General features: G+C 30.9%; 59 protein-coding genes and 1 riboswitch (2 of these 60 cut by a window edge). Of the genes, 32 read left to right on the top strand and 27 right to left on the bottom strand.

What is annotated here, in order from left to right; all coding sequences use genetic code 11:
• From ITB9_RS09780 to ITB9_RS09835, 12 genes are all read left to right on the top strand, one after another.
• On the top strand, window positions 1-1,111 hold the 3' portion of the coding sequence (locus ITB9_RS09780) for an HTTM domain-containing protein (RefSeq protein ID WP_054852083.1). The gene continues 209 nt to the left of window position 1, outside the view; 1,111 of the gene's 1,320 nt are visible here — the last part of the coding sequence; its start codon lies off the left edge, out of view; the stop codon is at window positions 1,109-1,111.
• Between the two features lie 199 nt (window positions 1,112-1,310).
• Window positions 1,311-2,582 carry a serine--tRNA ligase gene (gene serS, locus ITB9_RS09785; RefSeq protein WP_054852084.1) on the top strand — a complete coding sequence of 424 codons (1,272 nt, stop codon included), beginning with the start codon at window positions 1,311-1,313 and terminating at the stop codon, window positions 2,580-2,582.
• A gap of 308 nt (window positions 2,583-2,890) precedes the next feature.
• Window positions 2,891-4,675 (top strand): tetratricopeptide repeat protein, encoded by a 1,785-nt coding sequence (locus ITB9_RS09790; RefSeq protein ID WP_261975600.1) that lies wholly within the window; start codon window positions 2,891-2,893, stop codon window positions 4,673-4,675.
• A gap of 5 nt (window positions 4,676-4,680) precedes the next feature.
• Complete coding sequence (locus ITB9_RS09795; protein WP_054852086.1) at window positions 4,681-5,193, top strand: GNAT family N-acetyltransferase; 513 nt, start codon at window positions 4,681-4,683, stop codon at window positions 5,191-5,193.
• Between the two features lie 3 nt (window positions 5,194-5,196).
• Window positions 5,197-5,520 carry a DUF4286 family protein gene (locus ITB9_RS09800; RefSeq protein WP_028289705.1) on the top strand — a complete coding sequence of 108 codons (324 nt, stop codon included), beginning with the start codon at window positions 5,197-5,199 and terminating at the stop codon, window positions 5,518-5,520.
• A gap of 31 nt (window positions 5,521-5,551) precedes the next feature.
• On the top strand, window positions 5,552-6,352 hold the full coding sequence (gene rsmA, locus ITB9_RS09805) for a 16S rRNA (adenine(1518)-N(6)/adenine(1519)-N(6))-dimethyltransferase RsmA (RefSeq protein WP_054852087.1): 801 nt from the start codon (window positions 5,552-5,554) through the stop codon (window positions 6,350-6,352).
• Between the two features lie 7 nt (window positions 6,353-6,359).
• Window positions 6,360-7,730: a magnesium transporter gene (mgtE, locus tag ITB9_RS09810; protein WP_028607523.1), complete on the top strand. Its 1,371-nt coding sequence runs from the start codon at window positions 6,360-6,362 to the stop codon at window positions 7,728-7,730.
• 232 nt (window positions 7,731-7,962) lie between these two features.
• On the top strand, window positions 7,963-8,904 hold the full coding sequence (locus ITB9_RS09815) for a 2-hydroxyacid dehydrogenase (protein ID WP_054852088.1): 942 nt from the start codon (window positions 7,963-7,965) through the stop codon (window positions 8,902-8,904).
• Between the two features lie 13 nt (window positions 8,905-8,917).
• Window positions 8,918-9,373 carry a DUF1801 domain-containing protein gene (locus ITB9_RS09820; protein ID WP_054852089.1) on the top strand — a complete coding sequence of 152 codons (456 nt, stop codon included), beginning with the start codon at window positions 8,918-8,920 and terminating at the stop codon, window positions 9,371-9,373.
• Between the two features lie 41 nt (window positions 9,374-9,414).
• Entirely contained in the window at window positions 9,415-9,801 is a 387-nt protein-coding gene (locus ITB9_RS09825) for a VOC family protein (protein ID WP_054852090.1), read from the top strand.
• Between the two features lie 45 nt (window positions 9,802-9,846).
• On the top strand, window positions 9,847-10,389 hold the full coding sequence (locus ITB9_RS09830; RefSeq protein WP_054852091.1) for a hypothetical protein: 543 nt from the start codon (window positions 9,847-9,849) through the stop codon (window positions 10,387-10,389).
• A gap of 115 nt (window positions 10,390-10,504) precedes the next feature.
• Window positions 10,505-10,834: a helix-turn-helix transcriptional regulator gene (locus tag ITB9_RS09835; RefSeq protein ID WP_028289699.1), complete on the top strand. Its 330-nt coding sequence runs from the start codon at window positions 10,505-10,507 to the stop codon at window positions 10,832-10,834.
• Here the strand turns inward: ITB9_RS09835 and ITB9_RS09840 are convergent, their stop codons facing one another.
• From ITB9_RS09840 to ITB9_RS09855, 4 genes are read right to left on the bottom strand one after another with little or no spacing between them, the layout of a single operon-like run.
• Window positions 10,835-11,872: a carboxypeptidase-like regulatory domain-containing protein gene (locus tag ITB9_RS09840; protein ID WP_054852092.1), complete on the bottom strand. Its 1,038-nt coding sequence runs from the start codon at window positions 11,870-11,872 to the stop codon at window positions 10,835-10,837.
• Window positions 11,865-13,682: a lysophospholipid acyltransferase family protein gene (locus ITB9_RS09845; RefSeq protein WP_054852093.1), complete on the bottom strand. Its 1,818-nt coding sequence runs from the start codon at window positions 13,680-13,682 to the stop codon at window positions 11,865-11,867. Before ITB9_RS09845 ends, ITB9_RS09840 begins: the two co-directional genes overlap by 8 nt.
• 43 nt (window positions 13,683-13,725) lie before the next feature.
• Window positions 13,726-14,976: an aspartate kinase gene (locus ITB9_RS09850; RefSeq protein WP_054852094.1), complete on the bottom strand. Its 1,251-nt coding sequence runs from the start codon at window positions 14,974-14,976 to the stop codon at window positions 13,726-13,728.
• Window positions 14,977-15,456: a GNAT family N-acetyltransferase gene (locus tag ITB9_RS09855; protein ID WP_054852095.1), complete on the bottom strand. Its 480-nt coding sequence runs from the start codon at window positions 15,454-15,456 to the stop codon at window positions 14,977-14,979.
• 119 nt (window positions 15,457-15,575) lie between these two features.
• On the opposite strand from ITB9_RS09855, the gene fbp reads away from it, so the two are divergent.
• The 5 genes from fbp to ITB9_RS09880 are packed head-to-tail and all read left to right on the top strand — an operon-like array spanning window position 15,576 to window position 19,835.
• On the top strand, window positions 15,576-16,583 hold the full coding sequence (gene fbp, locus ITB9_RS09860; RefSeq protein WP_054852096.1) for a class 1 fructose-bisphosphatase: 1,008 nt from the start codon (window positions 15,576-15,578) through the stop codon (window positions 16,581-16,583).
• Window positions 16,584-16,632: 49 nt separating this feature from the next.
• Entirely contained in the window at window positions 16,633-16,989 is a 357-nt protein-coding gene (locus ITB9_RS09865; protein WP_028289693.1) for a hypothetical protein, read from the top strand.
• Window positions 16,990-17,004: 15 nt separating this feature from the next.
• Complete coding sequence (locus ITB9_RS09870) at window positions 17,005-17,823, top strand: hypothetical protein (RefSeq protein WP_054852097.1); 819 nt, start codon at window positions 17,005-17,007, stop codon at window positions 17,821-17,823.
• A complete protein-coding gene (locus tag ITB9_RS09875) occupies window positions 17,810-18,304 on the top strand; it encodes a Rab family GTPase (protein ID WP_028289691.1) in 495 nt (164 codons plus the stop codon). Before ITB9_RS09870 ends, ITB9_RS09875 begins: the two co-directional genes overlap by 14 nt.
• A 10-nt stretch (window positions 18,305-18,314) precedes the next feature.
• Entirely contained in the window at window positions 18,315-19,835 is a 1,521-nt protein-coding gene (locus ITB9_RS09880) for an ATP-binding protein (protein ID WP_054852098.1), read from the top strand.
• 54 nt (window positions 19,836-19,889) lie between these two features.
• Here ITB9_RS09880 and ITB9_RS09885 read toward each other — a convergent pair whose 3' ends face one another.
• Window positions 19,890-20,321, bottom strand: a complete 432-nt coding sequence (locus tag ITB9_RS09885) for a TerB family tellurite resistance protein (RefSeq protein WP_028289689.1) — start codon at window positions 20,319-20,321, stop codon at window positions 19,890-19,892.
• A 265-nt stretch (window positions 20,322-20,586) separates the two neighbouring features.
• Between ITB9_RS09885 and mfd the strand changes: the two genes are divergently transcribed.
• The gene (gene mfd / locus ITB9_RS09890; protein WP_054852099.1) at window positions 20,587-23,925 is read left to right on the top strand and encodes a transcription-repair coupling factor; all 3,339 of its coding nucleotides are present in this window, start codon (window positions 20,587-20,589) and stop codon (window positions 23,923-23,925) included.
• A 31-nt stretch (window positions 23,926-23,956) separates the two neighbouring features.
• Window positions 23,957-25,336 (top strand): TlpA disulfide reductase family protein, encoded by a 1,380-nt coding sequence (locus ITB9_RS09895; RefSeq protein ID WP_054852100.1) that lies wholly within the window; start codon window positions 23,957-23,959, stop codon window positions 25,334-25,336.
• On the opposite strand, the gene ITB9_RS09900 is transcribed toward ITB9_RS09895, so the two are convergent.
• On the bottom strand, window positions 25,337-26,299 hold the full coding sequence (locus ITB9_RS09900) for a hypothetical protein (protein WP_054852101.1): 963 nt from the start codon (window positions 26,297-26,299) through the stop codon (window positions 25,337-25,339).
• A 215-nt stretch (window positions 26,300-26,514) separates the two neighbouring features.
• Window positions 26,515-29,478: a leucine--tRNA ligase gene (locus ITB9_RS09905; protein ID WP_054852102.1), complete on the bottom strand. Its 2,964-nt coding sequence runs from the start codon at window positions 29,476-29,478 to the stop codon at window positions 26,515-26,517.
• Between the two features lie 139 nt (window positions 29,479-29,617).
• On the opposite strand from ITB9_RS09905, the gene ITB9_RS09910 reads away from it, so the two are divergent.
• From ITB9_RS09910 to ITB9_RS09930, 6 genes are all read left to right on the top strand, one after another.
• Window positions 29,618-30,493: an ABC transporter permease gene (locus tag ITB9_RS09910; RefSeq protein ID WP_054852103.1), complete on the top strand. Its 876-nt coding sequence runs from the start codon at window positions 29,618-29,620 to the stop codon at window positions 30,491-30,493.
• A 136-nt stretch (window positions 30,494-30,629) separates the two neighbouring features.
• On the top strand, window positions 30,630-30,773 hold the full coding sequence (locus ITB9_RS15625) for a hypothetical protein (RefSeq protein WP_162874902.1): 144 nt from the start codon (window positions 30,630-30,632) through the stop codon (window positions 30,771-30,773).
• Between the two features lie 73 nt (window positions 30,774-30,846).
• A complete protein-coding gene (locus ITB9_RS09915) occupies window positions 30,847-31,107 on the top strand; it encodes a DUF3098 domain-containing protein (protein ID WP_028289684.1) in 261 nt (86 codons plus the stop codon).
• Window positions 31,108-31,198: 91 nt separating this feature from the next.
• Entirely contained in the window at window positions 31,199-31,993 is a 795-nt protein-coding gene (locus tag ITB9_RS09920; RefSeq protein WP_054852104.1) for an undecaprenyl-diphosphate phosphatase, read from the top strand.
• Between the two features lie 4 nt (window positions 31,994-31,997).
• Window positions 31,998-32,693: a tRNA pseudouridine(55) synthase TruB gene (gene truB / locus ITB9_RS09925; protein ID WP_054852105.1), complete on the top strand. Its 696-nt coding sequence runs from the start codon at window positions 31,998-32,000 to the stop codon at window positions 32,691-32,693.
• Between the two features lie 67 nt (window positions 32,694-32,760).
• Window positions 32,761-33,483 (top strand): energy transducer TonB, encoded by a 723-nt coding sequence (locus tag ITB9_RS09930; protein WP_054852106.1) that lies wholly within the window; start codon window positions 32,761-32,763, stop codon window positions 33,481-33,483.
• A gap of 2 nt (window positions 33,484-33,485) precedes the next feature.
• On the opposite strand, the gene ITB9_RS09935 is transcribed toward ITB9_RS09930, so the two are convergent.
• Window positions 33,486-34,106 (bottom strand): thioredoxin family protein, encoded by a 621-nt coding sequence (locus tag ITB9_RS09935; RefSeq protein ID WP_028289680.1) that lies wholly within the window; start codon window positions 34,104-34,106, stop codon window positions 33,486-33,488.
• A gap of 265 nt (window positions 34,107-34,371) precedes the next feature.
• On the opposite strand from ITB9_RS09935, the gene ITB9_RS09940 reads away from it, so the two are divergent.
• On the top strand, window positions 34,372-34,935 hold the full coding sequence (locus ITB9_RS09940) for a DNA-3-methyladenine glycosylase I (protein ID WP_054852107.1): 564 nt from the start codon (window positions 34,372-34,374) through the stop codon (window positions 34,933-34,935).
• Here the strand turns inward: ITB9_RS09940 and aat are convergent.
• The 3 genes from aat to ITB9_RS09955 form a co-directional block, all read right to left on the bottom strand.
• Window positions 34,932-35,558: a leucyl/phenylalanyl-tRNA--protein transferase gene (gene aat, locus ITB9_RS09945; RefSeq protein WP_028289678.1), complete on the bottom strand. Its 627-nt coding sequence runs from the start codon at window positions 35,556-35,558 to the stop codon at window positions 34,932-34,934. The genes ITB9_RS09940 and aat overlap by 4 nt on opposite strands.
• 108 nt (window positions 35,559-35,666) lie before the next feature.
• Complete coding sequence (locus tag ITB9_RS09950) at window positions 35,667-36,041, bottom strand: DUF3127 domain-containing protein (protein ID WP_028289677.1); 375 nt, start codon at window positions 36,039-36,041, stop codon at window positions 35,667-35,669.
• A gap of 45 nt (window positions 36,042-36,086) precedes the next feature.
• Window positions 36,087-36,941: a flavin reductase family protein gene (locus ITB9_RS09955; RefSeq protein WP_054852108.1), complete on the bottom strand. Its 855-nt coding sequence runs from the start codon at window positions 36,939-36,941 to the stop codon at window positions 36,087-36,089.
• A gap of 120 nt (window positions 36,942-37,061) precedes the next feature.
• Between ITB9_RS09955 and ITB9_RS09960 the strand changes: the two genes are divergently transcribed.
• Both ITB9_RS09960 and ITB9_RS09965 read left to right on the top strand, forming a co-directional pair.
• The gene (locus ITB9_RS09960; protein WP_028607535.1) at window positions 37,062-38,249 is read left to right on the top strand and encodes a HAMP domain-containing sensor histidine kinase; all 1,188 of its coding nucleotides are present in this window, start codon (window positions 37,062-37,064) and stop codon (window positions 38,247-38,249) included.
• A complete protein-coding gene (locus ITB9_RS09965; protein ID WP_028289674.1) occupies window positions 38,250-38,600 on the top strand; it encodes a hypothetical protein in 351 nt (116 codons plus the stop codon).
• Here the strand turns inward: ITB9_RS09965 and ITB9_RS09970 are convergent.
• Together ITB9_RS09970 and greA are read right to left on the bottom strand one after the other, a co-directional pair.
• Window positions 38,595-38,984 (bottom strand): HIT family protein, encoded by a 390-nt coding sequence (locus tag ITB9_RS09970; RefSeq protein WP_054852109.1) that lies wholly within the window; start codon window positions 38,982-38,984, stop codon window positions 38,595-38,597. The genes ITB9_RS09965 and ITB9_RS09970 overlap by 6 nt on opposite strands.
• A gap of 132 nt (window positions 38,985-39,116) precedes the next feature.
• Complete coding sequence (gene greA / locus ITB9_RS09975; RefSeq protein ID WP_028289672.1) at window positions 39,117-39,590, bottom strand: transcription elongation factor GreA; 474 nt, start codon at window positions 39,588-39,590, stop codon at window positions 39,117-39,119.
• 152 nt (window positions 39,591-39,742) lie between these two features.
• Here greA and ITB9_RS09980 point away from each other — a divergent pair, with 152 nt between their 5' ends.
• The gene (locus ITB9_RS09980) at window positions 39,743-40,189 is read left to right on the top strand and encodes a hypothetical protein (protein ID WP_054852110.1); all 447 of its coding nucleotides are present in this window, start codon (window positions 39,743-39,745) and stop codon (window positions 40,187-40,189) included.
• Window positions 40,190-40,243: 54 nt separating this feature from the next.
• Here ITB9_RS09980 and ITB9_RS09985 read toward each other — a convergent pair whose 3' ends face one another.
• From ITB9_RS09985 to ITB9_RS10020, 8 genes are all read right to left on the bottom strand, one after another.
• Window positions 40,244-42,457 (bottom strand): TonB-dependent receptor domain-containing protein, encoded by a 2,214-nt coding sequence (locus tag ITB9_RS09985; RefSeq protein ID WP_054852111.1) that lies wholly within the window; start codon window positions 42,455-42,457, stop codon window positions 40,244-40,246.
• Between the two features lie 101 nt (window positions 42,458-42,558).
• Window positions 42,559-42,649, bottom strand: a riboswitch (TPP riboswitch).
• A 111-nt stretch (window positions 42,650-42,760) separates the two neighbouring features.
• Window positions 42,761-43,168 carry an alternative ribosome rescue aminoacyl-tRNA hydrolase ArfB gene (gene arfB, locus ITB9_RS09990; RefSeq protein ID WP_054852112.1) on the bottom strand — a complete coding sequence of 136 codons (408 nt, stop codon included), beginning with the start codon at window positions 43,166-43,168 and terminating at the stop codon, window positions 42,761-42,763.
• Window positions 43,169-44,722: a DUF4301 family protein gene (locus ITB9_RS09995; RefSeq protein WP_054852113.1), complete on the bottom strand. Its 1,554-nt coding sequence runs from the start codon at window positions 44,720-44,722 to the stop codon at window positions 43,169-43,171.
• On the bottom strand, window positions 44,722-45,294 hold the full coding sequence (locus tag ITB9_RS10000; protein ID WP_028289667.1) for an AAA family ATPase: 573 nt from the start codon (window positions 45,292-45,294) through the stop codon (window positions 44,722-44,724). The genes ITB9_RS09995 and ITB9_RS10000 overlap by 1 nt, the downstream gene beginning before the upstream one ends.
• Window positions 45,255-45,887 carry a nicotinamide riboside transporter PnuC gene (pnuC, locus tag ITB9_RS10005; RefSeq protein WP_054852114.1) on the bottom strand — a complete coding sequence of 211 codons (633 nt, stop codon included), beginning with the start codon at window positions 45,885-45,887 and terminating at the stop codon, window positions 45,255-45,257. Before pnuC ends, ITB9_RS10000 begins: the two co-directional genes overlap by 40 nt.
• Entirely contained in the window at window positions 45,871-46,131 is a 261-nt protein-coding gene (locus ITB9_RS10010) for a thiamine-binding protein (RefSeq protein ID WP_028289665.1), read from the bottom strand. The genes pnuC and ITB9_RS10010 overlap by 17 nt, the downstream gene beginning before the upstream one ends.
• 2 nt (window positions 46,132-46,133) lie before the next feature.
• A complete protein-coding gene (locus ITB9_RS10015) occupies window positions 46,134-46,856 on the bottom strand; it encodes a geranylgeranylglyceryl/heptaprenylglyceryl phosphate synthase (protein WP_371440200.1) in 723 nt (240 codons plus the stop codon).
• Window positions 46,856-47,482: a 4'-phosphopantetheinyl transferase superfamily protein gene (locus tag ITB9_RS10020; protein ID WP_028289663.1), complete on the bottom strand. Its 627-nt coding sequence runs from the start codon at window positions 47,480-47,482 to the stop codon at window positions 46,856-46,858. The genes ITB9_RS10015 and ITB9_RS10020 overlap by 1 nt, the downstream gene beginning before the upstream one ends.
• A gap of 132 nt (window positions 47,483-47,614) precedes the next feature.
• Here ITB9_RS10020 and ahcY point away from each other — a divergent pair, with 132 nt between their 5' ends.
• Together ahcY and ITB9_RS10030 are read left to right on the top strand one after the other, a co-directional pair.
• Window positions 47,615-48,931, top strand: coding sequence for an adenosylhomocysteinase (ahcY, locus tag ITB9_RS10025; protein ID WP_028289662.1), 1,317 nt, complete (start codon window positions 47,615-47,617; stop codon window positions 48,929-48,931).
• Window positions 48,932-49,079: 148 nt separating this feature from the next.
• Window positions 49,080-49,541, top strand: coding sequence for a DinB family protein (locus tag ITB9_RS10030; RefSeq protein WP_054852115.1), 462 nt, complete (start codon window positions 49,080-49,082; stop codon window positions 49,539-49,541).
• A 45-nt stretch (window positions 49,542-49,586) separates the two neighbouring features.
• Here ITB9_RS10030 and ITB9_RS10035 read toward each other — a convergent pair whose 3' ends face one another.
• The 6 genes from ITB9_RS10035 to ITB9_RS10060 form a co-directional block, all read right to left on the bottom strand.
• Window positions 49,587-50,591 carry a phytase gene (locus ITB9_RS10035; RefSeq protein ID WP_054852116.1) on the bottom strand — a complete coding sequence of 335 codons (1,005 nt, stop codon included), beginning with the start codon at window positions 50,589-50,591 and terminating at the stop codon, window positions 49,587-49,589.
• 2 nt (window positions 50,592-50,593) lie between these two features.
• Window positions 50,594-53,473, bottom strand: a complete 2,880-nt coding sequence (locus ITB9_RS10040) for a TonB-dependent receptor (RefSeq protein WP_054852117.1) — start codon at window positions 53,471-53,473, stop codon at window positions 50,594-50,596.
• Window positions 53,474-53,636: 163 nt separating this feature from the next.
• Complete coding sequence (locus tag ITB9_RS10045; protein ID WP_054852118.1) at window positions 53,637-55,211, bottom strand: tetratricopeptide repeat protein; 1,575 nt, start codon at window positions 55,209-55,211, stop codon at window positions 53,637-53,639.
• 136 nt (window positions 55,212-55,347) lie between these two features.
• A complete protein-coding gene (gene rpmA, locus ITB9_RS10050; RefSeq protein ID WP_028283192.1) occupies window positions 55,348-55,608 on the bottom strand; it encodes a 50S ribosomal protein L27 in 261 nt (86 codons plus the stop codon).
• Window positions 55,609-55,651: 43 nt separating this feature from the next.
• A complete protein-coding gene (gene rplU, locus ITB9_RS10055) occupies window positions 55,652-56,299 on the bottom strand; it encodes a 50S ribosomal protein L21 (RefSeq protein WP_054852119.1) in 648 nt (215 codons plus the stop codon).
• Between the two features lie 97 nt (window positions 56,300-56,396).
• Complete coding sequence (locus ITB9_RS10060; RefSeq protein ID WP_028289656.1) at window positions 56,397-56,849, bottom strand: DUF4199 domain-containing protein; 453 nt, start codon at window positions 56,847-56,849, stop codon at window positions 56,397-56,399.
• A gap of 193 nt (window positions 56,850-57,042) precedes the next feature.
• On the opposite strand from ITB9_RS10060, the gene ITB9_RS10065 reads away from it, so the two are divergent.
• Window positions 57,043-57,671: the beginning of a pitrilysin family protein gene (locus tag ITB9_RS10065; protein WP_028607549.1), read on the top strand. 706 nt of this gene lie beyond the right edge of the window; 629 of the gene's 1,335 nt are visible here — the first part of the coding sequence; the start codon lies at window positions 57,043-57,045; its stop codon lies beyond the right edge, outside the window.

The following is a 57,671-nucleotide window of genomic DNA, read 5'->3' on the forward strand; positions in this document are numbered from 1 at the left end:
TATCGTTATGGGAATATTTAGTTTAGGAATTATGCTAGGTTACAAATACAGGTTTAGTATCATTGCATTTACCGTATTATGGACAAGTATATATCTAACACAAAAAGCCTCTTATAACAATCATTATTACTTATTGTGCTTATTAAGCGGGATTATGGCATTTTTACCAGCCAACACCTATGCATCAATTGATGTAAAATTAAATCCTAAAATTAAAACTATAAGCATGCCTAGTTGGTGTAAATGGGTATTTGTACTTCAGTTATTTATAATGTATACTTATGCAGCTGTTGCAAAAATATATCCAGATTGGTTAGACCTAACAGTCCCAACACAACTCATGCAAGGTAAAGCTAACTACCCTATTATTGGAAGTGCATTACAACACCCCTTTTTACCATATTTAGTTGGTTATGGTGGTATTTTATATGATGGTTTGATTATACCTCTATTATTGTTTAAACCAACAAGACGATTAGCCTTCTTTGGTTCAATCTTTTTTCATTTATTTAACTCTATTGTCTTTGGTGTTGGAATATTCCCATATCTAGCATTAGCATTTTCGTTATTCTTTTTTGATGCTAAAATTATTAAAAATCTCTTTTTAAAGAAAAAAGAATTTTATTCTATAAACCAAATCAAACCACTTAACTATAAACCCTACTTACTTACAATAGCTGGTATTTACTTTATCGTTCAAATTATTTTACCAATAAGACATCATTTTATAACAGACAATGTGCTGTGGACAGAAGAAGGTCATAGACTATCTTGGCGCATGATGCTGCGCTCTAAATCTGGTTACGCAACATATAAAGTCGTTAATAAAAAAACTAACAAAACAACTATCGTCAATTTAGACCATTATTTGTCAAGAAAACAAAAACGGATGATTGCCACAAAACCCGATGTTATTTGGCAGTTTGCACAACATTTAAAGCACGATTACAAAACTAAAGGTCAAGACATTGCTGTGTACGTTAATGCCAAAGCAAGCGTTAATGGCAGACCCTACAAAACACTTATAGATCCTAAAGTTGATCTGGCTAATGCCAAATGGAACGTCTTTAAACATAATGACTGGATATTACCATCTCAATTAGATAAATAAAATATTTTTAGCTACGCAAAATCTTACTACTTTTACATCATAAATTTGTAGTCATACTATTGCGTCAAGCATTACTCGTTAAATTTCATTTTACAAACAAATACTTGTTTTTGAAGTGGCATCGTTTTTTACTGAAATAATCAGCAAAAAAATATAACAAAAAGCCTGACCTTTAGGTAACGCCAAAAAACAAAAACACATGTTACAAGTACCATTTATCAGAGAAAACAAACAGCTAGTTATTAACAGATTATCAGTTAGAAATCTGGATGCTACAGCAATGATTGAAGATGTAATTAATTTAGATGAAGAGCGTCGTGCTTTACAAACTAAATTGGATGCTGTATTGGCAGAATCCAACTCAATCTCTAAAGAAATTGGTATTTTATATAAATCCGGTCAAGCCGAAAAAGCAAATGCTTTAAAAACTAAAACATCAGAGCTTAAAGAAGAGTCTAAAGTTTTAAACGAAGCTTTAAATACCAAAACCGAAGCTTTAAACCAATTACTTTACAAAATCCCTAACGTACCACATGAATCTGTACCAAAAGGTAACAGTGAAGAAGACAACGAAGAAGTATATACAGAAGGTGATATTCCAAAATTACACGATGGTGCTTTACCACACTGGGAATTAGCTAAAAAGTACGACATTATAGATTTTGAATTAGGAAATAAGATTGCAGGAGCTGGATTTCCTGTTTATAAAGGAAAAGGTGCCAGATTACAACGTGCTTTAATCGCCTATTTTTTAGATAAAAATACAGCTGCAGGTTATACTGAGTACCAATTACCACATTTAGTAAATGAAGCATCAGGTTTTGGGACAGGACAATTACCAGATAAAGAAGGTCAAATGTACCATGTTACAGAAGACAACCTTTATTTAATACCAACTGCAGAAGTACCAGGAACAAATATTTTTAGAGATGTTTTACTAAACGAAGCAGATTTACCAATTGGTATAACTGGTTATACTCCTTGTTTTAGACGTGAAGCTGGTAGCTATGGTGCACACGTACGTGGTTTAAACCGTTTACATCAATTTGACAAGGTGGAAATCCTTCGTGTAGAACACCCAACCAAATCGTACCAAGCATTAGATACTATGGTCGATCATGTCAAAGAGATTTTAAACGAACTTAAATTACCTTTCAGAATCTTACGCTTATGTGGTGGTGATACTGGATTTACTTCAGCTTTAACCTATGACTTTGAAGTGTTTTCAACTGCTCAAGATAGATGGTTAGAAATTTCTAGTGTCTCTAACTTTGAAACTTTTCAGGCCAATCGCTTAAAACTACGTTTTAAAAATAGTGATGGTAAAAATGAATTAGCTCATACCTTAAACGGAAGCTCTTTAGCATTACCTAGAGTACTAGCTGGAATATTAGAAAATTATCAAACTGAAGACGGAATTAAAATACCAGAAGTTTTAGTGCCATACACTGGTTTTGATTACATTAACTAAACTTAATTAAATTATCACTTACTAAAAACGCTAGTTTACCGACAAAAATTTAAAAAAGACGTTGTTTAACGTCTTTTTTGCATTGTAATTTTGTTTCCATTTTAAAACAACCTTTATTTTAGATATAATTTGTTTACAATAAATAAATTACTGTAGATAAACTCCAATCAAGTAATTGAATCTTATATTGAATATATATATGATTAATAGCACATTTATTAGATTGGCTTAATGCCTAAACTTTGTTTAGGCATTTTTTTTGCATAAAATTTACAAATAGTAGATTTTGTATTTTTATATTTACAGTTATGATGCTTAAACGCCTAATTATATTATTTCTCTTTTTTTTAGCTTGGTCCACACAAGCTCAAGAAGAATTTCTTGCTAAACAATATTTCAAAGAAGGCCAGTTTGAAAAAGCTTTATCTAGTTACAAAAAATTATACATAAATAATCAAAATTCCGAAAGTTACTTATTAAAAATCATTGCTATTGAGCAACAATTAGAGTTATACGATAGTGCAGAAAACCGCATATTAAAATATCTTAAAAACAACAATAAGCCAGATTTTTTAGTCGAATTAGGATTTAATTATCAATTAAAAAAAGACACTTTAAATGCTAATTTATATTATAATAAAGCAATCACTAGCCTAGATACAAAACCTATCTATGCTTTTCGTGTTGGTCAGGCTTTTGAAAAACATTCCTTGTTAAATCAAGCCATTACGACTTATACTAAAGCAATGAAAATAAAACCATCACTAAATTTTAATTTTCAATTAGCAAAAATTTATGGTGCACAAGGTGATGTAGAAAAAATGTTTAATAGTTACATCAGTCTAGTAGAAGACAGTTATGCCTACCTCAATACTATTAAAAGAAACGTAAGCGAATTTATTACTGAAGATAGTAATAATGAATACAACATATTATTAAGGAAAATTCTCTTAAAAAAAATCCAAACTACACAAGATGTCATTTGGAATGAAATGTTAAGTTGGCTATTTATACAGCAAAAAGACTACTATAAGGCTTTTGTACAAGAAAAGGCTATTTATAAACGTGAACAAAAAAGCCTCTCAAGGTTAGTTGAATTAGGGTTGATTGCTCAAGACCAAAAACAATATCAAGACGCACTAACAGTATTTAACTACATAACAGAAACCACACAAGATATGTCTATGCAGTTATCTGCATTAAAAAAAGTATTACAAATTAAAACTGAAATTGCTACAACTAAAGACTATCAATCTATTAATAATAAATATATTGAAGTACTTGACACTTTTGGTAAAACACCCCAAACATTAGATTTACAGATTAATTACGCTCATTTTTTAGCTTTTTATTTAAATCAAGAAACAGAAGCTATTAAACTACTTAAGGACACCTTAAAATATAATGCATCAAAATTACAACTAGCTAACGTAAAACTAGAATTAGGAGACATTTTAGTGCTTCAAGAAAAATTTAACGAAGCCTTGATTTACTACACACAAATAGAACGTAATTTAAAAAACAGTACACTTGCTCAAGAAGCAAGGTTTAGAGTAGCTAAAACAAGTTATTATAAAGGTGATTTTAAATGGGCAGAATCTCAGTTAAAAATACTTAAATCATCTACATCACAACTTACAGCTAATGATGCCTTAGATTTAAAACTATTAATTAGCGATAACAGAGCTGAAGACTCATTACAAATAGCTTTAGCAAAATATGCAAAAGCAGACCTATTAGCATTTCAAAACAAAAATGTTGAAGCTATACAACTTTTAAATCAGATTTTAGACGACCATAAAACCGAAGTTATTATACCTCAGGCCTTACTTAAACAAGCCTTATTATTTGAAAAACAACATAATTACCAAAAAGCCAAAGCTAATTATCAACGTATAATTTCAGACTATAAAGAAAGCATCCTTATGGATAATGCATTATATTATTTAGCCGAGATATTTGCCAATAAATTAGCACTCCCAGAAGAAGCAAAAGCACTGTATGAAAATTTGCTATTTAATTATTCTGATAGCATTTATGCTGTTGACGCAAGAAAAAAGTTTAGAGCACTTCGTGGTGATCCAATAAATTAAAAATTATGATAGTAGCAGAAACCCAACGTCTTTTAATTACTAAATTTACATTGGACGATGCTCAGTTTTTTATAGAGTTAGTTAATACTCCAAAATTCAAAAAATTTATTGGTGATCGTAAAGTCCAGACTATTGAGCAAGCGCAAGAGCGTATAAAAAATGGACATCTTAAAAATTACGCACAATTAGGTTATGGTTTTTATAAACTGCATTTAAAAGCAGAAAACAATAAGCTTATAGGTACAAATGGACTAACAAAAAGGGCAACCTTAGAGTTACCTGATATTGGATTTGCAATGTTACCAAAATATGAAGGTAAAGGCTACGGATTAGAATCGTCATTAGCAATATTAGATTTAGCCAAAAACACGTTTAATCTCAAAAAAGTTGGAGCTATAACAAAACCTAACAACAAAGCATCAATAAAATTAATAGAAAAATTAGGTTTTAGCTTCACAAAAAAGGTAAAACCCTTTGAGGACGACTCAGAACTTATGTTATTTGCAAAAAACTTATAGACAATGTACATATATAACGTCACAGTAAATATAGATGATAGTGCTCATGACGAGTGGTTAATTTGGATAAAGCAGCACATTCCAACAGTTTTAGCAACTGGTAAGTTTGAAAAAGCAACACTAACAAAAGTGTTAGTGGAAGAGGAAATGGGTGGACAAACCTACTCTATACAATACAAATCATATTCAAGAGAAGCCCTAGATGCATATTACAGAGAAGATGCAGAAAAATTAAGATCAGAAGGATTAAAAAAATTCGCTGACAAAATGTTAGCCTTCAGGACAGAGCTTCAAATTGTAGATGAGTATTCTGTAACCTTTAAATAATTTCGGCTTAAGCCGAAAAAACCTCAGTATCATGGCAAAACATAAACAAAATAATGACCATCAAGTCAAAGCAAAAAAGTTTTTAGGACAACATTTTCTTGAAGACGAAAGCATTGCTCAAGACATTGCTGATGCCTTAACTTTAAACGGTTATAAAAACGTCCTAGAAATTGGTCCAGGAATGGGTGTTTTAACAAAGTACTTACTAAAAAAACCGATCACAACTTATGTGATTGAGATTGATACAGAAAGTGTAGAATACCTACAAAACAACTATTTAAATTTAACATCAAGAATCATAGAAAAAGACTTTTTAAAGTATGATTTAAGTCAAACTTTTAACCAAGAGCCTTTTGCAATAATTGGTAATTTTCCATATAATATTTCGACGCAAATAGTATTTAAAACCTTAGAGCTTCGTGACCAAATACCTGAGTTCTCTGGAATGTTCCAAAAAGAGGTAGCAAAACGTATTTGCTCTAAAGAAGGCAGTAAGGTGTATGGTATTTTATCGGTTTTAACGCAAGCCTTTTATGATGCCGAATATTTATTTACAGTTCCTCCAACAGTGTTTAATCCACCACCAAAAGTAGACTCTGGTGTATTGCGTTTAATACGTAAAGAAAACTACACATTACCTTGTGATGAAAAGTTGTTTTTTAGGGTTGTAAAACAAGCTTTTCAGCAACGTCGCAAAACCATGCGTAACAGTTTAAAAACATTTGATTTGTCTGATAATCTAAAAGCAAATAGTATCTTTGACAAGCGACCAGAACAAATCTCAGTAGCACAATTTTTAGAGTTAACTAGTCTAATAGAAAACGACAAATAAAGCATTAGTGGAAGACAATCAAAACATACAGTTTCAGCTTACAGATGCACTTATAGAACAAGTAGAATTGCTTATCGAGCAACAAGACGATAAAGCATTACGTAAAGTTTTAGAAGAGTTTCATTACGCAGATATTGCAGAAATCTTAGATGAAGTTAATCTAGATGACGCGATGTATGTTATCAAACTCTTGGATTCTGAAACCACGTCTGATGTCTTAATGGAATTAGACGAGGATAATCGAGAAAAAGTGCTTAAAAATCTTTCTGCTAAAGAAATTGCAGAAGAAATTGAAGAACTTGACACAGATGATGCTGCAGATATTATTGCAGAGCTACCAGAGTCTCGTCAAGCAGAAGTAATATCACAAATAGAAGACCAAGAACATAAAGCCGAAATCCAAGAGCTTTTAGCCTATGATGAAGATACAGCTGGAGGACTTATGGCTAAAGAGCTTGTTAAAGTTTATGAAACTTGGACAGTTGCTGGATGTTTACGTCGCATACGTGGTCAAGCACAACACGTCAGTCGTGTACATTCCATATACGTAGTAGATAAGCAAGAAAAACTACTTGGTCGTTTATCTTTAAAAGATTTACTTACCGCAAAAAGCGAACAAAAAATAGCCGAACTCTCTAACTCAAACGTAGACTATGTATATGTAGACGAAGATGCGGAAGAAGTTGCAAAAGTCATGCAAAAATATGACCTAGAAGCCATACCTGTTGTAGACCAAAACAAAACACTTTTAGGACGTATTACCATTGATGACATCGTCGATGTAATTCGTGAAGAAGCAGATAAAGATTACCAAATGGCTGCTGGTATATCTCAAGATGTAGAGGCAGATGATAGTATTATAAAACTTACCAAAGCAAGATTACCATGGTTATTTATTGGGATGTTTGGTGGTTTAGGTGCTGCAAGTATTATTGAGGGTTTTAATGGCTCAATGGGTGAGTTTATAGTCCTACTTAGTTTTGTCCCTTTAATTCAAGCCACAGCAGGTAATGTAGGTGTACAATCCTCTGCAATTGTTGTTCAAGGTCTAGCCAATAATAGTATAGATGGCAACATTTTAAAACGCTTATTAAAAGAGTCTATTCTAGGTTTAGTCAATGGTCTAGCGCTAGCCCTAGTCGCAATAGCCATTACACATTTTGCTTTTAAAACACCATATATTATATCAATAACCATATCCATTGCATTGGTTGCTGTAATAATAATGGCTGCATTAATTGGTACATTTATACCTATTTTTTTAGATAAAAGAGGCATAGATCCAGCAGTAGCAACAGGTCCTTTTATTACCACAAGTAATGACGTTTTTGGTATATTACTATACTTTGTAATAGCTAAATCTATTTTAGGATTTTAAAATTTGGGCGTTACCCTTATTTACTTTTTTACTAAGTAAATAAGCGTCGTGTCATCCGTTATATCTTTTTTGCTTCTATCTAGTTACCCTTCTGTTTTTGTTTATAAGTATACTTTTAAGTAAACATTATACTTTCAAAAAAGTAAGCAAAAAAGGATGCCACTACTACCACTAACGCTTAAAATCCGTACATTTAAATCAAAATCAAACAATTAAATACGACTCTACATTTATGAAAATACTTCATATAGACTCCAATCATCCATTATTACTTAATCAGTTAAACGATTTAGGCTTTACTAATCATGAAGATTATGCCTCTTCTAAAGCAGATATTCAGCAAAAAATTAAAGACTATGATGGATTCATTATCAGAAGTAGGTTTAGTATAGATAAAGATTTTATAGATGCAGCAACAAACCTAAAATTTATTGGACGTGTTGGTGCAGGATTAGAAAATATTGATTGTAATTATGCACAAAGCAAAAACATCACATTAATAGCAGCGCCAGAAGGTAATCGTAATGCTGTTGGAGAGCATAGCTTAGCAATGCTGTTGTCTTTATTTAATAAACTTAATAAAACAGACAAAGAAGTTAGAATTGGTAAATGGTTGCGCGAAGCTAATCGTGGTTTAGAATTAGACGGAAAAACAGTGGGCTTGATTGGTTATGGTAATATGGGTAAAGCGTTTGCTAAAAAGTTACGTGGTTTTGATGTAAATGTTTTGTGCTACGATTTAAAACCTAACCAAGAAGATCAAAATGCAACTCAAGTAAGCTTAACACAACTTCAAGAACAAGCAGATGTCTTAAGTTTACACACACCAGAAAATCCAACAACGATTAACATGGTAGATACAGCATTTATTAATGCATTTAAAAAACCCTTTTGGTTAATTAATACTGCACGTGGTAAAAGTGTTGTTACAAAAGACTTGGTGTCGGCTTTAAAATCTGGACAAATATTAGGTGCAGGTTTGGACGTGTTAGAGTATGAAAAATCATCTTTTGAAAATCTTTTTAGCGATAATAACATGCCTGAAGCTTTTAAGTATTTAATACAATCAGATCAAGTTATTTTATCACCACATGTTGCTGGTTGGACTGTAGAAAGTAAAATTAAACTAGCACAAACCATAGTGGACAAAATAAAAGCACAATTTGTTAATTAAATTCCAAATTTAAATGACATCAAAAGCAAAAACAGCAGAAGAATATATTAGCCAACTTCCTGAAGATAGAAAAACACCTATAACAAAACTGCATAACTTAATAGTTAAGAATATGCCTGAAGGTCTAGAGACTGGTATAAGTTATAGTATGTTAGCCTATTATGTACCAAAATCTATTTATCCTGCAGGATACCACTGCAAACCATTTCCGCCATTACCATTTATAAATTTAGCCTCTCAAAAAAACTTTATAGCATTGTACCATTCTGGTCTATATGCAAAAAAAGAACTTTATGATTGGTTTGTAGAGCAGTACCCTAAACATTGTAAATACAAATTGGATATGGGTAAAAGCTGTATCAGATTTAAAAAAATGGATGATATACCATATGATTTAATACAAGAGTTATTGGGTAAAATGAGTGTTAAAGAGTGGATAACTTTATATGAAGCTGCCATAAAAAAATAGAATAAACATAATTAAACTAACCAAAACTAAAACTATCACAAATGAAAAAACGCGTCACAGGAATTGGAGGTCTATTTTTTAAAACTAAAGACCCAAAAGCATCGAAAGATTGGTATAAAAAACATTTAGGTTTTAATACAGATGATTATGGATCAACGTTCTGGTGGAAAGATAAAGAAGGTAATGACTGCTCAACCCAATGGAGTCCTTTTCCTGAAGATTCAAAACATTTTGAGCCCTCTAAAAAAGACTTTATGTTTAATTACAGGGTTGAAAACCTCACTGAATTAATTGCAACACTTAAAGACGAAGGTGTTACGGTTTTAGGTGAAATTGAAGAATATAGTTATGGCAAATTTGGATGGATTTTAGACAACGATGAAAATAAAATAGAACTTTGGGAACCTATAGATAAAGCCTTTCAATAATATATATTTGTAATATATTAGTGGTCAACAACTAACCTAACAATTATGAGTGAAGATTTGAAAAACCAGGAAAACCAAGCCGAAAATATTGCAGACAATACAAAAAACTCATCAAGTAACAAAACTAGTGAGGCTAATGACGCTTCAAAAGAAACTTTAGATGAAGTAAAAGACAAAACCAAAGAGGTCTTAGATAAAGCAGAAGCTAAATTTGAAGATATTAAAACTGAAGCTAAAGAAACCTTTGAAAAGGCAAAGACAAAAGCTACTGAATTTATTAATGAAGACGCTAAAGAGTTTGTTGATGATGCCAAAGAAAAAGCATCTAAAATAGCTAAAGAAGCAGGACAAAAATTAGACGAATTATCTGAAGATGCTAAAGAGACCTATGATAAGGTTAAAGCAAAAGCAACCGAATTTATAAATGAAGATGCTAAAGAATTAATGGATGAAGCTAAAGAGAAAGCTTCAAAATTTGCTGATGAAGCTGGAGATAAACTTGAAGATTTAGCAGATGATGCTAAAGAAGTCATTGAAGAAACTACTAAAAAAACTAAAAACTTTTTCCAAAGATTGTTTAGTAAATAAGAGGATAACGCAAATAAAAAACTGAAGTCTTTGTTGATTTTAGTTTTTTATTTATATTTATCATTGTGATATTGCAATATCACATTTTATTATTAATAAATAATATCAAATAATTATGGGATTTTCAAAAAGACAGCTTTTTAATGATTCGCAAAATCAGGTAGCAAATTACACTAAAGTATTAGGTCATCCAGCTAGAATAGCAATGATACAACACATTAGCGAAAATAATAATTGCAATTGTAATCAACTAGTTAAAAGCACTGGTCTATCACAACCTACAATTTCTCAGCATTTAGGAGAGATAAGAAAGATTGGCTTATTAAAGCAAAATGTTAAGGGTAAAAATTTATTCTACTCAATTGATTTAGACCAATTAAATGAATGCAGACGAGTTGTCAATGACTTTTTTGTAAAAACTCAAATCAATTGTAATAAATCTTAACTAATCTAAATTATAATCTGAAGGTAACATATTTACTATACGACTCTGTCCAAAAGTACCACCAAATAAAACACTTTCAATAGGATAATGTATTCCAAAGCTATCTATATAAAACACATTATCTGTAGTATTTGGCAATAAAAAAGCCTGATCTAAATTCTCAAAACTTACAACTATTTTTTTAGCATCTAAAAATGATACTCGAGTTTTATGTTTATCAATTTTCTTAGTATTGAAAACTTCAGATTGTGTGGTTTCAAATAACGGTTTTGGTTGCTTTTTATCTTTACTTTTAAACAACCTAAATCCGTTTTCCTTTAGAGAGTTGTTGGCTAAGCTTCTCATAAAATAAAGTAGTGAGGTTTTATAAACAAAGCTTCGGTTTTTAATGTATCTCTTTTTTATTTTCCTTTTATTCAGTTCAGAAAAAACACTTGTACCACTGTAAAGCACTTTATTAATATAGGTAAAACCAGAAGGTGGTGTTTCGAAAATAATTTCAAAATCAATTAAGTTATATTCAACTTTATAACCTAAGTATTTATTTATTATAATTATAGGTTCGTCAGCCATAGCATATATTGTTTGGTCAACTTTACTATACCTAAATCTGATTTTATCAATGTTAGTAATTTTACAGTCCTTACTATAAATAGATCGTCCTAAAAACTCCCGTTTAAAATACCTTAATTTCTTTTCTCTGGACCAATCGTCATCAGTGACTATAACCTCATCTAAATTTGTAGTTTGTGGCTGTAGTTTTATTATTGGGTTATTTAAAAGACTTTCCTTAGCTACAACTAGAGTCTTGTAACCTATGTAACTAATCACTAAAGGTGCATTTATGGTCTGCTTAGAAGCTATATTAAACATACCATCAAGATCTGTAATAACACCTATAGTCGTACCATCAAAGTAAACGGTAACACTTGGTAAAGGTTGGTTGGTTTTTGCATCTAGAACTGTACCTGAATAGGTTTGCGCAAATCCAACTGAATGAACAAAAAAAGCAATTAAAATTACTAATTTGTTATTCATTTTGTTCAGTAACTTTACGTTCCAGTTCTGCTTGAAACTCTTCCATAACAGGTCTAACTGTACTTTCTGGTAAGTCTTCAATTTTAATATACATTAATCCATCAACTGCATTATTAAATAATGGATCTACATTAAAAGCTACTAAACGTGCATTTTGCTTGATGTATTTTTTAAGTAAAACTGGTAGTCTAAGAGCTCCAGGTTCTATCTCATCAATAATCTTATCAAACTTATTTAAATCGGCTTCAGTAGCATCAAAAACAAAATCTTTATCTGCATCCTTAAGTTTAACTTTAAACTCTTTTTTAGGATGTACATATTGTGCTATGTAAGGGTCATAATAATGAGATTTCATAAACTCAATCATTAAAGATTTTGAGAACTCAGAAAACTGATTACTAATACTTACTCCTCCTATTAGATATTTGTGCTCAGGATGACGTAATGTTGTATGAACTATACCTTTCCAAAGTAAAAATAAAGGCATCGGTTTTTGTTGGTACTCTTTAATGATAAATGCACGACCCATTTCTATGGATTGACTCATCATTTTATATAATTCTGGCTCAAACCCAAATAAGTCTTGTAAATAAAAACCTTTAATACCAAATTTTGAATAAATTTGAGAACCTAATCCCATTCTGTAAGCTCCTGCAAGCACTTGAGCTTCACTGTCCCATAAAAATAAATGATGATAATAGTTATCAAATTCATCTAAATCAATAGGTTCATTTGTACCTTCTCCAACTGCCCTAAAAGTAATTTCTCTTAGACGTCCAATCTCTCTTAATAAGTTTGGCATGTCTTCGGCTGTAGCCAAAAATACTTCATAATTTTTACTAGTTAATAGTTTACAGTCTTTGTCTCTTAAAGCATCAACTTCTGCAATCATGGTTTCTTGACTTACAGGAGTTACAATTTGTTTAGGTGCTTTTGAAGATTTAGGCGATTTTAAACTAGACGAAATACTATCTATAATTTTTTCTTTGGGTTGAAAAGTATTGGATAGCATGTATGTTTTTCTACGAATAAATTCGGAAAAATCAGAAAGTGATTTATGGTCTTGTTGGTCTTTAACAGATATAGGCTTACCTATTCTGACTTTAATGACACGTCTTTTTTGAGTTAATAATTCTGATGGTAATTTAGCGGTTCTAAACGTATCACTTATTTTAGATAACTTATAAAATAATTTACTGTTTTTGGCATGAAAATATATTGGTACAACAGGTACATTTGCCTTTTGTATTAATTTCATGGCTGCTTCTTCCCAAGGTTTATCAACAACCAATTTACCGTCTCTGTAAGTAGACACCTCACCTGCTGGAAAAATCCCTAAAGGATGTCCATCTCTTATATGTGAGATTGCACTTTTAAAACCTGCAATACTTGATTTTACATCTTTCCTGTCTTCAAATGGATTAACAGGCATTATGTATGGCTTCATTGGCTCTATACGATGTAATAAAAAATTAGCAATAATTTTAAAATCTTCTCTTTGTTCAAGCATTAATTTTAAAAGTAATATACCATCAATACCACCTAAAGGATGGTTAGATACTGTAATGTAGGCGCCATCTTTTGGTAAGCGTTTTAAATCTTCTTCAGGAATTTCAAATTTTATTTGAAATTCGTCCAAAATACCATTTAAAAACTCCAAATGTGACAAATGTTTGTTGCGATTATAGATTTTATTTAAAGTAGAAATCTTTAAAACCTTCATCAATAACCAACCAACAAAAGTCCCTAAAAACCCATATTTACTAAGGTTTATAGCTTTTGAAACTTCTTTTGCTGTGACTAATCCCATTTATTTTTTTCGTATTAGAAAGTACAAATGTAATTCATTAGATTTATTTAGTTACTATTTGTAGTGTCTCTTGAAACATTTGTTTTAATAAAACTGTTTTACCTTGCTCTAAATTAGCTACAGATTTTGAGTCATAATGTCTTATAGTATAAAGTGATACACCTTCATGGCATGTCACTTTAAACTTTGCTTTTAAATGCAATAATAGTGGCTCTAAATTATTAAAATTATTATCAAAACAAACTGAAAAACTAATTGCAGAGTTTTGAATAACATCCACTTTCATTTTATACTGCGATAATAGGTTAAAAATTTCGCTAATATTATCTTCTACAACATAAGAAAAATCTAAGGTTGATAACGATAATAATACTTGATTTTGTTTAACAATAAAACATGGTGTTTTAGGAACAATACCTTCTGTTTTATTAACCACTGTGCCTTGACTTAATGGTTCTAAAAAAGACTTAACATATAACGGGATTTCTTTACGCTGTAATGGTTGTAACGTTTTTGGGTGTATTACTGATGCTCCATAAAAAGCTAGCTCAATAGCTTCAGTATATGAAATAGAATGCAATAATTGTGTGTCTTTAAAATATCTTGGATCTGCATTTAATACACCTGGAACATCTTTCCAGATAGTTACACTATCTGCATTTAGACAATAGGCTAAGATAGCTGCAGTATAATCGCTACCTTCACGACCTAAAGTAGTTGTAAAATTATTTTTATCGCTTGCAATAAAACCTTGAGTAATATTTAATGTATTGATATCAATAGACTGACTTACTATTTGTTGAGTATTATCCCAATTAACTGTTGCGCGTCTGTAATAATCATCAGTTTTTATTAGTTGTCTAACATCTATCCATTGGTTGTTTAATCCTTCTTGATTTAGATATTGACTTATGATTGTAGTAGAAATTAACTCGCCAAAGCCAATAACTTGATCATAAACAAAGTTATAATCAGGAGATTTATTACTTTGTAAAAAGTTTTTTAGCTCGTCAAAAAGTGATGTTATTTGTGCAAATACATAATGGTTTTTAGACTGAAAAAGCTCTAAAGCAATATTATAATGAAAATCTTCTACAGTTAATAAAGTCTCATTAATTTTAGGTTTATCTTCAAAATAACAACCAATAATCGCTTCTAAAGCATTAGTCATTTTACCCATTGCTGAAACGACTATAAGTGTATTATTGTAACCGATTTGCTGTAAAACAGAAACTAAATTTTTAACACCATTAGCATCTTTAACAGAAGCACCACCAAATTTAAATACTTTCATTTATATATTTTCGATATAATTATTGATACTTGCTTCGTCCATTTGGACCAAATACCAATCTTTTAATAACGTAGCACCTTTACTTTCGTAAAATTTAATAGCAGGATCGTTCCAATCTAAAACTTCCCAACAAATGCGCTTTACACCAAGATTATGACCGTATTTAATAACTTCATTTAATAATAAAGTCCCTAAACCAGAGCCTCTGTGTTCTTGATTAACCATAAGATCTTCAAGATGTACTGTTTTACCTTTCCAGGTAGAAAAACGTATATAAACCAATGCTATAGCAACCACTTTTTCATCTTTTTCTGCAACAAAACATGTAAATAATGGCTGATCTCCAAAACCATGTTGTAATAAATCTGCTTCAGTTACAAGGACTGCATTAGGTTCTTTCTCAAAATCTGCAAGCTCCTGTATCAAGCCTAAAATTGAAGTAACATCTTTTTTTTGTGCTAATCTTATTGTGTAATCCATACTAAATTAATTTAATCAAATATAGTTTAAGTATAGGTATTAAACCAAAATAACATATACTACAACGTTATAATTGTTAAAAATTGCGATATTTGCGCAAACAACTACAACTTGAAATCATGTCTAAAAAAAATCAAACTTTAGGAGAATTTATAATAGAAAACCAAGCATCTTTTAAGTATACTTCAGGAGAGCTATCAAGATTAATAAACTCTATTAGGTTAGCTGCAAAAGTAGTAAACCATGAAGTTAACAAAGCAGGTCTTGTAGACATTATTGGTGCTGCTGGTGACACTAATATCCAAGGTGAAGATCAACAAAAATTAGATGTATATGCTAACGATAAATTTATACAAACACTAACAAATCGTAATATAGTTTGTGGTATTGCTAGTGAGGAAGAAGACGATTTTATTACCATAAATAGTCAAGATGATAACAATCAAAACAAATATGTTGTTTTGATAGATCCACTAGATGGCTCGTCAAACATTGATGTAAACGTATCAGTAGGTACTATCTTTTCAATTTATAGACGTATTACTCCTGTTGGAACTCCTGTAACTTTAGAGGATTTTTTACAACCAGGTAATCAACAAGTAGCAGCAGGTTACGTCGTTTATGGTACATCAACAATGTTAGTTTATACAACAGGACATGGTGTAAATGGTTTCACTTTAAATCCAGCAATTGGTACATTTTACCTTTCACATCCTGATATGCAATTTCCTGAAGACGGAAATATCTACTCTGTAAACGAAGGTAATTATACACACTTCCCACAAGGTGTAAAAAACTACATCAAATATTGCCAAATGGAAGAAGGTGACAGACCTTACACTTCTAGGTATATTGGTTCTTTAGTGTCTGATTTTCATAGAAATATGATTAAAGGTGGTATTTATTTATATCCAAAAAGCTCTAAAAACGAAGACGGAAAACTTAGATTATTGTATGAATGTAATCCTATGGCGTTTCTAGCCGAACAAGCTAATGGAAAGGCAAGTAATGGTTTTGAAAGAATCATGGATATACAACCAAAAGAACTGCATCAACGTGTGCCTTTTTTCTGTGGAAGTAAAAATATGGTGCTTAAAGCCGAAGAATTCATGCAAAATACCGATTAAATACCTTTGTATCTATTTTTTTGATACTTTTGATAATTAAATTATCCTAATGGCAAATACAGACAAAATCAACGAGGGAGCAACTAACGAAACTGCAGAAGCAGCTTCTAAAATTGACGCAATAAAGCAACTTATTTTTGGTGAAAACATGCAAGCTTATGATAGCGAGTTTGAAACACTTAAAAATGATATATTAACAAAGAAAAAAGAATTAGAAGCTTTAATGGATGACGTTAAGTCTGAAATACTTCAAAATATTGATAATTTAAGTACTGATATTAATATTAGAATTACCGAGTTAGAAAACAGCTTTGAAGATAAAGCCGAAACTTTAGAGGACAAAAAAATGGATCGTAAATTATTAGGCGAACTATTTACAAAATTAGGCGAAAAAATAAGTCAATAATAACTTGGCTTGCGCATGACTCAAGACGATAAATTAAAAATTTTAAAAGACATCTTGCTTAAAGATGAGCATGAATATGCCTCATCCATAGAGATCAAACTTAAAAAGCTTGAAGAGTTAATCACGCAACAAAATAATTTATCAAAACATATAGACCCAATTCTAGAAGAAAAACTAGATGAGTTTATAAAAGAAATGCCACAAACAATAGGACCAACCATTACCAAAACTCTTAAAGAAGAAATTAAAAATTCTCAAGATGAAGTTGTTGAAGCATTATATCCAATCATGGGTAAAATGATCAAACGTTACGTCCAAAAAGAAATACAAATACTGTCTGAAAATATTAACCGAAGCATGAGTAATGCTTTTTCTTTTAAAAATATCTTCAGAAAATTTAGGTCAAAAAAATCAGGAGTATCAGAAGGCGATCTTCTGATTCAAGATCAATTTAAGCCAAATATTGAACAAATAATGGTTATTGAAAGTGGTTCTGGTCTAATCGTATCAGAATATTCTAAAACTAACAATATAGATCAAGATACAGTAGCTGGTATGCTAACAGCTATTAAAAGTTTTGCAGAGGATGCTTTCGTAACAGATATACAAAACCTAGAATATATCGAGTATGAAAACTACCATGTGCATCTTCAAAATTTCTCAAAATATTACATTGCTGTAGCAATATCTGGTGCATTTACAGCTACTTTTAGAAGTAAACTAGAAGATAAACTCCTAGATTTTGCTCAAAACATAATTAACAAAACAGATTTAAATAATAGTGAGCAATTTAGCTCTAAATTAAAAAGCTTCTTCCAAAATGAAAATTTCTAAAAAAATAGTTTTAATCGGACACTTTGGTGTAGGAAAATCATCTTTAATTAGACGATTTGTAGAAGATACATTTACGGAAGACTATAAAGTAACCATTGGTGTACATGTATTAAAAAAGGAGGTGAAATTACCAGAAACAGATAAAGATATTACATTAGTAATTTGGGATCTTGAGGGTAACGATGATATTACCAACACAAGACCATCCTACCTAATTGGAACTAACGGATTTTTATATGTTTTTGATTTAACTCGTCCAGCGACGTATGAAAAACTATCAAACGATTTAGATTACATCTCAGAACGTTTCCCAAAGACACCAATAAAAGTTATAGGAAACAAAAAAGATTTAGTTACCAACGAGTTTATTAAGCAAAACAAAGAGGTTTTTGGACGTTTCGTCGATTTTTACACAAGTGCTAAGTCTGGTAAAAATGTTGAAGATGTATTTACTAACTTAGCTAAAGCTTTAATAAAATAAGTAAAACATCATGTTAGATAATTATAAAAAAGAACATCCTCAATCTGTCAATCAGTATATGATTGTACAATTAGATGGTACTATAACAGAGTCTGACGACGTTATATACAAAAATATAGTAGGAGAAAATATTTCAGAAATTCATCCTTTTTTTGAAAGTATACATGAAGCTTTACAAGAAAAAAACAAGAGACATGTTTTTTCATGTATACATCTAACAGATCAAAACAATCAAACTATAATTACAGATATTGTAGTAAAAACTTTTGATAACGATAAGTTACCAATGATTGTTATTTTAGATCTAACACTACATTACGATAATTATCAAACCACAGCACAAGTTAGAAATGAATCTGTAATAAACTCGCAGATTTTAGAACTAAAAAACGACTATTTACAAGAAAAAGAAGCCTTTAAAAATGCTTTTATCGCTAATTTTAGTCATGAATTAAGAGACCCTTTAACTGGTATTTTAACTTTTTCTGACATATTAAAAAAAACAGGTTTAAATGATGAGCAACTTAATTATCTTAAGGTAATAGACTCTTCATCAAGCTATTTAAAACAGTTAATTGAAGACATTTTAGACATTTCTAAAATAGAAGCTGGAAAACTAGAATTAGTAATTACACCTTTTGACATTAGAGAACTTTTAGAAGACATTAAAAAAGGGTTTAAAATAAAAGCTGAGCAAAAGGGATTAGAATTAATAACTAATTTTAATAATAACTTACCACTAATCGTAGGAGGAGACCCATTAAGATTACGACAAGTTATTAATAATCTTTTAGAAAATGCTATAAAATTTACAGAGGTAGGTACCATTACATTCAATGTTTCATTAAACCAAATTAGAGCACAAAAAGCAAGTATTCATTTTCAAATAATAGATACTGGAATTGGTATTACAGAAGATGATGTAGAACAAATTTTTACCAGCTTCACACAATTAAACAAGGCTAGCACTTACAAAGGTGCAGGTTTAGGATTAGCCATAGCAAAACACTTAGTAAGTCTTACAGATAGTAAAATAAGTGTAGACTCTACTTTGGGAGAAGGTAGTACGTTTTCAACAAACATAAACTTCAAATTAGACCACAATTACAAATTAAAATCTAAAAAGAAGACCAAAGAGATCAAACCAAAATCAGACAAAAAATACAGTATACTATTAGTTGAAGACTCAGAAATCACACAACTTTCAATACTTAAAATATTAGCGTCAAAAGGTAATTATTTTTTAGACATTGTAACTAAAGGTGAAGACGTTGTACCAAGGATTGAGCAATCAGAATTTGACCTAATCCTCATGGATATAAAATTACCAAATAGTTATGGTGACGAGATCACAAAACTAATCCGTAAAATGCCAGATCGCGATCATAAAAAAACACCAGTAATAGCATTAACTGCACGTGTATTTAAAGACGATTTAAGACGCTACAAAAAAGCAGGAATCAATGACGTTATAAAAAAGCCATTTGATGAAGACGCATTACTATCTAAAATAGAAGAATATCTAAAATAAAAAAAAGCGAACTTTAAAAAGTTCGCTTTTTTAATATCGTTACAACAAAGACAACTATCTGTTCATCGTTTTAATTTCTTCAGTAAAAGTATCTAAATCCACGCCTTCATGCACCAACTCTAAAGCCTTATGCGTGATATATTGTGCATTACTAGAGTTAAACCCTAACCCAACACATAAACGCTCTAAAATAGCTGTTTGCTTAGGACCTTCAATATGATCAGCCCAAACCATTCTAGCCAAGTCGTACAAACGCTCTAAACGTTGGTCGTAAGATGTAGGAGGATTAATTGGATGCTCTTTATAGTCCACTAATATTTGCTTATACTCGCTTTCACTAATATCTAAATTACGTGCTAAACGATCCAAAAACGACTTTTCTTCCTCACTAATCACACCATCACTCATTGCAACACGTACAATTGCAGCAAAATGATCCTCATTGCGCTTTTTAAATCCACTATCGAATAAATCTGAAAATGACATACTTTTTTGTTTAATTTTTAGAGTACAAATATAGTTAAACCCAACACCTTTTAAAATTAAAAGTTTCTTTTTTTGGGCGTTTATTTCACACCTTTTCAATAAGGTGTAAAAAACCAGGCTCTCACTACTCGCTCTCTGCGAGGAGCTCAAACAGACCGTTCCATCCTTAACGCAGTAACGCCAAAATGTTTCCTAAAAGTTAAATTTTGTAAATCTAAAAGCAAAGTTTTTAGTCAATGCTTATATTTGCATAAACTAAAATTACGTGAGTAAAACTTTAATCTCGCAAACCTATTTACAGTCTTTGCAATTGCAAAAACTGCAAACTGCTATTGCCCAAACCAAAAGTAAAACCCATTTAAAAGGTTTAGTAGGCTCTTCTCTATCCTACAGTATTACCCAAACATTTAAAAAAGCAGACCTTCCGTTTTTGTTAATTTTTAATGACAAAGAAGAAGCTGCATTCCACCTTAACGACCTAGAGCAATTAATAAACAAAACCGATGTTTTGTTTTATCCAGGAAGCTATCGTAGACCATACCAGATAGAAGAGACAGACAATGCAAACGTACTATTACGTGCTGAAGTTTTAAACCGTATCAATTCGCGTAAAAAACCAGCAATAATAGTAACGTATCCAGATGCATTATTTGAAAAAGTAGTCACCAGAAAAGAGCTAGAACGTAACACACTAAAAGTAACCGTAAACGATAGCCTATCCATTGATTTTGTCAACGAAATACTTTTTGAATATAAATTTAAACGCGTAGATTTTGTTACAGAACCTGGTGAGTTTTCAGTTCGTGGTGGTATCGTAGACGTGTTTTCTTTTAGTCATGATGAACCTTATAGAATCGAATTTTTTGGTGATGAAGTAGACAGTATCAGGACCTTTGATGTAGAAACCCAATTATCTACAGAGCAAATTAAAAAAATTAGCATTATACCCAATGTTGCCAATAAATTAATAGACGAATCTAGACAGAGCTTTCTAAAATACATCGCACAAAAAACAGTTGTTTTTGGTAAAAACTTCGATTTAACTTTTGACAGAATTGATGACTTTTTTAATAAAGCCGAAGACGCTTTTGAAAAATTAAACAAAGACATCAAACATGCAAAACCACAAGAATTGTTTTGTAATTCAACTGAGTTAAAAAAACAATTACTAGATTTTAGTGTGGTCGAGTTTGGCTCAGCTTCCGTATTTAATGCAACCCAAACTATTGTACACAATACAACACCTCAACCAGCTTTTAATAAACAATTCAATTTATTAATAGATAACCTAAACAGTAATCATAATAACGATTACACTAATTATATTGCTTGTGTAAGCGAGCAACAAGCCAAACGTTTTCATGATATTTTTGATGACGTAGACCAAGAGGTACACTACCAAACCGTAACCTTATCTTTATATCAAGGATTTGTAGATCACGACCTTAAAATTGTAGTGTACACAGACCATCAAATTTTTGAACGCTATCATAAATTTCAACTTAAAAACGGTTATGCAAAAAAACAAGCCATAACTTTAAAAGAGTTAACAAATCTTGATATTGGTGACTATGTCACACACATTGACCATGGAATTGGAAGATTTGGCGGACTACAAAAAATTGACGTTGAAGGCAAAAAACAAGAAGCCATAAAATTAGTTTATGGAGAGCGTGATGTGTTATACCTAAGCATTCACTCTTTACATAAAATAACAAAATTTAATGGTAAGGATGGTAAAGCACCTATGGTTTATAAATTAGGTAGTAAAGCTTGGAAAACGCTTAAAGAAAAAACCAAATCTAGAGTTAAGCACGTCGCATTTAATTTAATAAAATTATATGCAAAGCGTAAACTAGAAAAAGGATTTCAGTACAAGCCTGACAGCTATTTACAACATGAGCTTGAAGCATCGTTTTTATATGAAGACACTCCAGATCAAAGCACAGCAACTGCAGATATAAAAGTTGACATGGAAAGTGAGCGTCCAATGGACCGTTTAATTTGTGGTGATGTTGGTTTTGGTAAAACCGAAGTCGCTATTCGTGCAGCCTTTAAAGCAGTAGATAACGGTAAGCAAGTCGCAGTATTAGTGCCAACAACTATTTTGGCATTTCAACACCATAAAACCTTTTCACAACGTCTAAAAGATTTTCCGGTTACGGTAGATTATGTTAACCGTTTTAGAACTGCAAAACAAAAACGCGAAACTTTAGAAAAACTTGAAAAAGGTCATGTAGATATTATTATTGGGACACACCAATTGGCCAATAAAAATGTAAAATTTAAAGATTTAGGCTTACTAATTGTAGATGAAGAACAAAAATTTGGAGTTGCTGTAAAAGAAAAGCTTAAAACCATAAAAGACAATGTTGACGTATTAACCCTTACTGCAACACCAATACCAAGAACCTTACAGTTTAGTTTAATGGCTGCAAGAGATTTATCCGTAATAACAACACCTCCTCCAAACCGTTATCCAATAGAAAGTAACGTCATCCGTTTTAATGAAGAGTCCATTAGAGATGCTGTTAGTTATGAAATTGAACGTGGTGGACAAGTGTTTTTTATTCATAACAGAATTGAAAATATTAAAGAAGTCGCAGGTATGATCCAACGTTTAGTACCAGATGCTAAAATTGGTGTTGGACACGGACAAATGGATGGTAAAAAACTAGAAAGTCTAATGCTAGGTTTTATGGATGGTGCTTTTGATGTTTTAGTTAGTACCACAATTATAGAAAGCGGTTTAGATGTACCAAATGCAAACACAATTTTTATCAATAACGCTAATAATTTTGGATTAAGTGACTTGCACCAAATGCGTGGTCGTGTTGGACGTAGCAACAAAAAAGCCTTTTGCTATTTTATAACACCAGAATACTCTGCAATGACAGATGATGCTAGAAAACGTATCCAAGCCTTGTCACAGTTTACTGAGCTTGGTAGCGGATTTAATATTGCAATGAAAGATTTAGAAATCCGAGGAGCTGGTGATTTATTAGGAGGAGAACAAAGTGGCTTTATAAACGAAATTGGTTTTGATACCTATCAAAAAATATTAAACGAAGCTATTGAAGAACTTAAAGAAAACGAATTTAAGGACCTTTATGACGAACCTTTAGAAAACAAAATTTACGTTAAGGATGTTACCATAGATACAGATTTTTCGTTATTATTTCCTGATGATTACGTTAATAATATAGCCGAAAGATTAACCCTTTACACCAAATTAAACGACTTTAAAACGGAAGACGAATTAATTGTTTTTGAAACACAGTTAATAGATCGTTTTGGAGAATTACCAACACAGGTTGTAGACCTAATTAACAGTGTACGCATCAAATGGATTGCTACAACTTTAGGTATGGAAAAAGTAATCATGAAAAAAGGTAAACTAATTAGTTACTTTATAAACGATCAACAAAGCGGATTTTATCAAAGTCCAAACTTTACTAAAATTTTAAAATACGTTCAAACACATCCACAATCTTGTAAAATGAAGGAAAAACAAACCAGAAATGGTCTGCGTTTATTACTTACCTTTGATAACATTAAATCGGTTAAAAATGCCTTACAAGCATTACAGCCAATTTTGGAATAGTTTTTGAAATTACCATAGAAAATCACACATAATGTATAAGAAATTATTTTTTTTACTAGCCCTATTACCAAGTGTAATAATGGCACAAAATACCATAAAAGGGACCTTCACTCCTGCTGAGCAATTTAAATTTGCTTTTTTATATCAAGTTACTGCTGACACCTCAATTTTTGTTGACAATGCAGACGTAGCAGCAGATGGCACCTTTACTTTTAACCTTAAAAAAGGACAAACTCCAGGAACATATCGTATAGTTTACGCACAACCACAGGAAGAATACAATTTTGATTTTTTATATAATAACGAAGATATCGAGTTAACTTTTGACCTTGAAAAAGGGTTAGATTTCATCACATCTGATGAAAACAAACTATGGATTTCATACAACAAAAGTATGTCTAGAATTGGACAAAGCTTAAATGCTTTTTATACAGCTGGTGGTAAAAGTGAAAGAGATTTTAAAAAAATAATCAAAATACTAAATACAACACAATCAGAATTTGAAAAAGCAGCTGAAGGCAAATTAGTACTTAATTTTATTACAGCTAGTCAACCTTACACGCCTGAGCGTTTAATTGATGCAAAGACATTTACTAAAAATGCTAAAAACGCTTATTTTAATCATATCAATTTTGGAAATCCAATCCTTCAAAATTCAAATTTTTTAATTGAAGCCACTTTAAATTATGTCTTTAATTTTATTGATAACCAAGATCAAAACACGTCATACATCAATAATATAAACACAATTGAAAAAGCAATTGGAAACAATCCAAAAGTTAAAAAGATTTTATTAGAAATTTTATGGAATCAGTTTGCTGTTGAAGAAATCGAACCTGTTGCAAACCACATTGCAAGTACTTACTTATTAGATATTGCAAAAGAAACAAATGATAAAACGTTAGAAAATGACTTAACTTACTTTAAAAACGCGTCCATAGGTAATATTGGACAAGATTTTGAAATAATTGTATATGATGAAGAAGGTCATGCCGAAGTAAAAAAAATGCATGGTTTAGATGAAGCTAACCACTATTTAGTAGTTTTTTGGAGCACAACTTGCTCTCATTGTTTAGAAGAAATACCTGAGTTACATAAACTAGTTGAAACGTTAGATAAAGGCGAATTAAAAGTCATTGCAATTGCATTAGATGAAGACCGTTACAGATGGAAAGACATGACTTATAAATTTCCGGAGTTTTATCATGTTTTTGGCGAAGGAAAATGGGACAACCCAATTGGTGACAATTACAATGTAAAAGCTACACCAAGTTATTTTGTTTTAGATAAAAACAAAAAAATTATCAAGAAACCATACGATGTTAAGGCTTTTGAAACGTATTTTAAAACACTACCTAAGCCAGAACCTAAAGTCAATAAGGATGAAAAAATTAACTTAGAAAAGGAATAATTATTCCTTTTCTAACAACTCTTCATAACTTAAAAAATAAGACTCTTCGCAAGGCGTCATTGCATGAGGATAACTAGGTGTTAACTCCACACCTTCTGATGTTAGATTCCATTGCTTATAGTCCCAATTAGCTTCATAAGTAAAGACTTCACATTCTTGTTGGAACTCGTCCTCTGGATCATAATATTTTTCTTTTAGCAATTTAAAGAAATCAAGATTAGGATACAAAGTTTCTATGTCATCAAGATTAGTCAAAGTATTTAAATCAAAATTATAACTTACTGCACCATGTGATGGATGTGCACCTCCACAATACACACTATAATGCTGAGTAAAACTCACGTATTTTGCACTAACTAGATTAACTGTATGACCAATTTCAAACCAAGAGTTACAATCTAAACCAGTAATAGCATTTTCTAAATGTAAATTGTCTAAAATGGGATTAAAAACAGCTCTTTGTTGTGATGTAAACCCATTACCAAGTCTAAATAATTTTTGATTGCTATATTTTTCATGCAACCATACTAATTGCTTGTCATTATAAACCGAAATACTATCTCTAATAAAAGTCAGTTTAGGGTTTCTAAAATCTTCAATTGGATCCTCTGCTGTTTCGGTTAATGTAACTTTGTAGCGCTTCTTTTTTATGGTAACAGATCCTACTAATTGGTTTTCTACTTTTTTTAACCTAAATACCTCATCAGACTCCTCAAAAGTATCTTCAAAATAATGATAACCATCCACTATGGTAAATTGCTCTTTATTAAAAACACCTCGTAACGGAATGTTAATTAGTTTAGAATTGTAAAAATAATAACCATCTACCCTTCCTTTTGAGGGTTGATCTTCATCTTGATCTGCATAAATTTTAAAATGAATAGGAATTGTTCCAACACGACCAACATAAGATTGTGACCAAGTTAGTAGCGGAAATAATAATAGTACAAAAAGGTTTTTCATAATAAATATTTAAAACTAACAATATAAGATTTGAAATTTAAAGCTATTGCTTCTTTTTATGCAAAGTCAAGCTTTCCATAATTAACTAATATTATTCATAATACGCAAAAAAAAACGCTTGCAATATTGCAAGCGTTTTATTTTAATTAGTATAATGACATAATAATTTATTAAAAGAGATTGCTTGGTTACTAGCAATGACGTTTCCCTTTTAATTACCCAACAATATTTACAATTTTACCAGGTACAATAATTATTTTTTTAGGTGTACGACCATCTAATTGTGCTATTGTTTTTTCATGAGCCATAACTGTTTTTTCTATGTCGTCTTTAGGCATATCCATTGGTAACTCTAAAGTAAAACGCATTTTACCATTAAATGATATTGGGTAATTTTTGCTACTCTCTACCAAATGGCTAGCATCAAACTCTGGGAATGGTGCAGTACTTATAGATGTTGTATTACCTAATTGGCTATAAAGCTCTTCGGTAATATGTGGTGCATAAGGTGACAACAACACCAATAATGGTTCTAAAACAGCTTTACTTGTACATTTTTGTTGTGTAAGCTCGTTAACAGCAATCATAAAGGTTGAAACCGAAGTATTAAAAGAAAAATTCTCTATATCTTCTTGTACTTTTTTTATGGTTTTATGTAACGTTTTTAGGTTGTCTTTAGTTGGCTCTGCATTGTTAACATTAACTCCGTTTTCTCCAACAAATAATTTCCATAGTTTTTTTAAGAAACCATGCACACCTGTAATACCAGCAGTATTCCAAGGTTTAGCTTGCTCTAAAGGTCCTAAAAACATTTCGTATAAACGTAAACTATCTGCTCCATACTGCTCGCAAATATTATCTGGATTTACGACGTTGTATTTGGATTTAGACATTTTTTCGACTTCGCGTTTAACTTTGAAAGTCTTATCGTCTTCGCAAATAAAAATTGCATCTTTAAATTCTGCTCTCCAGCTTTTAAAAACTTCGATATCCATTTCGTCAGACGCATTTATAAAAGAAACATCAACGTGAATTGGTCTAACTCCAAATGAAGACAGAACAAATTCTTCATCGGGATTAAATTTCTTAAAGATTGATTCATAAATTGGATTCAAAACGTCTGCGTTATTTTCTTCTTTTTTTCCTAAAGAAATAAAAACAGGAGGTGTATTTTCTAAACCTAATACTTCATAAACAAAAGCACTAGTCCCAAGTATCATTCCTTGGTTAATTAACTTTTTAAAAGGCTCTTCTACTCCAACAAAACCTCTATCTTTTAAAAACTTAACCCAAAAACGTGAGTATAATAAATGTCCTGTGGCATGCTCACTTCCACCAATATAAAGGTCTACGTTTTCCCAGTAGTTAAGTGCATCTTTGCTTGCAAAATCCTCACCTCTGTTGGCTTTTTCTTCCATATAACGGAAAAAGTACCAAGAGCTTCCTGCCCAACCAGGCATTGTGTTTAACTCTAGTGGGTAGATTCCGTTATCTTTAGACGTCTCGACTGCGCTCGACGAGACAAGAGTGTTAGAAACCACTGTATTTGTATTAGTATCCCAAGCCCAAACATCTGCACGACCTAAAGGTGGCTCTCCTGTTTCGGTTGGTAAATATTTTTCTACTTCTGGTAATGTGATTGGTAAATGTTGTTTATCAATCATTTGTGGCATTCCGTTAACGTAGTATACTGGAAACGGTTCTCCCCAATATCTTTGACGTGAAAATACTGCATCACGCAATCTGTAGTTTGTTTTTCCTTCGCCTTGTCCTAATTGCTCCAACTCGTAAATAGCGCGTTTGGCTGCTTTTTTATAGTTCATTCCGTTAAGGAAATCGCTATTTGTAATTTTCACATTGTCTTTAGACGTAAATGCTGCTTCACTAATATCTGCTCCTTCAAAAATATTAGGAATATTAATATTAAAATGTTTTGCAAAGTCGTAATCACGTTGGTCACCACAAGGCACAGACATAACTGCTCCTGTACCATAACCAGCTAATACGTAGTCTCCAATCCAGATTGGAATTGGCTCCTTACTAAATGGATGCTCTGCGTAAGCACCTGTAAATGCACCAGAAATGGTTTTTACATCTGCCATACGATCGCGTTCGCTACGTTTTGAAGTAGCTAAAATATAAGCATCAACCTCTGCTTTTTGTTCTGGAGTTGTTATTTGAGATACCAACTCATGCTCTGGAGCTAAAGTCATAAAACTAACACCAAAAATAGTATCTGGTCTTGTTGTGAAGACTTCTATTTTATGAGACGTCTCGACTACGCTCGACGAAACAGAAGGAATAACATTAAAAGTTACACTTGCTCCAACAGATTTTCCAATCCAATTACGTTGACTTTCTTTAAGCGAATCTGTCCAATCTATAGTATCTAATCCTTGTAATAAACGTTCTGCGTAAGCAGAAATTCGCATACTCCATTGCGTCATTTTTTTACGCATTACAGGATGTCCTCCACGTTCTGACACTCCGTTTACAATCTCATCGTTTGCTAAAACGGTTCCTAAAGCAGGACACCAGTTGACTTCTGTTTCGGCTAAATACGTTAACCTATATTGTAATAGTATTTCTTGTTGTTTTTCAGATGAAAATCCATTCCAATCGTCAGCTGAGAATATTTCGATATTATCATCACAAACAGCGTTTACATTAGCATTTCCTTCCGCAGAAAATATTTTAATTAAGCTCGAAATTTCTTCAGCTTTATTAGTAGTGTTATTATACCAAGACTCAAATAACTGAATAAAAATCCATTGCGTCCATTTGTAATATTCTGGTGTAGATGTACGTACTTCACGACTCCAATCAAAACTAAAACCTATTTGATCTAGTTGTCTTCGGTAAGTTTTAATGTTAGTTTCTGTTGTAATTGCTGGATGCTGACCTGTTTGTATTGCATACTGTTCTGCTGGCAAACCAAAGCTATCGTAACCTTGTGGATGCAATACATTAAACCCTTTATGACGTTTGTAACGTGCATAAATATCTGACGCGATATAACCTAATGGATGACCAACGTGTAATCCTGCACCTGATGGATAAGGAAACATGTCCAAAACATAATATTTTGGTTTATCACTAGTATTAGAGGCTTTAAAAGTTTGGTTTTCGGCCCAATATTTTTGCCATTTGGCTTCGATGTCGTTAAAATGGTATTGCATTTTTGTGTTTTACTGCTTAATTAAGCAACAAATTTAAACTTATTATAAGACTATTAAAAGTTTGACGTTGTAATTATAGAATATATGAATAGGTTTCATTTTTCTTTTATATTTTTACATTATAAACTAACATCAATTTATGAGTTCTTCTTTTGAAAGATATCAAAAACGCAGATTAATATCGTCTTACTTTTCAGTGGTACTTAGTATTGCTTTAGTCCTTTTTTTATTAGGAATCTTAGGGCTTTTAGTCTTAAATGCTAAAAAAGTAGCAGACTTGTTTAAAGAACAAGTTACTGTTACCATTTACCTTAAAGACAATGCTAAAGATGTAGAGGTTAAACAACTTGAAAAAAGTTTAGCATTAGCAGATTATGTAAAGTCAACAGTTTATGTGTCTAAAGAACAAGCTGCCGAAGCTATGAAAGCTGAAAATGGAGAGGATTTTATGGCATTTTTAGGTTTTAATCCTTTACAGAATAACATTGATGTAAATTTAAAAGCCGATTTTGTGACTTCTGAAAAATTAGAAGAATTAGCAGCTTCTGCTTCTGAAAAAAATTTTGTTGATGAAGTTAGATATGATAAAGACCTTGTAACCTTAATGAATAGTCGTGTTAAAAAAATTAGCTTCTGGGTACTGTTACTTAGTGCTATTTTTACTCTAATAGCTGTTTTACTAATTAATAGTAGTATTAGATTGTCTGTTTATGCTAAACGATTTACAATTAAAACCATGCAAATGGTTGGAGCCACTAAACGTTTTATAAGACGTCCTTTTGTCTGGAAAAGCATAAGATTAGGTATACTTGGAGCCCTAATTGCGTTAATAGGCTTAGGGTTTATTGTATATTATGTAGATAAGACCTTTCCAGAGTTAAGTTTACGTCAAAACCCAATACTAATTGGTGGTTTGTTTGGTATTGTTTTTCTTTTAGGAATTATCATCTCTTGGCTTAGTACTCACTTTGCAACTCAACGTTTTTTAAACCTTAAAACAGACCAGCTTTATTAATTTAATAAGTTTTTAACTAATTTTCTAATAATAGTCAGTATATTAGTCGACTATATTTACTTAACCAATAAATTTAAAATTCGCTATTGACCAAATAATACTTAAAATGATTAATTAATCTTAAAAACTAATGATTATGAAACGAATCACATTTGTATTACTAGGTATGATTGCTATTGTTGCTTATTTATTAACAACAACGCAAAAAATGGAAACAAAAATTGTACACTCTGAAAAAGTATCTGCAAACAAACAACATGCTAATTACTATTTAAAATAAGCATACATTAAACTTTTTAATTTTAGATTAAGATTAAAAAGTTTAAATTTGTTTAAAATATAAATCTTTTATTTTGGGAGAAAGCACTAAAAATAACAAACTAAGTTTAAAATCCGAACCAATTTTTGGAAAGCATAACTATAAATTTATGTTTATTGGATTAGCATGCATCGCTCTAGGATTTATATTAATGTCTGGAGGAGGTAGTGATGACCCAAATGTATTTAGCGACGCTATTTTTAGCTGGAGACGTATACGTTTAGCTCCTGCTCTTGTAATTATTGGTTTTGGTATACAAGTTTATGCCATACTATCTAAGCCTAAAAAGGACTAACTTTTGTCCAACTCAACGCTATTATGGTTTTGAGTATTAAATTATAACTTCAAATTATCAATTGGTCATAGTATTTTAATACTTTTGCCAAATGGATATTATAGATTCAATTATATTAGGTATTGTACAAGGATTAACCGAGTTTCTTCCTGTGTCTTCAAGTGGCCATTTAGAGCTTGGTAAAGCTATTTTAGGTGACAATAGTATTCCTGAAGAAAGCTTATTATTTACTGTAGTTTTACACTTTGCAACTGCTTTAAGTACTATTGTGATTTTTAGAAAAGATATTTTGGATATCCTTAGAGGGTTATTATCTTTTAAATGGAATGAAGACACAAAATTTACAACTAAAATTATAATATCTATGTTACCTGCTGTTATTGTAGGTCTATTTTTTGAAGAGCAATTAGAACAGTTATTTGGTGGAAGTATATTACTTGTAGGATGCATGCTACTAGTAACTGCAATCTTATTATATTTTGCTGATAAAGCAAAAAACACAAACAAAAATGTATCGTTTAAAAATGCATTTATAATTGGTATATCTCAAGCAATAGCAATGCTACCTGGTATTTCTAGAAGTGGAGCAACCATATCAACCTCTGTATTATTAGGTAATGATAAAACAAAAGCAGCACGATTTTCTTTTTTGATGGTTGTGCCTTTAATTTTTGGTAAAATAGCTAAAGACGTTTTGGGTGGAGATTTAAGTTTTGAAAGCCAAAATATTACAGCTTTATCTGCAGGTTTTATTGCAGCTTTTGTTGCAGGTCTTTTTGCATGTACATGGATGATTAGCTTGGTTAAAAAAAGCAAATTAAGTTATTTTTCAATTTACTGCGCAATTGTTGGTGTTATTGCTATTATATTTTCTTTTTTAAACTAACGTTATGACAGGAGACAACTACCAAGCAGGACAAGTATTATTAATAGACAAGCCTTTAAATTGGACTTCTTTTCAAGCTGTAAATAAGTTACGTTGGGAAATCCGTCAAGCTTTCAATATTAAAAAAATAAAAGTTGGTCATGCTGGTACATTAGACCCTTTAGCTACAGGATTACTTGTAATATGTACAGGTAAAATGACTAAGCAAATCAACACTTTTCAAGGACAAATTAAAGAATATACAGGAACCATTGTTTTAGGTAGCACAACACCTTCTTACGATCTGGAAACAGAAATAAACCAAACCTTTGAAACATCACATATAACCGAAGCTTTAATTAATGAAACTACACAGCAATTTATTGGTGAAATAGACCAGTTTCCACCAGTTTTTTCTGCGCTTAAAAAAGAAGGAAAACGATTATATGAATATGCAAGAGCTGGTCAAGAAGTTGAGATTAAATCTAGAAAAATAACCATACAAGATTTTAAAATCACCAAAATTAATGGTTTAAATATAGACTTTAAAGTGGTTTGTAGTAAAGGAACTTATATACGATCTTTAGCTCATGATTTTGGAAAAGCATTACAATCTGGTGGTCATTTATCTGCATTAAGACGTACAAAAATTGGCGATTTTGATGTAAATGATGGACTTACAATAGAAGACTTTATTAAAAATCTACCAAAAAAAGACTAAATCACATCTTTTTAAACCTAAAACACGTATATTAAAAAGAAAGGCAATAGATATTGACTCCCAAAAGATGACATTAAACAATTCTCATAAAGCGTTAGCTATCACATTTTTAATCATAGGTACATTAGTATTGTCTCTGTTAAACTTAACTGTATTTAAAACTAATCCAGCTTTAGCTGAAACCATTTATGATATTGAACAAGTTGAAATTGAAACTCCTGAAGACATTCAAGAGCTAATACAAAATTCAGACTCAAAATCTACAAATAAAGCCTTTAACACCAGTGAAAAGTACAAACATTTTGCTGAAGCTTATAAGCCCATTGCTCCTCCAGAGGATTATGACAATCCAATGTTACAGACTTACAAAAACAGTTTAAAGAGTGATGTACCCACTGAAAAAAGTGAGGCAAAATCTGCTATATCTGAAAAGACTTTAACAAGCTTTAAGGGTGTTAATGAGGTTTTAAATAAACGTTCTCAAAATAAAAACACTAAGCAAGGTAATACTGCAAACACCAATAGTAGTGTCTACTATTCATTAAAAGGAAGGACTGACAAGTCACTTCCTATACCAATTTACTTGTGTGATGCACAAGGTAAAATAATCATTAATATAACTGTAGACAATCAAGGACAAGTTGTCGATGCTTATGTCAATAATGCATCAACATCTAATAATCTTTGCTTACAAGAACACGCATTAGAATATGCAAAAAAAGCCACTTTTGACAACTCTGACAAGTCCAAACAATTAGGCTCAATAACCTTTGAGTTTAAAGGTAAATAGTTTTAACTATCTAATAAAGGCACCAAATCAGCAATAACTGTTTGTCCTTTATCTTTATTATACCATTTTTGTAAATCTTCTTTAAACTCTGGTGTTAAACCTCCATGTTTAGCCTTATAATCATTTACTAGTGCAGTTGCTGTACTTGGTCTTGGACCATAAGTAGCAACAACATTTTCAGTCTGATTATCAATAATAATTAACTTAGCAATAGATCTTGATCCGTTGGTTAAAAAATTATCCATTAAAGCTTCGTTTTGGTCTCTAAGCACAATTTTAAAGTTAATCCCTTGGTTTAACTCAGCTATTTTGTTAATTACTGGCATTACATGTGCTGCATCACCACACCAACTTTCAGTAATAATTATCCATGTTTGATCCATTGTTTTATTGACAATTGAAGCCGATAAACCTTCATCTATTTTAACAGTTTTATCCCAACGTTTCATGCGTCTATCATTCAACATTGTATAATTAGCTAAAGCTTCAGTAACTTGGTTACCTGTGTTAGAATTGGTTTCGACTAAAGTTGAAACTAAAGCTCTGTATTCAGCATAACTCATACTTCTGGTTAAACTATCCTTGATAATTTGTTTGATATTATTATGTGTTGTTGTTTCCATATTACAAAAGTACAGCAACTATTATTTTTTTTAAGTTACTGTTGTTACATTAGTAGAAAATATTGAAAATTCCTTACAATGCTTTCTATTCGAAAAATTAAGACTATTTTACTCATTATATTTATAGCTTTATTAGCCTGTAAATATTTTGACTTAATTCCTAATTATCAAATTTTCAAAAACTTATATTTATTTGATTTAAGACATCTAATAGTACTTATTTATATATTAATAAATATTAACCAATATCGTAAAATGAAGAACAATGAAAAAGCATAAATGTGGATGGTGTGTTGGTGATGCACTTTATGAAGCTTACCATGACCAAGAATGGGGAACACCTGTTTATGACGATGACACTCTTTTTGAATTTTTAATATTAGAAACCTTTCAAGCAGGACTTAGTTGGATTACCATTTTACGAAAACGCAATAATTTTTTTGATGCATTCGATCAGTTTGACTATAAAAAAATTGCGAACTATAATGAAGATAAAAAAACTGAGTTATTACAAAATGCTGGTATTATAAGAAATAAGCTTAAAATAAACGCAACAATTACTAATGCTAATTTATTTATAGACATACAAAATGAATTTGGAAGTTTTAGTGATTACATATGGGCTTTTGTAGACAATAAACCCATAAAAAACAAAGTGCAAGATTATAAAGACGCTCCTGCAAACACGCAGTTAAGTGACAATATTAGTAAAGCCCTAAAAAAACGAGGTTTTAAATTTGTTGGATCAACGGTTATTTACGCTTTTATGCAGGCTATTGGTATGGTAAACGATCATGAAATAGACTGCTTTAGGTACAATGAAGTTTAAATTAAATACTTTAAAAATTGATCACGAGGTATATCTATAGCTCCTAAACTTTCAAGGTGGTTAGTGTAAACTTGACAATCTATTAGCTTATAGTTAGTGTTTTGTATAAAACTTATAAAGCCTACTTTGCTAGCATTACTAACTTTAGTAAACATACTCTCACCACAAAATACGCCATTATTTAAATCAATACCGTACAATCCTCCGACCAATTCTTTATCTAACCAAACCTCTATTGATTTTGCATAACCCAATTGGTTTAATTTTGTATAAGCTTCAATCATGCCCTTTGTAATCCAAGTATCATCCTGACCTGGTCTATTAGCTGCTGCACAAGCATTAATTACAGCTTCAAAATTTGTGTTGACTGTGACTTCAAAATCTGTATTACGTAAAACTTGCTTCATACTTTTAGAGACTTTTAAATCTTCTGGAAACAAAACAAATCTTGGATCTGGTGACCACCATAAAATTGTATTATCATCTTCAAACCAAGGGAAAATTCCTTTTTGATAAGCATCGAGCAGACGTTCTGGACTTAAGTCTCCACCAACAGCTAATAAACCATCTTCGGTAGCTTGAGACACATCAGGAAAATTATTGCTAGTGTTTAAAAAATCCATACTTTATTAATTAATTGAAAAATAAGTAAAAGTGTTATAATAAAAAAACCTCAATACGTTAGTATTGAGGTTTTATATGTTAATACTGTTATTACAGTATTATATTTACTAAAATGGTAAGTCGTCGTGATCTTCTGACTTTACATCTTTAGCTGGCTCAAAAGCTTGTGCTGGTGGTACTTCTGGCATACCTTGAGGTGCTCCTGCTTGTACACCTTCAATTCTCCATCCTTGAATAGAGTTAAAGTACTTAGTTTCACCTTGAGGGTTTACCCATTCTCTACCACGTAAATTAATATTTACTTTAACATCTTGTCCAACTTGATAGTTGTTTAATAAGTCACATTTATCTTGAACAAACTCTACTAAAATATGCTGAGGATATTGCTCTTCTGTAGTTACAACTAACTCTCTTTTTCTAAATCCGTTACTACCAAAAGTTTGTGTTTCTCCTACTAGTTTTACTTTCCCTTGTACTTCCATTTTCTATATAATTATTAAATATTCGTCTAAATTAAAATCGCAAATTTACGATAATAACACTTTCCAAGCTCCTTCAATATCATTAAAGCTTAAAAGGTCTTTTGCTTTTTGGTGTTTTTGTTCAGTGGACAAAGAACTTAAATTATGTTGGTTTTTAAAAGCCAGAATGCTTTTTTCATCAGGGAAGTTTTCAACATTTCCTAAAAGCCCTAAATCATTACCTGTTAAAACTACACTTTCTCTAACAGATTTAGGTAACGCATCGACACCTATACCCAAGGTTGATAATGGTTTAGGGATTTCAAAAAATCCTGATTTAGCACGACTATAAAAACTACCACCTGCTCTAGACACTAAGTCTAATTTATTTTGGTTTATTGCTTTATTTTCATCTAAAACAGATTCTGAAACATGCATTTTTACAACCTCACAGATTATTAAATTACCAGCTCCACCTTCTGTACCAAGTTTTACAATATCGTTGACTTTACATTCCATTTGCACAGGACTTTCTGCAACCCTAAATGGTTTTACAATATCAGATTTAAGCATAGTTAAGCCAGCTTTATCAAATTCGTTTACACCTTCTGCATATTCTGTGCTACTTAACGACATTTGTTGTACAATGTCATAATTAACAACATTAATCACTACTTCTTTTGTTAGTTCTGCATTGTGCAAAGTATGCTTTGTAGTATTATCCCTAACGCGTCTTGCTGGCGAAAAAATTAAAATAGGAGGATTAGCACTAAACACATTGAAAAAACTGAAAGGTGATAAATTAGGCTTACCATTTGCATCTATAGTACTTGCAAACGCTATTGGTCTAGGTGCTACAGCACTTAGCAAATAGCCATGTAATTTTGCGGTCGGAAATTCTTGAGGAGTAAAAGATAACATAGTTGTCTGTTTGTTTTATACAAAAATACGGATTCTGTTAACCAACCAAAACTAATAACTACACATCCATCACAATATTATTAACAGAATTACATTATATTAACAACAAAAAATTATATCATGTTTTTTACAAAACATCGTCAGCTGGTTCGCTGGATTATTATTACTGCTTCATTTGCTATTATCTCTTTAATTTTATGGAACACCTATGTGTTTTTTCAAAAGTTTAAAGCTGAAGAACGCAGAAAAATGGAAACTTGGTCCTACGCACAAAGTGATTTTTTAAATAGTTTTAGAAATGGTTTGGATGGCGAAGTTAATAATGTAACCACGTTTATTATAACAGATTCTACCTCAACAACACCAATGATTTTAGTTTCGCCAACAGGCGAAATAAGTAGTTTTAATAATTTAGACACTTTAAAGATCAAACATGTCGAAAGATATTTATTAAAGAAAAAAGAGCAGTTTAAGCAAGAAAATAGTCCAATACCATTATCCTATTTTAATAATACCACTAACAAAGATGAAGCTATAGGGACTTTATACTACGGAAACTCGCCACTATTGAACAAATTAAAATACTATCCGTTAGCTCTTTTACTAATTATTGTATTGTTTGCTGCAGTTGTTTACTTTTTTTACCGAAGCAGTAAAATTGCAACACAAAATAAATTATGGTCAGGAATGGCTAAAGAAACTGCACACCAGATAGGCACTCCTTTATCTTCTTTAATTGGTTGGACAGAAATATTAAAAATTGAAGATACAAATCCTGAATACATCAAAGAAATTGAAAAAGATATCCATAGATTACAAACTATTACAGAGCGTTTTAGTAAAATTGGATCTATACCTACACTTGAAAAAGCGGATATAATATCTGAAACTCAAGAAGCCTTTGACTATTTAAAATCAAGATCATCTAAACTTGTAAACTTTGACATAAAATTACCAGAACATCCTATTTATGTTAATTTAAATAAGCAACTTTATGGTTGGACTATTGAAAATTTAGTTAAAAATGCAATAGATGCAATGAAGGGAAAAGGTGATTTACAGCTTAGTATATCTCAATTAGAACAACAAGTAAAAATTACAGTAACAGATACTGGAAAAGGAATAAGTAAAAACGAATTTAATACTATCTTTGAGCCTGGTTATACCACAAAAAAACGAGGTTGGGGACTTGGATTGTCCTTAGCAAAACGTATTGTAGAAGATTTTCATAACGGTCAGATTAAAGTATTAAACTCTGAAAAAGGAGTTGGTACAACTATGCAAATTAGTTTAAAAACTATATTATAAATGTCAGAAAAATTAATAACAATAAATACTGTAAATTTAATTAATAATTGCCCTGAGTGCTTTAGTACTAAAGGTTTACAATTAACTTTTAAACAGCGCTTTATTGAAACTATTTTTTATAAAAGCATTACACAGGAGGTAAGTACAGAAATGAATTGTGTAGTCTGCAATACAGAAATATATCCTGCACGATGGACTGATGATATAGAGCGTATTTACAATTACCAAATGAAGGCTTTTCAGCCTAAAAAGTCATCAAAAAAATACAAAAGTCTTTTTTGGATATTATTTACAGTACTTGTATTAAGTCTAGCTGCCGTAATTACTTTTTTAGTTTATAATTACTTATAAATTAGCATTAATAGCTTTAGCTAAAGCTTCAAACTGGTCTTTTTGTAAAGCTACTTTGTTAATAAACCTTGCATCTTCCATAGTGTTTAACGGAATTAAATGCACGTGTACATGTGGCACTTCTAACCCAATAACGCTTACTCCTACACGTTTACATGGTACAGTTTTTTCTAAAGCTATTGCTACTTCTCTTGAAAATTGCATTAATCCAATGTAAGTCGCTTCATCTAAATCAAATAGTTTATCTACTTCTTTTTTAGGTATACAAAGCGTATGACCTTCCGCATTAGGGTTTACGTCCAAAAAAGCTAAAAAATCTTCAGTTTCTGCTACTTTGTAGCAAGGGATTTCGCCATTAACAATCTTTGTAAAAATAGAAGCCATATATTTTAGTTTAAAAATTAAAGATAAAAAAAGATTCCTGCTAATCTGATTTTTGTTTCAGAATAAACAGGAATTTTAAAAGTTTTATATTTTTAGGGATTTCCGCGAAAGCGAAAACAGATTGTTTAATTTTTATCTTGATATTTCAACAATATCAAATTTAATGATACCACTTGGCACACTAATTTCTGCTACATCACCAACAGATTTACCTAATAAACCTTTACCTATTGGACTGTTTACAGATATTTTTCCTGAAGCCAAATCAGCTTCTCCATCTGCTACTAAAGTGTAATTCATTTCCATACCATTGGTTTGGTTTTTGATTTTTACTTTAGATAGTACTAGTATTTTTGAAGTGTCCATTTGAGACTCGTCTATAACGCGTGCTCCTGCCATTTGGTCTTCAAGTTTTGCAATTCGCATTTCTAACATACCTTGAGCTTCTTTGGCTGCATCATACTCTGCATTTTCACTTAAATCACCTTTATCTCTTGCTTCCGCAATAGCTCTTGATGCTTTTACGCGCTCTACATCCTTTAATTGCTTAAGCTCTTCACGCAACTTTTTTAACCCTTCTGCTGTATAATAAGATACTTTACTCATAACTTCATCGTTAATTAAATAAAAAGATGCCGAATTAAATTCAGCATAAAAAAAATCTCGTCGCTACGAGATTGTATTACAAATATACAAAATATTTAATTCAACGTCGTATTTGTTGTAAATTGCGATGCTAAAAAACTATTAAAATTTATATGTTAAGATCTTTATATACACTTATTTTATGTTCTGTCATCTTGTTTTCTTGCCATAATAACAATGATGATGATAACGGTAGTAATTTTATACCTGATATTACTTTTGACACCGCAAATACTATAAATACCACCTTACCACAATATAATGATTTAGAATTTCCTGGTGGTACTGTTGTATTAAATGGCTATGGTTATAATGGTATTGTAGTTTATTATACCGGAAATCAATATTATGCTTTTGAGATTACAGACCCTAACCATGTACCTACTAACTGTTCTGTATTAACTATTGAAGGAGGCATAGCCACATGCGGTTGTGATGATGCCAATAGCTATAGTATTGCTGGTGGTGGAGTACCTTTTGATGGAACTGATGTACAATTTAGTTTAAAACCTTATTTTGTTGAAGCTAATGGAAACGTTATTAGAGTTTACAATAACTAAAAAAGCACCTCTAAATTAGAGATGCTTTTGGTGGTTTACTTAAAAAATTGTTGATTAAAATTTTAATGTTGCTCCTACTAAAAAGTTAGTAGTTGCTTGTGGGTAGTATCCTGTACCTTCAATTGTAGTTGTTGTATTTGGATCAGACCAAGTATCATCATATGTGTAATAATATCCATTTGAAATATATTCTTCTCCAAACACGTTATTAATCAATCCTGATAATAGAATTGATTTGAAAATTTTGTTTGTCTTAATTTCATAAGAAACATTAAAATCGTTTACAAAATAACTATCTAATTTTGATGCTTGAGAGTCTGTATTACTCATATATTGCTCTCCAATATACTTACTTAAAAACGACAGCTGAAGCGCATTTATTGGCTTAAACACTATAGCATTTGACGCTACTATATCTGGTGAAAATGATATGTTAGTTTTACCTAAATTTACTAAACTGCCATCTTTAGAAATTATAGTTTCGTCATTTTTATTAGAACTTAATGTGACATTTGGTTGTATTGAAAATTGATCATTTACTTTTACAACTGCTTCTAACTCTAAACCAAGACGAGAGCTTTTTCCTGAATTCTCTCTAATTGGAGCTCCTACATCATCAAGCGTTCCTGTTAAAACTAACTGCTCATTGTATAACATATAGTAGGCATTAGCATTAAAAACTAAATTTTGATTTTTATATCTCCAACCTAATTCAAAGTCATTTAACTGTTCTGGTTTTATGTTAGGGTTACTTTCAAAATCACTTCTACTTGCTTCTCTGTTAGCTCTTGCATAAGACAAGTAAAAATTATTATTGTTATTTAAATTATAAGATACTCCTGCTTTTGGATTAAAAAAATTGTACGTTTTATCTATTACAAATAATTCTAAATCAGAATTAATTCCACTTGTATCATAATTAACACTTCTAAATTGTAAATCTGCAAACAGACTTAATTTTGAATTAAGTTGATAATTAGCTTTTGCAAATGTGCTAAAGTCATATTTATCACCATCACTATCATAATAATGATCTCTTATTTGACTATTACTAGCATATTGAGACCATATAACTTCTCCAAAATGATCTCCATGGTAAGAACTATAAAATAAACCAGAACTTAAATTTAATTTATCGTCTGTATAGTTTACGTTAGCATTTAAAACATAAAAATCATTATCTAACCAACGTCTTCTAATAACATCTGTTTGATCGATAGTCTCACCTCCAATAACCAATTCATCAAAACCATAAGTTTCAAAATCTTCATCTTCTTTATATTGTTCAAAATAACCAGAACCTTTTGTATAGTTTAACCCTAAATTAGTTGACCAATAGTTATTAATTTTTTGATTCCAATGTAATTGATAATGATCTTGTTGGTAATTATCAACTTCATTATCATAAAACTGCAGATTACCGTCTTGATCAAAATAAGCTCCTGACACGTTAAATGTTCGATTTTCTTCAATATTAGGATTAGCACCTAAAGCACTGACATAATCTGGATCAAACCCATTCCAAGATTGATAAGTAACCTCTTTACCTCCAAAAGTAATGGCTTTTATTAAAGTATTATCATCGATATATGCACCTTGTAAAAAATAAGACTTTAGGTCAGAAGTAGCTCTATCTATATATCCATCAGAATTAATTTGAGATAATCGTCCTGATATTTCAATTTGATTATTTAATAAACCTGTACTATATTTTACAGTATGTTTACGTGTATTATAGCTCCCAAAACTATTAGAGACTTCACCGCTAGCCTTTTTGGACACAGCATCAGATAACACATTAATACTTGCTCCAAAAGCACCAGAACCATTAGTTGATGTTCCTACACCACGTTGCAACTGAAGACTTTCTACAGAAGATGTAAAATCTCCTAAATTTACCCAAAAGGTACCTAAACTTTCAGAATCATTATAAGGAATACCATTAATGGTTATGTTAGTTGACTGAGCACTAACACCACGAACACGAATACCTGTATATCCGACTCCTGCTCCAGCATCACTAGTTGTAACTACAGATGGCAAGTAATTTAATAAAATAGGAATGTCTTGTCCTAAATTACGAGATTCGAGATTTGCTTTTGTTACATTAGAATGGGTAATTGGAGCATCATCTTTTACACGAATAGATTGTATAAGAACCTCATCAAGTTTAGTCACTTTAGTCGTATCCAATTGGGTTGACTGTTGTTGTGCACTAGCACAAATTGATAACATTAAAAATGTTAAAAAAAGAAATAAATTTTTCATTACGATTACATCGTTAACCGAATAAAAAGAGGTAATTATTCTTTAATAATTATTAAAAAATGGTGTATATACTTTTTCAAAAAGACATTACACGTTAACACAATAAATGTGCTTAAAATTCCTAAACAGCATTACCTGTTCTAGGTTCAATGGGTATGATCTCAGCCGATATAGGCACCCCTTTTTTGAGAACGATGCAAAGGTAGATTAGAATTTTGATTTATGAAATATGAAATTGATTTATTTTTTTACTTTAAAAGAAAACCAATAATCAATTTAAACTACAAACATTAGATTATAAGATCAATCAAGCTCAGGTTTTCTCCTGTTTGCTTTTCGCTGAGCATTGATTTTTTTACTTTTCAAGCGTCTTTTAATAACAGCTTTAGGAACTTTAGTAGATTTACGGATTTTTCTGGGCTTTAAAGCCTCCTTGAGCATTTGCACTAAACGTTTTAAAACAATTCCTTTATTTTTTAATTGACTTCTAGTTTCTCCACATTGTAATAGTAAAACTTGATCTTTAGTTAATCTGTTTGATAGCTTATCTAAAATTATGCTTTTTTGATTTTCATTTAAAACTAAAGAATCAATAACAGAAAAACTTAATTCAATTTTAGTAGCAACTTTGTTAACATGTTGCCCACCACTACCAGAGCTTCTAATGGCTTTTAAATTACATTCGTTTTCTAAAGCTTTTATATCAAACATTTATGAAACCTGGTGTGTTGGTTTTAATAAATCATTAACCGTTTTTACAGGATTAAAAGTTACTAAAGGGACTTCAACAAAAATAGTATTCCAGTTAGCCATACTACCATTCCATAAACCTGGTAACTCAAGTGCTTTTATCTCTTGACCCGATTTGGTTTTATTGGTTATAAATGCTGTTTTATGATCTACATACTTATGTAAATCGTAAGATTCTCCTTTATAATTTTTTGTACTACAAACTAAATCCACAGGATTAAAATGTGTCGCGTTTTTGACAATGTTTTTTTGTGACTTTACTTTTTTATCAATTTGTGCAGACTCTACAATTTGTAGTGAAATATTTGCGCCTTCATCTTTCACCCAAAAAGGGCCTCCTCCTGGTTCCCCTTCATTTTTAACCATACCACAAACGCGTATTGGCCTATCAATTTTATTTTTTAAATATTCTATTTGATATTGTTTAGAATATTTTTCAAATTCAGGAGATATAACCACATTCAATTTAGATATTAAAAACTCTGCTATATCAATAATATCTGTACTCTTTAATTCTTTTTCATCTAAATCTCTAGCATATTTAAAAGCCTGATCTTTAACTTCAATTAATAAACCAGCTAGCATTTTTTTATGTTTAGCGACTTCGACTTGATACTTATTAACAACGACATTATCTATGTTTTTAATAAAAATAATGTCTGCATCTAAATCGTTTAAATTTTCAATTAAAGCACCATGACCTGAAGGTCTAAAATACAAGTCTCCATTTTCTTCTCTAACAATTTCATTTTTAGTAGATACCGCTACAGTATCTGTAGCACCTTTTTGGTAAGAAAATGAAATTTCAAATTTAGTGTTTGTCTTTTGTTCTACTATATTCTGAATACGTGTAAACTCGTTAGTAAATTTATCTTTATGTTTATCTGAGATAGTGAAATGTAGTTTAGCTTGACCGTTTGTTGAAGCATATAACGCAGCTTCAAACAAATGCTCTTCAAAAGCACTGGCTAAATGATTCTTATATTTATGAAATGGTAATAAACCTTTAGGGTATTGACTAAAAGATAATTTATCATCATGTAAAATAGCAGCAATAAAAGCTTCTAATTTTTCATCATTATTAAGGTTTTTATAATTTTTATTATGATTCTCTAAATAGTTTATGACTGTATTATAGAAAGGAAACTTTTCTAGAGCAACAAAAAACAAAGATAGATTAGACGCTTTATTTTTGTTTATAAAGGCATTAACAGTCTGTTTTTTAGACTTGTATTTCTTAGAAAATTCAAATAAAAATTTAAACATTCTTGTTGCTGCTCCAGAAGCTGGAACAAACTTAACAACCTCTAATTTTTCTTTTTCAGCGTCATACTTTTTAATTAATTGTATAGTTTTTTCTTCTGAAAATTGTAAAATGCCATCATCCAATGTTGCAGCTCTCTCTAAATTAATAAAAGGTAACCCTGTTTTAAACAACTCTAATTGTTGTTCTACTTTTTTTAAAGACAGTCCTTTTTGCTCTAATAATGTTATATCTTCTTTACTAAAATTCATTATTGGTTTTTGGTTTGTAATAATTGATCAATATAAGTTGTCGCCATTTTTAATCTTGTTTTCTTATCACCTTTTAACAAAACATAAGGTCGCTTATATTTTATTAATTCTGCCTCAAAAGCTTTAAACATAGCTTCACGTTCTTCAGGCTTATCCCGTAAATCATCAGCTTCCCAAGGTGTATCAATATACGTTAAAAAGTATAAATCGTAGGTGTTTTTTAAAGCATATTTTTCTAACACTGGATCACAAATTCCAGAATAATAAGCTTCGGAATAGACTTTAGTTTCAAGTAAATCGGTATCGCAAATTAAAACTGAGTCTGTTTTTTTAGCTAAATCATTCTCTAATTTCATTTGTCCCTTTGCTATAGGAAGTAAGTCTTTTGTTTCGCAAGTTTTACGCTCGTTATTCCATTTATTTTGCAAATATTCACGTGCGTATTCTGGCACCCAAACCGAGTGGTAATGTCGTGCTAATTGTTGCGACAAAGTAGTTTTACCAGTAGATTCTGGTCCAAACAAAACTATTTTTACACAATTTGAAAGTTGTTGTTCAAGTGCTTTTTCCATGCTAAATAGCCATATATGGCAATAATTGTAAATCCTAAATACTGAAAGGATGTAAATGTAAATCCTTTATAAAAATATAAAGGAACTGAGATAATATCTCCAATAATCCATAAAATCCAGTTTTCAATCTTACGTTTAGCCATTAACCACATACCCACAAAAAAGATGGCTGTGGTAATGGTATCAATATAGGCAACCCAACTGGTCCATTTATCAAATGTTTGATATATAAAAAACACAAAAAATAGTGTTGCTATAAATATTAAGAGACTTATTTTTTTTTCTTTGTTTGTTGTTTTAGAGATTGGTGTAACTTCACTATTATTAACTTTTCTTGTCCAAATATACCAACCATAAACACTCATTATAAAATAATAAGCATTTATCATCATATCTCCTAACAACTCCCATTTAAGCAATAAATATACAAAAATGACTGTACTTATCATACCTGTTGGAAATACCCAAATTTTATTTTGTTTGGAAAACCACACAGACAAAAACCCGAAAATAACTGCTATAATTTCTAGGATTACATCTGTAGTTTCATAATCAAAATATTGTCCAAAAAGGAAATCAAAAATGTGGTTCATAATCGCTTCTGTCTGTTTTAACAACTTTCATAGTTAATACACAAATGTCTTGATTTTCAAACGAAGCTTTAATCTTTTCGTTTAAAAAAGGCATTAATTGGTCAAATTCACCAAAAATTTGAGTACTTAACGGGTTTTCTAAAACCGTAAATTCTGAATCTCTCAACATTTTAATAAAATCAATAACATGTTGCTCGTAATCATTACTTAAAGGTGACAAGGTTAAGTCTACCGAAATATTCATATTTATAATTTTAGTTCATTAAAAAAATTGATATCATTTTCAAAAGCAGTCCCAATGACTACTATATCTGCTCCTGAATAATAAGCTGCATCTAATTGCGCTTTACTTCTTATTCCACCTCCAACAATTAAAGGTATACCTAAATTTTTTTTAACTGCTTCAATAATTTTTAAAGGGACTGGATGTAACGCACCACTTCCGGCTTCTAAATAAATTAGTTTTTTACCTAATAACTCTCCTGCTTTTGCTGTGTCAGCAACCAATTGAAGCATATTAACTGGTATTGGCTGTGTTTCTGTTACTTTCTGAACCGTTGTTTCTTTACCATTCTCAATTAAAATATAACCTGTTGGTATAACTTCTAAATTGGTGTTTTTTAATATTGAAACTGCTTCAATTTGTTTCTCTATTAAGTATTTAGGATTTCTACCAGATATTAAAGATAAAAACAAAATAGCGTCTGCATTTTTAGCTATTTGAGTAACGTCTCCAGGAAATAATACAATTGGTAAATTTACTAGTGGCTTTAATGCTTTTACAAGTTGTTCTGTCTCCTCTTCTTCAACAGTACTTCCACCCACAAAAACATGAGTAATGATTGATTTATTAATTTTATCGGCAAATTGCGATATTATATTTAAGTTAAAATTATCAGGATCGATTAATATGGCTAATAATTTCTTTTTTTTCGCTTTCGCGGAAAGTATGTCGTTGTAAACACTCATTATTCTATAACATAAGCACAAGTAAAACCTTCAAATTCCAAGTAATTGGCAGTATAACGCTTTTTCAAACCCTTATAATCTATCCAACATACGGTTTGATCGTCATGCATTGTAAACGGAATAACTAAAAAATGCTCTCTAAACAACATTCCAGGTGTTGCAAACAATTTATAAAGAGATTCTTTAATTCCCCAAATCACTGTTAATTTGTTAATATAATCAGACGCTTGCTTGTCCAAATATTCAAATTCATACTCTACAAACTTTTTTGCAATTACAGCTATTTTATCTCGTCGTTGCTCTATATCAATACCAACATCAGTATCACTAATAATTACACCAGAAAACGTAAAACTATGTGTTATAGATATATGCTTTCCATCTTTTAAATGTGGTTTTCCATTAGTGTCATAATACAAATCTTGATCTGTGTAACCAAAAGCTTTAAGCAAGTGTCTAACACTTAAAAATCCGCGTTGGTGTAGTTCACTTTTCATACCTAAAACACGAGTTAAGCTTTCTGGTTTTAAATCTAACGGATTGATTAATTGGTCATAAGACTCTTCAATCTTCCAGATTTTAACAGTAGTTTGTGAATTAGGAGTAATGGTTTTATATAGAGGCATTTAATATTCTAAATTCTATTAGTTATCTTTGCAAAGCCTAAGGCTAATTATGCATTTTAGTTAAGCGAATTTAACCATTTTAAGTGCTAATTCCCAAAGGTGTTTCATTTATAAAATAAAGAGATAAATAATATGAGTACAAAAAACGTTGCTTACGTACCTAACAAGGTAAAAGACATGTCGCTTGCGGCTTGGGGAAGAAAAGAAATTAATTTAGCCGAAGCAGAAATGCCAGGACTAATGAGTTTACGTGAGGAGTATAAAGACGAGCAGCCATTAAAAGGTGCACGTATTGCAGGATGTTTACACATGACTATCCAAACTGCTGTTTTAATTGAAACTTTACAAGCTTTAGGTGCAGAGGTTACTTGGAGTTCTTGTAACATTTTTTCTACACAAGATCAAGCTGCTGCTGCTATTGCAGAAGCAGGAACTGCTGTTTATGCATGGAAAGACATGACAGAAGAAGAGTTTGACTGGTGTATAGAACAAACCTTATTTTTTGGTGAAGATCGTAAACCATTAAACATGATTTTAGATGATGGTGGAGATTTAACAAACATGGTATTAGACAAATACCCAGAATTATCTGATGGAATTAAAGGATTATCTGAAGAAACTACAACAGGAGTACACAGATTATACGAGCGTGTTAAAAACGGTACATTAACAATGCCAGCTATTAACGTAAACGACTCTGTAACTAAATCTAAATTTGATAACAAATACGGTTGTAAAGAATCTGCTGTAGATGCTATACGTCGTGCAACAGACATTATGTTAGCTGGTAAACGTGTAACTGTTTGTGGTTATGGAGACGTTGGTAAAGGTACTGCTGCATCATTTAAAGGTGCTGGATCTATTGTAACAGTTACAGAAATTGACCCAATTTGTGCTTTACAAGCAGCTATGGATGGTTTTGAAGTTAAAAAACTTGAAACAGTAGTTGGAAACAGTGATATTATAATTACAACAACAGGAAATAAAGACATTGTACGTGGTGAGCACTTTGAAGCAATGAAAGACAAAACTATTGTTTGTAACATTGGACACTTTGATAACGAAATCCAAATGGCTTGGTTAAACGAAAACTTTGGTGATACTAAAGACACAATCAAACCACAAGTAGACAAATACAATGTTAATGGTAAAGATATTATTATCCTAGCCGAAGGACGTTTAGTAAACCTTGGTTGCGCAACAGGACATCCTAGTTTTGTAATGTCTAACTCGTTTACAAATCAAACTTTAGCACAAATTGAACTTTGGAAAAACAGTGAAAAATACGATAACGACGTATACATGTTACCAAAACATTTAGACGAAAAAGTAGCAAAATTACACTTAGCTAAAATTGGTGTCGAGCTTACAGAACTTGCACCTTACCAAGCTGAATACATTGGTGTAACTGTTGAAGGACCATACAAGCCAGAACACTATAGATATTAATTAAAAGAGAATCTTTTAAATGTAATATTAAAATCCCAAACACTAAGTTTGGGATTTTTTTTATCTATTAACTTACAATATCAATTTTATAATTACAAGGTTAATTGTTATCTATAATTTGTACCTTACCTAGTATAAATTAAAATTTATGAGTTTACAAAAGCTAACTACAACCTTAAACACATTAGAATATCATATTCAAAACCACGAAGCTAACAACAAAGCTATTTCTAAAGAAAATGTAGCTTGGCATATAGATCATAGCCTTAAAGTGATAAACAATGTCTGCAATGCTTTAAAAACATCAGACCCAAGCACATATTCTAATAATTTTAGTGTTTTAGGCAAGGTATTTTTTACGTTAGGTTTTTTTCCAAGAGGTAAAGCTAAAGCACCTAAACATGTAAAACCTCCAGAAGTTATCTTAAAAGAAGATCTTATAGTTCAAATTAAAGAAGCTAAAAGCAATATTAGTAAAATTACGGACCTAGACACAAACGCCTATTTTAAACATCCGCTATTTGGACATGTCAATACAAAAAGAGTATACCGCTTTTTAATTCTTCACACTACACACCATTTAAAGATTATAAAAGACATACTTAAATAGTAAACTATAAAAACCCCTTTCTAATATTAGAAAGGGGTTGAAAAATTAATTCAGTTTTAATAACTCTAAATCATGAAAAAAGAAGTTTTTTTCATCATTCATAGACACAAATAAACCATTAGGAAATTTGCTACTTAAAGCTACAGTTGTAATATCACAACCATCAGTTTCAATAGTTCCTAAATTAAGTTCTTTTATAAAAGCATTAGTTTTTAAATCAAAAACATTGAAAGTATGTGCTTGCTGGTTAGAAACTATTAAAAAACCTTTATCTTGGTATTTTGCAATAGCTATACCTTCTATATCTTTAGTAAAATACTGGCTACCAAAACAACTTAACTCTTCGTTGCCCATACTTGGTTCTGCATAATATTTACGTATACAATGTCCTTCATCTGAATAATAAACTATTCCATTTTCATTATCTACAGCAATAGCTTCAATTTCTTTTTTTCCGCTAAAACCGCCAAATTTTCTAACCAAATTAGCATGTACACCTAGACTATCAGAATTTAATTTATATTGATATAAATATCCTGTTTCAGGTCCTGATTTTCTACCAACAATAGCGTAAATAGATTTAGTTTTTGGTGATTTATACAGTGCTATTCCCATTGGTAAATTATGCTCTGGGTCTTTAGCATCTGCAAACACCTTGAAACCACCATTATCTAAAGGCTTCATGTCTGGCACAGAAAACACACGGATTTGTTGACGTTCTCTTTCGGTAAACGCAATTATATCTGTTGTAGTAGAATCGTTTAACTTAAATCCATATTCCAAATCCACATTATTAGGACGTTTTATATTGATTATACTTTTTTCTTTAATAATTTTTCCGTCTAAATTAAAAGCATAGATACCTCCATTAGTTTCTTTATCAGTACCAAAAACAATACTTTTTGAAGCATCATTTGGATTAACCCAAATAGCTGGATCATCTGTATCATTTGGTGTTTTTTCGGTAATTATGGTTGGCTGGATTACTGGTAATTGTTTTTTACATGAAACAATTACTAGTAAACAAAATCCATATAATAATTTTTTCATATTTATTTTTTAAATAAATCATATTTTAAACCAATTGTAAAGCGTTGTCCATAATGCTCACTTTGCATTGTACGACTACTCACTCCTTGGTAAAAACGTAATGGTTGATTTGTTATATTATTTAAACTTGTGTAAACACTTAAGCCTTTTCCAAAAGCATACGTTGCATTAAAATCTAGAAAAAATTGCTTGTCATAATATCTGTCTTCAAAATCATTTCCTCCAATCTCATCTATATAAGAGTCTGAAAAATTACTTGACAAACGTATGCTTAAGTTTTTGTTAGCATACCCTAAAGAAGCATTAAACATATTTGGCGCTGTGTTAGGCAAAGCTAAATCGTCACGCTCACCACCATCTTCATTTCTAATTCCATTGGCATCAGACGTTAAATGCGTATAATTTAAGTAAACACTAAAATCCTGAGCAAAACCTGGCAAGAAATCTAGTTTTCTTTGAAAAGCAAATTCAAAACCTAAAACCGAAGCATCATCTCCGTTTAATGGTTGATACACTTCGTAACCTGCTGTATCTTCACCATAAGTATCATCTGTTGTTTCAGTTTGGTAAGTATAAATAAAATCGTTTATTTTTTTATAAAACACACCTCCAGAAAGTATACCAACAGATTTAAAGTAATGTTCTGCCATAACATCAAAATTCATTGATGTAGTTGGATTTAAATTTGAATTACCTAATACAACTTCACTGTCTTCGTTTATAATTTCTGCTCTTGGAATTAAATCTACATAATTTGGTCTTGCCAAGGTATTTGTCCAAGCAAAACGAAACACAGTATTAGTATTTAAATCGTATTTAAAATGTAAACCTGGTAAAATATTGACGTATGAGTTATTTTTATTTACTGCCTCAACAATAATGTCTTCATCAATACCTGCATCTTCATCTTCTTCTATAAAAGTTAATCTATATCCTTCAGAATCTAAATTTGTACTTTCAACTCTTACACCAGCTAAAACACTTAATTTATCTGTTAATTGCTGATTAGTCATGATGTAACCAGCAAAAACATTTTCATCAACATCAAAATTTCCGCTTTGGTATTCATCTACTAAATCCTCACTTTCAAATTGTGCTATATTATTTAAATCTAAACTCCCTATAAACTCTGGTGTTGCAAAAGTCCCTATTTGATATTGACTACCTGACAGAAAATTAGTATCTGTGTAGTTTTTAGTTGGTAAATTACCCAATAAGTCAAAAAACGCATTTTCTGGAGAATACTCGGTAAAATCGTTATCTCTATTTTTATTTTTAAATCGACCACGAACACCAAATTTTAATGATCCATCTTCGCTATCAAATAAATTTAATGGTAATTTGAAGTTTACAAACACATTCAAGTCAGTTTCTTCTGTGTATTGATTTTCCTCGGTTAACTCACCAAACTCAAAATTGTTGTAAGCAGCATCATCTGCATCAACTGGCGTGTAAAACGGAAATTCTGAATCGTTATTATAATTAATAAGATATTCACTTTCGTGTACCAAATAACGCTCATTTAATCGCTCTTCTGAAGCTTTTGCAAAAGAGGTCATCCAGTCTATTTGTAATTTGTTTGCTAAATGGTTTCCACCTAAACTAAAGTTAAACATACGTTGATCTTCTAAACGTCTATTTTTATTTCGATTATTATCGATACCAGCTTTAGTTTCGCGTTTTACTTCAACAGGAAACATGGATAAATTACCATTGGCATCAACAGTAAAGTCATCAGCTTCAATATCTTCTCCATCAAGAATTGCATGTTCTAAAACAAAACGATTTTCTCTGTCATCTCTCCAATTATAAATAGACTTAAAATAAACACTGTTATTGTCGTTTAATTTATAATCTAAATTTGCTGAAAAACTTCTACGGATACGTTGTACTAAATATTGTCTTACTTCAAAAACGTTGGTATATGGACTGACCTCAACTTCTTCTAAATTATCTTCATCACCATTATTGTATTCAAACTCATCAGTCCATTCGGCTTCAAAATTATCACTCCCAAAATCATTATCGTTTATTGATGCAGAAACCATCCAACCAAATTTACCGTTATAACTTCTGTCTCCTAATAAAAACTGACCGTTTAAAATACGTTTACCTGTAATTGAATTTACTCCAGAGCCAGCTGTTGCAGACAAACGAAAACCTTGAGGCGAGGTACGAGTAATTAAATTTACAGAACCACCCAAAGCGTCTGCATCCATGTCTGGAGTAACTGCTTTATTAACTTCTATTGTTTGGATCATGTCTGAAGGAATTAAATCCATTTGCACTTCTCTATTATCTCCTTCAGCAGAAGGTATCCTGCTTCCGTTTAACGTCACGGAGTTTAATTGTGGTGCTAAACCACGAATAATAATATTTCTAGCTTCTCCTTGATCTACCTTCATCGTTATTCCAGGAATACGTTTTACTGCATCACCAATATTAGCATCTGGGAATTTACCAATTTGATCTGTAGATACAATATTAGTAATGTTTGTTTTATTTTTCTGAGTATTTAAAGCTCTAGCTTGACCATCTATATAACCTGTGATTTCAACAGTATCAAGCTTTGTGTTTTGAGATGCCAAATGAATAACTACAGAAATGGTCTCTCCTAAACTAATCGACACAGTTTTTTTATAGTCTGCATATCCTAAATATTGAATTAATAATGTATAATTACCTTCAGGAATATCTACTAAAGTAAATTTTCCATCAAAATCTGATACTCCTCCTTTTTTTAATTCTTGTAATACCACTGAAGCTCCTGGCACAGTAATACCATTATCATCTGTAATAACACCTTGAATATTTCCGTTTTGCGCAAATACAAAAGCTGATATTAATAGTGTCAAAAATGATAAAAAATGATTTTTTTTCATGTTGTTGTTTGATTATTTTTTGTTTGACACAAAGCTATATTTAGTCGCTATTGTTTAGATAAAATTGAGGTTAACAAACAGTAACAAGCAAGTCAATTACACCTATAAATGATAGCAACATTAACAATGCAATAACATTGGATTAATGTTGTTTTAAAATTCACTAAAGATTTAAAATGTAGGATTGTAAATCGTCTTTAGACGTTAACGGAAGCTTCTTACGCATTCTATAGCGAGCCACACGAACACTGTCAGGTGTAATATTTAAAATTGAAGCTATAGCTTTTGAAGACAAGTTTAAACGCAATAACATACATAAACGCATTTCAGAGGATGTTAACTCTTCATGTGCTTGAGATTTTAAGTCTTTAAAAAAATTAGGGTTAATTTGACTAAAATAGGTCATAAGTTCTGACCACTCATTTTCTTTTGATAAGTCAGAATTTATAGTCTTAACAAGTTCTATTAACTTCGTTTTTATCAGTTCAGGATTTCTACCTTTTATATTGTTAAGTGTTCTAGAAACATCTGCTAACAACTTATTTTTATGAGCAAGGTTTAAACTGTAATTGGTTAATGCCGAAATTTTAATATCAATTTCACGTTTTAAGGACATTTCTTCGGCTATTTTAATATCTAAATCAGCTTGTAGTAATTGTTGTTTATAAGTTAGTAGTTTTTGTTCGTGCCTTTTACGTTTTTTTAAATGTATTAACCCAATAACAAATACTAAAATAACAGCTAAACTTATAATAATTATAGCAATTTGTCTAGTCCTATTTAATTGGTTTTGTTTATTAAGTATAGCTAATTGAGCTTCACTTTCCTTAACATTATATAACACTTCCATAGCACTAACCAGTTGTAAATTTTGGTTTTTAAACTCTTTCTGATTTATTAGATTTTGTTCATTTAAATACTTGTAAGCATTCTCAAAATCTTCTAATTCGGCATATGTTCTAGCCAAATCTTTAAGTGCACTTTCTTCTTGCTGTTTATTATTCTTATTTCTTGCTAAGCGTAAAGCTATGTTTGTTAATTTAAGTGCTTGGTCATATTGTTTTAGCTTTCTAAAGACATCAGACTGATTATTAATAATGTTAATTTTTAAATTTGAAGTGGTTGATTTTTCAAAATCATGGGCTATATTAAAATAATTTTGAGCTAAATCATATTGCTCTAAATCTTCATATATACTACCTAAGTTTTCATTAGTTAAAGCTATTCCTGTACTATCATTTAAAGACTCAAAGAGCGCTAAACTCAGGTTTTGATAATTTAATGCATTAGTATAACGTCCTTCTTTTTCGTTAACGCTACCTAAAATAGCATTGGCATTAGCTAAACCTTTATAGTAAATTAATGATTTTGCTATATAAATACTTTTTTTGGCATATTGTGATGCCTCAGAAAATTGTTTTAATTCTAAATGTATAGATGCAATCTGATTATTAGCATACACAAAAAGCGTATCTTTTATTAAATAAAGTTCTTGAGCATTATGATAGTTTTTTATAGCCTCACTACCTAAGCCTAAATCTTTGTAGAAGTCAGCTAAAAAAATAAAATTTTCAGCAATACCTAGTGTATCGTTTATATTTTTTGCAGAATTTAGATTGTACTTAATTCTGTTAATTTTAAATATCGCCTTTTCAGACACACTATCTTGAGCAATTAATAGTGTTATAGAAAAAAAATAGAAAATTAAAAAAGAAAGAAAATTGAGTAAGTTAACCATTGGATATAGTATAAATCTTCAAAGTAAATTTTACACTTTAACCTAATATAGGGTTAATATTAATTTTCTATTAATTAAATAAAAAAAGCCCTTTCCGTATCAGGAAAGGGCTTTTTATTTTTAGGAAATAAAATTATTAAGCTTGGAAAGGCTCAATAGAAACGTAAGACTTATTGTCTCTTTTCTTTGTAAATTTTACTAAACCATCAACTTTAGCATGTAAAGTATGATCTTTTCCTTGGTATACGTTTTCACCTGGATGGTGTGTATTACCTCTTTGTCTTATGATAATGTTTCCAGCAATAGCAGCTTGTCCACCAAATATCTTAACGCCTAAACGTTTCGATTCTGATTCTCTACCATTCTTCGAACTACCAACCCCTTTTTTGTGAGCCATGATCTTAAGTTTTTAAATTGTTATACTTAAAGTGATTTAGCAATTATGCTTTACCACCATCTAATTCGTCTTGCCATTTCTTTAACTCATCCCACTTACCATCAGCAGCTAATTGTGCTTGTGCTGGCCAAGTATCAGTTACGTGATTACCACGTACACCTGCAATGATTTCAGAAATTTTAGCTGCATCAGTTTTAGCTAATTCAGCAAAAGTACTAATCCCAGCTTCTACTAAAGTAGATGCTATTTTAGGTCCAATACCTTCAATTTTCTTTAAATCGTCAGCTTTCCCTGTAGCTTTAGCAGCTTTTTTAGGTTCAGCTTTCTTAGTTTCTTTTTTCGGAGCTGCTTTTTCAGCTTTAGCTGCTGGCTTTGCTCCTGAAGCTACTATATTTTCAATTACGATTTCAGTTAAGGCTTGTCTGTGTCCATTTTTGACACGGTAACCTTTTCTTCTTTTCTTTTTGAAAACAATAACTTTATCACCTTGAAGGTGCTTTAAGACTTTTGCACTTACTTGTGCTCCGCCTATAGCTGGGGCGCCTACAGTAATGTTAGAACCATCTGCTACTAAAAGAACGTTATCAAATGATACGTTTTGTCCTTCTTCTGTTGCTAAACGGTTAACAAAAACTTTTTGGTCTTTTTCAACTTTAAATTGATGCCCTGCTATCTCTACAATTGCGTACATAGCGTAACGTTTTTATTAATTAATTTGTATAAAATAATCTCATTTTCCTTAGAAAACGGATGCAAATATACTGCTAATTAATTAATCTACAAACGTTTTATACATTTTGAGGGATATTTCTACTCTTTTTAAATAACTGCATGCAAGTTAGTGTCATTACAACCGTAGTTGCAAAACCCATAATAGCAACAACAAAAGCGACTAAACCTATGTGCACGTTATAATCGCTTTCAAAAACGGTTAGTAATTGATTTAAAAAATCAGGATTAATTTCGGTAGCATAAAAAGTAAAAAAAATGGTAAATAGTACTGAAGCAATAAAACCTGCAACAATACCAACTGTAAAACCTCCAGTGTAACTAAAATAGTCTGCTTGTTGTAATTTATAATATTTTATGGTTTCATAAATCCCAAATCCGGTTATAAAACCATTAAATAAACTAAAATAAGGATTGGTATGTAAGTTAAATAATGCTAAAATTAAAAAGAAAGCTATTAAGCAGGCACTAATAACTAAGCCAAAACGAATTGGCAACGATATATTTTTCATAACAATTTGATTTATTGGTTAATACTTTCTTTAAATTTCGTAAAAACAAAACAATTATTTTACAAAATGATGTTAATTTTTAATAAATTAAGCAGTAAATACGTACATGTATTGTTATTTTTGTTAAAATCATTGTAACAAAATCTTGCAATGGTATACTAATACTTAAACTGATAAATTAAATAATCAAAACATGAAAAAAAGTTTATTCTCATTAGCTGCTTTGCTTTTAGCTGGTTTTACCGCTTCTGCACAAGAAGTTAAGTATGAAGAGTTAGATTTAGATAACGGTTTACACGTTATCTTACATCAAGACAATTCCGCTCCAGTAGTAACAGTTGGCGTTATGTATGACGTTGGTGGTAAAGACTTAGGAGGAACTCCTGAAACAGGATTAAGAACTGGTTTCGCTCACTTTTTTGAGCACCTTTTATTTGAAGGAACAAAAAATATTGATCGTGGTGAATGGTTTAAAATCGTATCATCTAATGGTGGAAGCAACAATGCAAACACATCTTTAGACAGAACGTATTACTATGAGGTATTCCCTTCAAACAATTTAGAATTAGGATTATGGATGGAATCAGAACGTATGCTTCACCCTGTAATTGATCAAGTAGGTGTTGATACACAAAATGAAGTTGTAAAAGAAGAAAAAAGATTACGTTATGACAATTCTCCATACGGACAATTTTTATTTGCTGTAAGCGAAAACTTATTTCAACAACACCCTTACAAGCACAAAAACATTGGAGAAATGTCTGATTTAGACGATTCTACTTTAGAAGAATTTCAAGCTTATTTTAAAAAGTGGTATACACC

The sequence above is a fragment of the Olleya sp. ITB9 genome (assembly GCF_001315805.1).
GTDB classification, from domain to species: domain Bacteria; phylum Bacteroidota; class Bacteroidia; order Flavobacteriales; family Flavobacteriaceae; genus Olleya; species Olleya sediminilitoris.

Bases quoted from the DNA above. Each gene is read 5' to 3' on its own strand.
- ITB9_RS09950 (WP_028289677.1), bottom strand. From the start codon at position 36,041: ATGGAAGTACAAGGGAAAGTAAAACTAGTAGGAGAAACACAAACTTTT.
- ITB9_RS10030 (WP_054852115.1), top strand. From the start codon at position 49,080: ATGAGTTTACAAAAGCTAACTACAACCTTAAACACATTAGAATATCAT.
- ITB9_RS09830 (WP_054852091.1), top strand. From the start codon at position 9,847: ATGAGTGAAGATTTGAAAAACCAGGAAAACCAAGCCGAAAATATTGCA.
- truB (WP_054852105.1), top strand. From the start codon at position 31,998: ATGACAGGAGACAACTACCAAGCAGGACAAGTATTATTAATAGACAAG.
- ITB9_RS09870 (WP_054852097.1), top strand. From the start codon at position 17,005: ATGACTCAAGACGATAAATTAAAAATTTTAAAAGACATCTTGCTTAAA.
- ITB9_RS09825 (WP_054852090.1), top strand. From the start codon at position 9,415: ATGAAAAAACGCGTCACAGGAATTGGAGGTCTATTTTTTAAAACTAAA.
- ITB9_RS09865 (WP_028289693.1), top strand. From the start codon at position 16,633: ATGGCAAATACAGACAAAATCAACGAGGGAGCAACTAACGAAACTGCA.
- ITB9_RS10040 (WP_054852117.1), bottom strand. From the start codon at position 53,473: ATGAAAAAAAATCATTTTTTATCATTTTTGACACTATTAATATCAGCT.
- ITB9_RS09840 (WP_054852092.1), bottom strand. From the start codon at position 11,872: ATGAATAACAAATTAGTAATTTTAATTGCTTTTTTTGTTCATTCAGTT.
- ITB9_RS10035 (WP_054852116.1), bottom strand. From the start codon at position 50,591: ATGAAAAAATTATTATATGGATTTTGTTTACTAGTAATTGTTTCATGT.
- ITB9_RS09895 (WP_054852100.1), top strand. From the start codon at position 23,957: ATGTATAAGAAATTATTTTTTTTACTAGCCCTATTACCAAGTGTAATA.
- ITB9_RS09965 (WP_028289674.1), top strand. From the start codon at position 38,250: ATGTCAGAAAAATTAATAACAATAAATACTGTAAATTTAATTAATAAT.
- greA (WP_028289672.1), bottom strand. From the start codon at position 39,590: ATGAGTAAAGTATCTTATTATACAGCAGAAGGGTTAAAAAAGTTGCGT.
- ITB9_RS09795 (WP_054852086.1), top strand. From the start codon at position 4,681: ATGATAGTAGCAGAAACCCAACGTCTTTTAATTACTAAATTTACATTG.
- rplU (WP_054852119.1), bottom strand. From the start codon at position 56,299: ATGTACGCAATTGTAGAGATAGCAGGGCATCAATTTAAAGTTGAAAAA.
- aat (WP_028289678.1), bottom strand. From the start codon at position 35,558: ATGGATTTTTTAAACACTAGCAATAATTTTCCTGATGTGTCTCAAGCT.
- ITB9_RS09960 (WP_028607535.1), top strand. From the start codon at position 37,062: ATGTTTTTTACAAAACATCGTCAGCTGGTTCGCTGGATTATTATTACT.
- ITB9_RS10015 (WP_371440200.1), bottom strand. From the start codon at position 46,856: ATGAGTGTTTACAACGACATACTTTCCGCGAAAGCGAAAAAAAAGAAA.
- ITB9_RS10020 (WP_028289663.1), bottom strand. From the start codon at position 47,482: ATGCCTCTATATAAAACCATTACTCCTAATTCACAAACTACTGTTAAA.
- ITB9_RS09900 (WP_054852101.1), bottom strand. From the start codon at position 26,299: ATGAAAAACCTTTTTGTACTATTATTATTTCCGCTACTAACTTGGTCA.
- ITB9_RS09970 (WP_054852109.1), bottom strand. From the start codon at position 38,984: ATGGCTTCTATTTTTACAAAGATTGTTAATGGCGAAATCCCTTGCTAC.
- ITB9_RS09845 (WP_054852093.1), bottom strand. From the start codon at position 13,682: ATGGGATTAGTCACAGCAAAAGAAGTTTCAAAAGCTATAAACCTTAGT.
- ITB9_RS09790 (WP_261975600.1), top strand. From the start codon at position 2,891: ATGATGCTTAAACGCCTAATTATATTATTTCTCTTTTTTTTAGCTTGG.
- ITB9_RS09995 (WP_054852113.1), bottom strand. From the start codon at position 44,722: ATGAATTTTAGTAAAGAAGATATAACATTATTAGAGCAAAAAGGACTG.
- ITB9_RS09800 (WP_028289705.1), top strand. From the start codon at position 5,197: ATGTACATATATAACGTCACAGTAAATATAGATGATAGTGCTCATGAC.
- ITB9_RS09920 (WP_054852104.1), top strand. From the start codon at position 31,199: ATGGATATTATAGATTCAATTATATTAGGTATTGTACAAGGATTAACC.
- ITB9_RS09880 (WP_054852098.1), top strand. From the start codon at position 18,315: ATGTTAGATAATTATAAAAAAGAACATCCTCAATCTGTCAATCAGTAT.
- serS (WP_054852084.1), top strand. From the start codon at position 1,311: ATGTTACAAGTACCATTTATCAGAGAAAACAAACAGCTAGTTATTAAC.
- pnuC (WP_054852114.1), bottom strand. From the start codon at position 45,887: ATGAACCACATTTTTGATTTCCTTTTTGGACAATATTTTGATTATGAA.
- ITB9_RS09835 (WP_028289699.1), top strand. From the start codon at position 10,505: ATGGGATTTTCAAAAAGACAGCTTTTTAATGATTCGCAAAATCAGGTA.
- rsmA (WP_054852087.1), top strand. From the start codon at position 5,552: ATGGCAAAACATAAACAAAATAATGACCATCAAGTCAAAGCAAAAAAG.
- ITB9_RS09980 (WP_054852110.1), top strand. From the start codon at position 39,743: ATGTTAAGATCTTTATATACACTTATTTTATGTTCTGTCATCTTGTTT.
- ITB9_RS09875 (WP_028289691.1), top strand. From the start codon at position 17,810: ATGAAAATTTCTAAAAAAATAGTTTTAATCGGACACTTTGGTGTAGGA.
- ITB9_RS09910 (WP_054852103.1), top strand. From the start codon at position 29,618: ATGAGTTCTTCTTTTGAAAGATATCAAAAACGCAGATTAATATCGTCT.
- ITB9_RS09850 (WP_054852094.1), bottom strand. From the start codon at position 14,976: ATGAAAGTATTTAAATTTGGTGGTGCTTCTGTTAAAGATGCTAATGGT.
- ITB9_RS09820 (WP_054852089.1), top strand. From the start codon at position 8,918: ATGACATCAAAAGCAAAAACAGCAGAAGAATATATTAGCCAACTTCCT.
- ITB9_RS09905 (WP_054852102.1), bottom strand. From the start codon at position 29,478: ATGCAATACCATTTTAACGACATCGAAGCCAAATGGCAAAAATATTGG.
- ITB9_RS09940 (WP_054852107.1), top strand. From the start codon at position 34,372: ATGAAAAAGCATAAATGTGGATGGTGTGTTGGTGATGCACTTTATGAA.
- ITB9_RS10000 (WP_028289667.1), bottom strand. From the start codon at position 45,294: ATGGAAAAAGCACTTGAACAACAACTTTCAAATTGTGTAAAAATAGTT.
- ITB9_RS09885 (WP_028289689.1), bottom strand. From the start codon at position 20,321: ATGTCATTTTCAGATTTATTCGATAGTGGATTTAAAAAGCGCAATGAG.
- ITB9_RS10045 (WP_054852118.1), bottom strand. From the start codon at position 55,211: ATGGTTAACTTACTCAATTTTCTTTCTTTTTTAATTTTCTATTTTTTT.
- ahcY (WP_028289662.1), top strand. From the start codon at position 47,615: ATGAGTACAAAAAACGTTGCTTACGTACCTAACAAGGTAAAAGACATG.
- ITB9_RS09930 (WP_054852106.1), top strand. From the start codon at position 32,761: ATGACATTAAACAATTCTCATAAAGCGTTAGCTATCACATTTTTAATC.
- ITB9_RS09955 (WP_054852108.1), bottom strand. From the start codon at position 36,941: ATGTTATCTTTTACTCCTCAAGAATTTCCGACCGCAAAATTACATGGC.
- ITB9_RS10060 (WP_028289656.1), bottom strand. From the start codon at position 56,849: ATGAAAAATATATCGTTGCCAATTCGTTTTGGCTTAGTTATTAGTGCC.
- ITB9_RS15625 (WP_162874902.1), top strand. From the start codon at position 30,630: ATGAAACGAATCACATTTGTATTACTAGGTATGATTGCTATTGTTGCT.
- ITB9_RS09815 (WP_054852088.1), top strand. From the start codon at position 7,963: ATGAAAATACTTCATATAGACTCCAATCATCCATTATTACTTAATCAG.
- ITB9_RS09855 (WP_054852095.1), bottom strand. From the start codon at position 15,456: ATGGATTACACAATAAGATTAGCACAAAAAAAAGATGTTACTTCAATT.
- arfB (WP_054852112.1), bottom strand. From the start codon at position 43,168: ATGTTTGATATAAAAGCTTTAGAAAACGAATGTAATTTAAAAGCCATT.
- ITB9_RS10010 (WP_028289665.1), bottom strand. From the start codon at position 46,131: ATGAATATTTCGGTAGACTTAACCTTGTCACCTTTAAGTAATGATTAC.
- ITB9_RS09935 (WP_028289680.1), bottom strand. From the start codon at position 34,106: ATGGAAACAACAACACATAATAATATCAAACAAATTATCAAGGATAGT.
- rpmA (WP_028283192.1), bottom strand. From the start codon at position 55,608: ATGGCTCACAAAAAAGGGGTTGGTAGTTCGAAGAATGGTAGAGAATCA.
- fbp (WP_054852096.1), top strand. From the start codon at position 15,576: ATGTCTAAAAAAAATCAAACTTTAGGAGAATTTATAATAGAAAACCAA.
- ITB9_RS09985 (WP_054852111.1), bottom strand. From the start codon at position 42,457: ATGAAAAATTTATTTCTTTTTTTAACATTTTTAATGTTATCAATTTGT.